We start from the raw sequence: 56,994 nt of genomic DNA, 5'->3' as shown, positions 1-56,994 counted from the left end.
GAGACCGCCGTGTTCGACACCCGCACCAACCTCATCACCATGCTCGGGGGCGTCGTCTTGACGCAGTGCAAGAACGTGCTGCGCGGCGACCGGCTGGCGGTCGACATGACCACGGGCGTGTCGCGTGTGGAATCCGATAGCGGCCGGGTGCAGGCGCTGCTGCCGCAGGGCGGCGGCAATGATTGCGGATCCGGAGGCGCGGGCAAGCCCGGCGCGGGACCTCTGCAATTGCCTGGCGCAACTAAACCCAAATAAGTCAGCGTAGACCCAAGCCCGTCAAAGTAAATTTGAAGAATGATTTCAGACGCTTGGGTCGATCATCGCCGATCCGAGGTTGAAGCTTGCGCGCCGAGACTGTATCTAGCGCGAAGGGCTTTCGAAGCGGGGTTCGCCGCTTTTCGGGCGTGTTTCACTGGGCATGAGACATCCCTTCATTCATGCTGCGTCGGCGAATCCTGAAGCCGGCGTGGCAGATCGCGCGAAGACCGCGCAGGATCGTCGCGAAAGGCTAGAAGGCGGGGATGGTCGATCTCTTCAGCATGTTCCGTCGGCGCCCCGCCAAACGCGGCCGGCCAGGATTTGCGCGCCAGGACATCACCGCGCTCGCTGACAGCGTCGGCGGCCTCGTGGCCAGCCCTGTCAGGGACGCGCCGCCGATCGCCCGTAACCAGCCGATGCACGCACCCGATCAGTTCCAAGGGGACTATCAAGCCGAGCAGCCCCGGGCCCAGGCGGTTCATCCCGTGAGGGCTGCCGGCAGGCCCAACGGTTCCGGCGGGCCTCAGCTCTTGAAGCGGCCGGGCTTCCTGGCTGTGCATAGCGTGGAAAAGAGTTTTGGCAGCCGCCAGGTCGTGCGCGGCGTCAGCATCTATGTGCGCCGTGGCGAAGCGGTCGGCCTGCTCGGCCCCAACGGCGCCGGCAAGACCACCGTGTTCTACATGATCACCGGCCTGATCAAGGCCGATCGCGGCGCGATCGAGCTCGACGGCCACGACGTCACCAAGCTGCCGATGTATCAGCGCGCGCGGCTCGGGATCGGCTATCTGCCGCAGGAGGCCTCGATCTTCCGCGGTCTCACCGTCGAGCAGAACATCCGCGCCGTGCTCGAAGTGGTCGAGCCGTCGCGCAAGAAGCGCGAGCAGCAGCTCGACTCGCTGCTCGACGAATTCAACATCACGCGCCTAAGGAAATCGCCGTCGATTGCGTTGTCCGGCGGTGAGCGGCGCCGCGTCGAGATCGCGCGCGCACTGGCGACGCGTCCGAACTACATGCTGCTCGACGAGCCCTTTGCCGGCATCGATCCGATCGCGGTCGGCGACATCCAGGACCTCGTCCGCCATCTCACCAACCGCGGCATCGGCGTGCTGATCACCGACCACAATGTGCGCGAGACGCTCGGCCTCACCGATCGCGCCTACATCGTCTATGCCGGTGAGATCCTGACCGAGGGGAGCCCGGATGAGATCGTCGCCGATCCGGACGTGCGCCGCCTTTACCTTGGCGAGGAATTCCGCCTCTAGCCCGTTTTTCCAATTCGTCAAGACGTGTACATCGGGCTTGGACTAGGATAAGCAAAAATCGGACCAACTTTTGGGATCGGTTCTTGCTTCATGGCGCTTTCGCAGAGATTAGAGTTCCGGCAATCGCAGTCGCTGGTCATGACGCCGCAGTTGATGCAGGCGATCAAGCTGCTGCAATTGTCCAATCTCGATCTCACGACGTTCGTCGAAGAGGAACTCGAGCGTAATCCCCTGCTGGAACGGGCCAATGACGAGCCGCCCGCGGGCGAGGGCCCGGCCGAGACCGGCCAGTTCAATGACAGCGACGGCGGCCACAACGACGAGCCGGGCGGCGGCCCGGGCGAAGCCTTCGAGCCCGGCCAGGAAGAGTGGATGAGCAAGGATCTCGGCACCCGCGCCGAGATCGAGCAGACCATGGACACCGGGCTGGACAACGTCTTCTCCGAGGAACCGGCCGAGGCGGCCGCGCGCAACGCCCAGGATGCGGCGCCGACCACCTACACCGAATGGGGCGGCGGCGCCTCCGGTGACGAGGACTACAATCTCGAAGCCTTTGTCGCCGCGGAGACCACGCTCGGCGACCATCTCGCCGAGCAGCTCTCGGTTGCCTTCACCGGGGCCGCGCAGCGCATGATCGGCCAGTATCTGATCGACCTCGTCGACGAAGCCGGCTACCTGCCGCCGGATCTCGGGCAGGCCGCCGAACGGCTGGGCGCATCGCAACAGGACGTCGAGAACGTTCTTGCCGTACTGCAGAAATTCGATCCGCCCGGCGTCTGCGCGCGCAATTTGAGCGAATGCCTGGCGATCCAGCTCCGCGAGCTCGACCGTTACGATCCCGCGATGCAGGCCCTGGTCGAGCATCTCGACCTCCTCGCCAAGCGCGACATCGGAGCCTTGCGCAAGGTTTGCGGCGTCGACGATGAGGACATCGCCGACATGATCGGCGAGATCCGCCGGCTCAATCCCAAGCCCGGCATGAAGTTCGGCACGGCCCGGCTCCAGACCATGGTGCCCGATGTCTATGTCCGCCCGGGACCCGATGGCGGCTGGCATGTCGAGCTCAACAGCGACACCTTGCCGCGCGTGCTGGTCAACCAGACCTACTATTCGCAGCTCTCGAAGAAGATCGGCAAGGACGGCGACAAATCGTATTTCACCGATGCGCTTCAGAACGCGACCTGGCTGGTGCGTGCGCTCGACCAGCGCGCCCGCACCATCCTGAAAGTCGCAACCGAAATCGTGCGCCAGCAGGACGGCTTCTTCATCCATGGTGTGGCGCATCTGCGACCGCTGAATCTGAAGGCCGTCGCCGACGCCATTCAGATGCATGAATCCACGGTGTCGCGCGTCACCGCCAACAAATACATGGCGACCAATCGCGGCACGTTTGAGCTGAAATATTTCTTCACGGCCTCGATTGCATCGGCCGATGGCGGCGAGGCTCATTCGGCCGAAGCCGTGCGCCACCACATCAAGCAGCTGATCGATGCGGAGGCGCCCTCCTCGATCCTGTCCGACGACACCATCGTGGAACGCTTGCGCGGCTCGGGCATTGATATCGCCCGCCGCACGGTCGCGAAGTACCGCGAAGCCATGCGCATTCCTTCCTCGGTGCAACGCCGTCGCGACAAGCAGAGCGCTCTTGGTAACGTCGTCTCCACCGCCATGGCCGATCGCTCCCGCAATCCCGAACCGGCCTGATTGCGCCGGCGCGAAATCGCGCTACTCTCGATCTGCTATCGGGCCCAAATCCAGGCCAGGCACGAACCAAGTGAGGTTCACATGACTCTCCGCATCTCGGGAAAGAGCGTCAACGTCGGCGAGGCCCTGCGCGGCCGCGTCAACGACCGGACTGAAGAGGTCCTGCGCAAATATTTCGACGGCAATTACTCTGGTCACATCACGCTGAGCAAGGACGGCTTCGGCTTCCGCACCGACTGTGCGCTGCATCTTGATTCGGGAATCACGCTCGAGGCCGATTCCAACGCACCGGACGCCTATGCCAGTGCCGACCAGGCGCTGGTGATGATCGAGAAGCGGCTCAAGCGCTACAAGAGCCGGCTCAAGGATCGCTCCGCCCGCAAGGCCCATGTCGCCTCCGCGGCGCTGGCCGCGATGGATGCCACCAGCTACGTGCTGGAGGCACCGGGCGAGGGTGAGGATGAGGACGAGATCACCGGCTACAGCCCCGTCATCATCGCCGAGGCCACCACCTCGCTGAAGCCGCTGTCCGTGAGCGAAGCGGTCATGGAACTCGACCTCAGCGGGGCGCCCTGCCTGGTGTTTCAGCACGGCTCCTCCGGCCGGGTGAACATCATTTACCGCCGGGCCGACGGCAATGTCGGCTGGATAGACCCCCCGGGGGTCAAGACGGACGGCAAGGTGGGTGGCAAGGCGTGAGGCCGTCGGGCGACGCTCTGGGGGCCCCGCGCCGGGGCCCCTTTCCGCCTTAACAATGACCGGGGCAAAGCTGCACGCGGGAGTTGGCACCGGGATTGCGTTGGAGTAGAAGCCCCCCACATCAGGGGCGAGCTAAGTCCGCCTCCTGCTTCATCTTCTTGACGTCGGCCCGCCCCGGTTCTTTGTCCAGGCTGGCCAATTCGGAACCTGACGTTTTCATTCACCTCGGAAAACTTCCATGCCGATTACCGATCTGGTCGCGCCCGAGGCGATTCTCCCGGCATTGAAGGTCAACAGCAAGAAGCAGGCGCTTCAGGAACTCGCGGCCAAGGCCGCCGAGTTGACCGGGCAGAACGAGCGTTCCGTGTTCGAGGTACTCCTGCAACGCGAGAAGCTCGGCACCACTGCGGTCGGCTACGGCGTCGCCATTCCCCACGGCAAGCTGCCCAAGCTGGAAAAGATCTTCGGCATGTTCGCCCGCCTCGATCGCCCGATCGATTTCGAATCGATGGACGGCCAGCCGGTCGATCTCGTCTTCCTGCTGCTCGCCCCCGAAGGCGCCGGTGCCGATCACCTCAAGGCGCTGGCCCGCATCGCCCGCCTGCTCCGCGACCAGGACATCGCCAAGAAGCTCCGCGCCTCGCGCGATGCCCAGGCGATCTATTCGGTGCTCGCGCTGCCGCCGGCGACCGCGGCGTAACTCCCCTCCTTCTTGCAGGATAAGGCCCGATCGATTCTGGCACCTGGATTGCGCGGCGCGCAGCAATCTCGTCATGCTCATCTTGATCTCGAAGGTAGAAGACGCGAATATCTTCCCGTTTGAGACGTAGGGCATAGGGGCGGCCCTCACATCGTTAAGGGCCGTTCGCCGTTATGGACTGAGTGCACGTGACTGGGAATGGAAGGGCGCCGCTGCACATCGGTGCCGGGGCGGAAGAGCGGCCCGCGGCCGTGCTTCAGGGTGGTCAGCTTGGCGCCGGACTGCATACCGCAGCGGACTCCGATGCATATGAAAGCGCGATCTGGAAAGCGCCAAGCGCCGGCGTGGAACGGCTGGCCAGAAACGTGATCCGCAGCTCGATCACCCTCAACGTGGTCGCATCAATGGGTGTTCTTCACCCCGCATTACTACCTTCAGAGTGGAGCTATGTGCAGCAGGCGGTCGCGCTGCTGATGTGGATCGTCTCGATCTATGCCAGTGTCTTCGTACGGCCGCGGGTCCGGATCCAGCCCAATCCAGATCTCATCGCGTTGGTCACATTTTATGCCCTCGCGGCCGTTTCCGTTCTCTGGACCACGCTTTCCATCGCAGCGATCATGAAGAGCGTTGCACTTGTGGTGACGACTTTCGGTGCGTATTGCCTCATCACGCGTATCGACATCGACGAGATCGTCGGATCCACGGCGCTTGGGCTGTTCGTTCTGGTCGCCGCCTCGGCGTTGTGCGCCGTCTTCGTGCCCGAGATCGGCGTCGACCAGAGCTGGATGCACAACGGCCAGTGGCAAGGAATCTACGAATCGAAGCAGACGCTCGGCTTTATCAGCGCATATCTGATGTTCTTTGCCTGTTATCAGAAGATCACGGGGCAGGGATGGATTGCATTCCTCGTGTCGCTTGTTCTGGCATCGACCTGCGTCATCGCCTCGGAGTCGCGTGGTGCCGGCGCTGTCGCATTCGCGGCGGGCGGGCTGCTCGTGACTTCCATGTGGTCGATCCGCTGCATGAAAATCTATGCGGTGTTGCCATTCATCATGTGCATCCTGGCCGCTCTGCTGATGCTGTATTTTTACGTGACGGGGTACGATTCCATCCATCTCGGCGAGGCGACCGTCGATTTGACCGAGCGGACCTTCATTTGGCAGTACGCCATCGGCCATTTCAACGATGCGCCGCTGCTGGGCTTCGGCATCAACGGATTCTGGACGCGGCCCGCGATCTACGACTATTTCAATCAGAATCATGGCTGGGTGCTCGACAATTATCATAGCGGTTACATCGCGGTCGCGATTGAAACTGGATTTCTGGGATATTTGCTGTTCGTCACGAGCGTTTATCTGTTCTCGGAAAAGGTCCTCTATTTGATCGCCACCCGGTCGATCGATCGGTATCACTGCGCGCTGATCATCGGCTTCGTCGTCCTGAGCTTTCAATCGAACTTCACGGAGACGATGTTTCTTCGCTCGACAATGTTCACGTCGGTGCTGCTCGTCGCATTCTTCTTCGCAGTGTGCAGGCCGGTGCCCCAGCAGGGGCCTGCAGCAATGACGGGGCAAACAGGATGAATGCCATCCGCGTCCGCTGGACGATAGCCTTTCGTCTTGTCTTGGCACTATCCGTGCTTCCGATCTGCTTCCGGACCGAGGCAGCCGGACAGGCCAACACGCCCCCTGCTCCAAAATTGGGGCGCGGCATCAACATCCTCGGCTACGACGGCGTCTGGGAGGGAGGCCGAAACGCGCCATTTCGTCTGGACAACCTCACTGCGATCAGACGCGCCGGGTTCTCGCACGTTCGGATAAATTTCTTCGGCTTTAGATTCATGAATCCGGAGAAGGTAATGGATGAAGTCGTCTTGAGGCGGCTCGATGGCGTCATCGAGGAAGTGCTCGCCCGAAATCTCATCCCCATCCTGGACGAGCACGATACCCATGTTTGTCAGCGCGACATCTCCGAGTGCACAGACAAGCTGAAATCGTTCTGGACCCAAATCGCCGCGCGCTACGCCGGGAAATATCCAGCACTTGTCTTCGAGGTCCTCAACGAGCCGGGCGGGCAGATGTCGTCCACCGGCTGGAACGGCCTTCTGAACGAGTGCCTCAGCATCATCCGCGCCACCAATCCCCGGCGGACGGTCATCGCTTCGGTTCTCAACGTCGACGAGATGCCGGTCGAGGACCTGGTCCTGCCGTCGGATGACCGGAATCTGATCGTCACGTTTCACTATTACGCGCCGATCCGTTTCACCCATCAGGGCGCACCGTGGTCGCCCACATTCTCGCGAATCGGCCCGCTCGACTGGGGTACCCCGGAGGATAAACAGAAGGCCCGCGCCGATTTCGAGAAGATTCGGTCCTGGTCCCAAAGAGAAAAGCGCCCGATCTATCTCGGCGAGTTCGGCGTGTACGAGGCCGCTCCAGCCGAAGCACGGACCAGATATCTGTCATTCGTGGCGCGGAGCGCAGAGCGGCTTGGCTGGGCTTGGGCCTATTGGCAGTTCGATCATGATTTCGCGGCCTTCGACAGCGCGCGTCAAGCCTGGAAGCCGGACATCCTGCGGGCACTGCTTCCGGCCGGGCGTTGAGGTGCATCCGGGACGCGAGCCATCGCCGCACACTGCCTCATTGCGAGCGAGCGAAGCAATCCAAAATCTTGCCACGGAAAGATTCTGGATCCCCCAAAGCAAACGGGCACGCCTTCCTGCGAAGGCATGCCCGCTTGAAACCCTATTCGTGCGACGCGCGCGTGCTCAGTGCACGCTCACCGCTTGCAGCTCGTTGCTCCAGGCGTTGGCGATTGCGGCTTCGCGGCTGTCGGTCAGCATGATCGGCGTGCCGTCGGCGGCGTGGAGCGCGAAGAGCTTGAGGCCCGGCGCGATCTTCGGCGCTTCGGGAAACAGGCCCGGCACATCCTCAGAGCGGATCTGCTTCACATAGGCGATATGGCCTTCGCCGAGGGTTGCCAGCGTTTCCGGCGAGACGTTCTTGGCTTCGTATTCGAACGCAACGTGACCTTCACTCATGGTCTCGACTCCTCTCTCGAAACTAAGCGGTCGAGTCCGCTACTCGTTCCATTATTCGTGCTCATTGATAGCGATTGTCTTAACGATCCTCTCCGGTTCCGGCCGGGCAAGATCGATCGCCAGCAATCCGTTCTTCAGATCCGCACCCAGCACCAGCATCCCCTCCGCCAGCACGAAAGTGCGCTGGAAGTGGCGCGCGGCGATGCCGCGATGGATGTATTGCCGGGTCTTGTCGTCCTGCTGCCGCCCGCGAATGACGAGCTGGTTTTCCTCAATGGTTACATCGAGTTGGTCGCGGGTGAATCCGGCGACCGCCAGCGTGATCCGCAGACGCTCGGGCTGGCCCTCCGACCGGTCGCACCTCTCGATATTGTAGGGAGGGTAACCGTCGGCGCCTTTGACAACCCGATCGAGCACGCGCTCGATCTCGTCGAAGCCCAGAAGGAAGGGACTGGAAAGCATGGGAACACGAGACATAGTTTACAAAGTCCTCTCGAAGCGACTTTGGTGCATCAGGGCCCGTACAGGCACCCCTTGATCAGCAATATGGGCATATCCGCGTGTGGGTTCAAGGACGTAGCCGGGGCTGTGGACTGGCAGCTCACCCGCAAAAGCTGACTTGTCGCCATGGCGCGAAACGCCTGCCACAAGCCGGCCCGACGAAATTGCGGTGTGATTTTTCTCAACAAAAACAAACCCCCTTCTACTGTGCATGGGGTTGTTTTCGCGTTTTTTAATCGACGGCCCAGCGGAACCCGATCAGGCCTCGATCCGCGTCCGCCCATCGCCGCTGAACAGATGCAGCTTTTGGCGCATTGCTGCGACGCGGATCTTCTCGCCGATCGGAGGCGCCTCTGAGCCGGGAATGCGGACGATGACCTCGCCGGGCGGCAGTTCGCCGGGGTTGGCGGCGATGCGCTGCTCGTCCTGAGCCCGCGTGCCGTAAACGAAGGTTTCAGCGCCGACGCGCTCGATCGCTTCCACGGTGAGCGGAAGGGCGACGCCGCCGGCCGGGCTCTGGTCGGTGATGACGAAATCCTCCGGGCGAATGCCGAGGATGCCGGCGTCGGTGCTGCCGAGCTGCGACTTGATCTCGTCGGCGCGAATCGACATCAGATTCATCGGTGGCGCGCCGATGAAGGAGGCGACGAAAGTCGTCGCCGGCTTCTCGTAGATCGCCAAGGGATTGCCGACCTGCTCGACCTGGCCGCCATTCATCACCACGAGAATGTCGGCGAGCGTCATCGCCTCGAGCTGGTCGTGGGTGACGTAGATCGACGTGGTGTTGAGCCGGCGCTGCAATTTGCGGATCTCGACCCGCATCGCGATGCGGAGTTTGGCGTCAAGATTGGAGAGCGGCTCGTCGAACAGAAACACCTTCGGCTGGCGCACGATGGCGCGGCCCATGGCGACGCGCTGGCGCTGGCCGCCGGAGAGCTGGCGCGGCTTGCGCTCCAGCATCGAGGTGAGCTCGAGCACGCGGGCGGCTTCGTCGACGCGGGTCTTGACCTCGGCCTCCTTCATGCCGCGGTTGCGCAGGCCGTAAGCCATGTTGTTGAAGACGCTCATATGCGGATAGAGCGCGTAGTTCTGGAACACCATCGCGATGTCGCGGTCGGCGGGCTCGATCTGGTTGACGATGCGGCCGCCGATGTCGATCTCGCCGCCGGTGACGGTTTCGAGGCCTGCGACCATGCGCAGCAATGTCGACTTGCCGCAGCCGGAGGGCCCGACCAGCACGCAGAACTGGCCGTCGCCGACATCGACGTTGACGCCCTTGATGGCCTCGAAGCCGCCGGGATAGGTTTTGCGGACGTTGCGCAGGGTGACGTTAGCCATGGGATTTACTTTTCCGTCTCCACGAGTCCGCGCACGAACAGTTTCTGCATCACGACGACGACGAACACCGGCGGCAGCATCGCGAGCACGGCCGTCGCCATCACGATCGGCCATTCGGTCAGCGCGTCGGTGGTGGTGATCATCTTGCGGATGCCGACCTGGATGGTCTGCATGTCGTCGCGGGTGGTGATCAGCAGCGGCCAGAGATATTGATTCCAGCCGAGGATGAAGAGGATCACGAACAGCGCCGCCATGTTGGTGCGCGACAGCGGCAGCAGCGTATCCCAGAAGAAGCGCAGGGGACCGGCGCCGTCGATGCGCGAGGCCTCCAGCAGCTCGTCCGGCACCGTCATGAAGAACTGGCGAAACAGCAGCGTCGCGGTGGCGGAGGCGATCAGCGGCAGTGACAGGCCCGCATAGCTGTCGAGCATGTGCAGATCGGCGACGATCTTGTAGGTCGGATAGATGCGCACCTCGACCGGCAGCATCAGCGTGATGAAGATGATCCAGAAGATCGGCATCCGGAAGGGAAAGCGGAAATAGACGATCGCGTAGGCCGAGATGATCGAGATCGCGATCTTGCCGACCGCGATCAGCAGCGCCATCACCAGCGAGTTCAGCATCATGTTGCCGACGGGCTCGCGGGTCGATCCGCTCGTGCCGACGAAAATGGTCTGGTAGTAGACCTCGAAGAAATGGCCGCCCGGCAGCAGCGACATTTGCCCGTTGGCGATCAGCGCGTTGTCCTGGGTCGAGGCGACGAACGCGATGTAGACGGGGAAGGCGACGACCGCGATCCCGATCCAGAGGATGATGTGGGCGATGTTGCGCCGGAAGCCCTCTTCCTCGACCATCAGTAGGTCACCTTGCGTTCGACGAACCGGAACTGGATTCCGGTGAGCACGATGACCATGACCATCAGGATCACCGACTGCGCCGCCGAGCTGCCGAGATTGCCGCCGAGCAGGCCGTCGGAATAGACCTTGTAGACCAGCGTGACCGTCGACGTTCCGGGGCCGCCGCGGGTCATCGTGTCGATGATGCCGAACGTGTCGAAGAAGGCGTAGACGATGTTGACCACCAGCAGGAAGAAGATGGTCGGCGACAGCAACGGGAAGGTCACGGTCCAGAACCGCCGCATCGGACGGGCGCCGTCGATCGCGGCGGCCTCGAACACGCTCTTTGGGATCGCTTGCAGGCCGGCGAGGAAGAACAGGAAATTATAGGAGATCTGCTTCCACGCGGCGGCGAGGATGATCAGCGCCGCGGCCTGGTCGCCGTCGAGCAGCGGATTCCAGTCGACGCCCATATTGCGCAGATAGCGCGAGAGCACGCCGAGCGAGGGATGCAGCATGAAGATCCAGAGCACGCCGACCACGGGCGGTGCCACCGCATAGGGCCAGATCAGGAGCGTGCGGTAGAGCATCGAGCCACGCAGCGGCTTGTCCGCCATCACGGCGAGCAGCAGCGCAAAGGACAGCGACGAGACGGCGATGGCGAACGAGAACAAGAAGGTCCGGACGATCGCCTCGAAATAGGCTGCGTCCTTGAACAGCTCGACGTAATTCTCGAACCAGACAAAGGTGGTCGACAGACCGAACGCATCCTGGAGCAGGAAGGACTGGATCACCGCCTGCAGGGCCGGCCAATAGAAGAAAATCAGGACGATCGCGAGCTGCGGCGCAACCAGCGCGTACGGTAACAGTCTTGACTGGAAGATGGCTTGCTTTTGCATGATGCCAGCAGAGCGGCAGGCCGGGTCGCGGCCTGCCGCTCATTGCCTCACTTGACGGCGGTCTTTTCGAACTGCCGCAGCATCGTGTTGCCGCGCTCGACGGCGGCATCGAGCGCCTGCTTGGCGCTCTTCTTGCCGGCCAGCGCTTGCTCAATCTCTTCCGACCAGACGTCACGCAGCTGCACCATGTTGCCGAGGCGCAGACCGCGCGAATTCTCGGTCGGCTCCTTGTTGGTCAGCTCGAGCAGCGGGGTCTCGAGATAGGGCTGATCCTTGTAGAAGCCTTCTTCCTTCGCCTTGGCGTAGGCCGCCTTGGTGATCGGCAGGTAGCCGGAGGCCTTGTGGATGTAGACCTGGCGATCGGTGTCGGAGAGGAAGGTCAGGAATTTCGCGACGCCCTTGTATTCCTCGGCCGACTTGCCGCCCATCACCCACAGCGAAGCGCCGCCGATGATCGAGTTCTGCGGTGCGCCCTTGACGTCGGGATAATACGGCATCGGCACGGCGGTGAAGTTGAACTTGGCCTGCGCCTTGACGTTGCCGAAGAAGGCCGACGAGGTCAGGTAGATCGGGCACTCGCCCGAAGTGAAGCGGCCTTCGCCGGTGTTGGTGCGGCCGGCGTAGTCATAGGTCTTGGTCTTCTGCAGCTCGACCAGGGTTTCGAGATGCTTGACCTGAAGCGGTCCGTTGAACTCGAGCACGGTGTCGAAGCCGTCGAGGCCGTTGGCCTTGCTGGCGAGCGGCACGTTGTGCCACGCCGAGAGCTGCTCGAGATTGACCCAGGTGATCCAGGAGCCCGAGAAGCCGCAGGTGTCATGACCGGCAGCCTTCAGCTTCTTGGCGGCCTCGAACGTTTCGGGCCAGGTCTTCGGGATCTCTACGTTCGCCTTCTTCAGCTCGTCGAGGTTCACCCACATCACGGTCGAGGACGAGTTGAAAGGGAAGGACAGCATCTCGCCCTTCGACGTCGAATAATAACCGGTGATGGCGGGCAGGTAGATCTTGGGGTCGAACTTCTCGCCGGCGTCGGCCATCAGCTTGTAGACGGGCTTCACGGCGCCGGTCGCGGCCATCATGGTCGCGGTGCCGACTTCGAACACCTGCATGATGTGCGGGGCGTTGCCGGCGCGGAACGCCGCGATGCCGGCGTTCATCGTATCGGGATAGTTGCCCTTGTAGGTCGGGATCACCTTGTAGTCGCTCTGCGACGCGTTGAAGTCGGTGGCGAGCTTGACGATGACGTCGTTGTTGGCGCCGGTCATCGCGTGCCACCACTGGATTTCGGTCACGGCCAAGGCCGGCGAGGCCGATAGTCCAACCGTGAGTGCAATAGCGGCAGCCGCTCCAAAATGTCGAAGAGCCATCAAGTAAACCTCCCTTGGGCCGTCAAAAATGATCGCTTGCGCTAGCAGCGCCATATGACGTTCACATGACTGTGTAAGCGGCCGAAACGAAAGCGGCAAGCGCTGGAAAAGGGAAGCCGTCAAATAGGCGAATGCCGCGCGCGCAGCGTCCTCCGTTCGCGGTGCACAGAGCGCCCGCACCGCACTGCGGCATTGCCGTGGGATGTGGAAGGCGAGGGCGCTAGCGCTTGCGCTCGGGGCCGCAGACAGTGCCCTGCTCGACCATCGCGTCGATCTCGGACCTGGAGTAGCCGAATTCGCCCAGGACCTCGGCGGCGTGCTCGCTGAATTTCGGCGGCAGGCGCCGCAGGCTCGGCTTGCTGCGGTCGAGCCGGATCGGCGACGCCACGCCCTTGTACCAATCCTTCTCGATAATATCGCCGCGCGCGATCGTGTGCGGGTTGGTCAATGCCTGGTCGATCTTCTGCACGGGGCCGGCGGGCAGGCCCGCGGCGAGCAGGCGATTGCACAGCGGCTCGGCCTCGTGCTGGCTGAACACGGCGGCAAGCTCGGCCCGCAGCGCCTCGCGATTGCCGATGCGATCCTTGTTGCGCGCAAAGCGCGGATCGGTGCCGAGCTCGGGCTTGCCGATCTCCTTGGCGAGCTTGCGGAAGGTGCCGTCATTGCCGACGCCGATGAAGATGTCGTCGGTCTTGGTCGGGAAGATCGCATAGGGCACGAGGTTGGGATGCTCGTTGCCGGTGAGCGACGGCGGCTTGCCATGCATGAAATAATTCGCGGTGTGCGGATGCATGATGGCGAGACCGGTCTCGTACAGCGTGGTCTCCAGGAACTGGCCCTGGCCCGAGCGCTGCCGCTCCGACAGCGCCATCAAGATGCCGATCGCCGCATAGAGGCCGGTGCCGATGTCGACCAGCGGCACGCCGATCCGCATCGGTCCGCTCTCGGGCGAGCCGGTCGCCGCGATCATGCCGGTCATGGCCTGGATGATGGCGTCATAGCCGGGATTGCCGCCGCGCGGGCCGTCGGCGCCGAAGCCGCAGATCCGGCAATGCACGAGGCGCGGAAATTTCTCGCGTAACACCTCGTTGCCGATGCCCCATTTCTCCAGCGTGCCCGGCTTGAAGTTCTCGATCAGGACGTCGGCGCTCTCCAGCATCTTGAGCAGCACGGTCCGGCCGCCCTCGGAGGCGAGGTCGAGGCCGATCGAGCGCTTGTTGCGGTTGATGCCGATGAAATAGGCCGCGTCTTCCTCGTGGAAGGGAGGGCCCCAGTCGCGTACCTCGTCGCCTGCGGGCGGCTCGACCTTGATCACGTCGGCGCCATGGTCGGCGAGGATCTGGGTGCAATAGGGGCCGCCGAGCACGCGCGTCAGATCGATGACGCGCAGGCCGCTCATTGCACCCATGGCAGCTCCAGAACTGGCGGCTTCAGTCATGCCTTCGCGTCCCCTGTGTCGGTATTGATCACAGGCCTAACGAGGTTCGTCCGAGCCGGCAATGGCTTCGCGCGTAGGGCGTCATGCAGGCCGCTCGCCGCAATCCCGCGGGATGGCAAATCAAGGGAGGCGGCCGGCCCGAGGGGTATCTCGGGCCAGCCGCTTCAGCTAACCGATCAGACGACCGTCAGACGGACGTCGACATTGCCGCGCGTCGCGTTGGAATACGGGCACACCTGGTGCGCCTTCTCGACCAGCGCCTCGGCTTCCGCGCGGGCGAGGCCCGGCAGCGAGACGGCAAGGTCGATGTCGAGACCGAAGCCGCCGGCCGCGCGCGGGCCGATGCCGACGGTCGAGGTCACGGAGGCGTCGGCCGGAACCTTGGGGCCGCCCTGCGAGGACACGAACTTCATCGCGCCGATGAAGCAGGCGGCATAGCCCGCAGCAAACAGCTGCTCGGGATTGTTGCCGGCGCCGCCTCCGCCGCCGAGCTCCTTCGGCGTGGTGAGCTTGACGTCGAGCGCGCCGTCGAGGGTCGCGGCATGGCCGTCGCGGCCGCCGGTGGCCTTTGCGCTGGTCTTGTAGAGGACGTTCACTGACATTTTTGTCTCCCTGTGTTTTCGGGGTGGGGGCGCCATCTTTATCGCAGGCAATTAGATTGCGCGCAATTGAAATTATAGCGTCTCACATTTAATTGTTCGCAATTGAATGTAGCGACGGCCGGCCCCAGAATGGAGCAAGTCCTGTGAGATTCTCGATGCCCCGGAAACATTCGGCAGCGGACGCGCCGCTGCGCCTCGACAACCAGATCTGCTTCGCGGTCTATTCCGCCGCGCATGCGTTCAACCGCGTCTACAAGCCGCTGCTGGACCGGCTCGGCCTGACCTATCCGCAATATCTGGTGATGCTGGTGCTGTGGGAGCGCGACGACGTGCCGGTCAAGAGCATCGGCGAAAAGCTGCACCTGGATTCGGGCACGCTGACACCGCTGCTCAAGCGGCTCGAGGCGGCCCACCTCGTCAAGCGCACGCGCTCGAGCGAGGACGAGCGTCAGGTGCTGATCGCGTTGACGCCGCAGGGCCAGGCCTTGAAGGACAAGGCGCGGGCCGTGCCGCAATCGATTCTGGCGGCATCGGACTGCTCGGTCTCGGAGCTTGTCGCGATGAAGGACGAGATTGTGGCGTTGCGCGATCGGTTGAATGCGGTGATCGGGGAGTAGGGTTAGAGGTGCGCTCTTAGGACAGCCGCTTCTTTGTGAAGGCTCGGCCGGAGTGAGACTTCAGGTAGGCTTCAAAAGCGAGCGCTTTGTGCTTGTCAGGGAAGGCGCAGTACCAGATCAGCTTCCAAGGCTTGAACTTGGCAGTGTGGGTGGATTTGCCAGCATTGTGCTCTGGAAACCGGCGCTTCAGATCTTCCGTAGCCCCAACGTATTCCTGCTCGGGAAATTCGATGCTGCGGAGGATGTAGACGTACCACATTGACGATTATCGCCCGGGCAGCCGCTGCGTGGGAGTCTCACCAGTCCGTCTTCGCCCTTCGGGCTTCGCCGGACACCACGCTTCGCCCTTCGAGCTCCGCGCGGCTGCGCCACGCGTAGCCCGAAGGGCGAAGCGTGGTGGAGCCAGGCGGGATCGAACCGCCGACCTCTTGCATGCCATGCAAGCGCTCTCCCAGCTGAGCTATGGCCCCTTAACCGTCCGACGCGCCTTGGGCGACGCGTCGGGAAAGACCCAGAACCACAGTTCTGGAATTATCTCAAGTCTCTTCGTCACCGCCGACATCACCAATGATGTCGGTGACGTCCTCATCGCCTTCTTCGTCGTCGGCGATAAAGGTCGAATCATCGTCGTCATCGTCCTCGATAGTTTCATCGACTTCGATGTCGTCCTCGGATTCGGGCACGACGGCCTTGACCTTGCCGGTGTTCTCCTCGGCATCGGCCTCCTCGAGCGAGACCTCCTCGACCTCCGCCGGCTCTGGCGTGGCGTCGGCGGCAGCGGCTGCGTGACGGGCTTCGGCACCGCGGGGTGCGCGAGCCGGCGCGATGGGCGCGATCGGCACGACTTCACCGGTATAGGGCGAGATCACCGGATTCTTGTTGAGGTCATAGAACTTTTTGCCCGTGGTCGGGCAAATACGTTTAGTTCCGAGTTCGGACTTGGCCACGGCAGAGGAATCCTGGAAATGTCTGAAAAGCGGTGCTTCACTTGGCTAGTTGGCGGCCCGCTGTCAATAGCGCATTGCGGGAGAACGACATGCCCGTGACGGCGGGGAGACCATGTGGTACCTGCCCCGCGAGTCCCACAGGGACGTTTCGGGCCTACCCAAGGACACAAACTTGACCGATTCCGACAAGCCGACGCCGCTCCAGTCGCGCGCCAGCGGTCCCCTGACCGGGAAAGTAAGGGTGCCCGGAGACAAGTCGATCTCCCACCGTGCCCTCATCCTCGGCGCGCTCGCGGTCGGAGAGACGCGGATTTCGGGCCTCCTAGAGGGCGAGGACGTCCTTAACACCGCCAAATCCATGCAGGCGCTCGGCGCCGGGGTCGAGCGTACCGGAGATTTCGCCTGGAAGGTGAACGGCGTGGGTGTCGCAGGCTTCGCGGAGCCCAAAGCGCCGCTGGATTTCGGCAACTCCGGCACCGGCTGCCGGCTCGTCATGGGCGCCGTCGCCGGCTGTCCGATCTCCGCGGTTTTCGACGGCGATGCCTCACTGCGCAGCCGGCCCATGCGCCGGATCCTGGATCCCCTGGAAAAGATGGGCGCGAAGGTCGTCTCCGGCGGCGCGGGCGGCCGTCTGCCGCTGACCGTCCAGGGTGCGCGCGATCCGCTGCCGATCACCTACAAGACGCCTGTGGCCTCGGCCCAGATCAAATCCGCCGTGCTGCTCGCGGGCCTGGCCGCGCCGGGCGCCACGACCGTCATCGAGACCGAGGCCAGTCGCGACCACACCGAACTGATGCTCAAGCATTTCGGCGCCGAGATCACCTCAGTGCAAGAAGGTCAGCACGGCCGCCGTATCACGCTCGTGGGGCAGCCGGAGCTGCATGGCGCCAATGTCGTCGTGCCCGCCGATCCCTCGTCGGCGGCGTTCCCTATCGTTGCTGCGCTGATCGTCGAAGGCTCCGAAATCGTCCTGTCCGACGTCATGACCAATCCGCTGCGCACCGGTCTTTTCACCACGCTGCGCGAAATGGGTGCCTCGATCGAGGAAAGCGAAGTTCGTGGCGACGCTGGCGAGCCGATGGCAAAGCTGCGGGTACGCGCCTCGAAATTGCGCGGTGTCGAGGTGCCGCCGGAGCGTGCACCGTCGATGATCGACGAATATCTGGTGCTGGCGGTGGCGGCCGCCTTTGCCGAGGGCACGACCATCATGCGCGGCCTCCAGGAGCTGCGCGTGAAGGAATCCGACCGTTTGGAGGCCACCGCCGCCATGCTCCGCGTCAACGGTGTCAAGGTCGAGGTCTGCGGCGACGATTTGATCGTCGAAGGCCGCGGCCACGTTCCCGGCGGCGGCGTGGTGGCCACCCACATGGATCATCGCATCGCGATGTCCGCGCTGGTGATGGGCTGCGCCTCCGATCAGCCGGTAACCGTCGATGACACCGCCTTCATCGCCACCAGTTTTCCGGATTTCATCCCGATGATGCGTTCGCTTGGGGCCGATTTTTCATGATCATTGCCATCGACGGGCCCGCGGCGTCGGGCAAGGGCACCCTCGGCAAGCGCCTTGCCCACCATTACGGCTACCGTCACCTTGATACCGGCGTAATCTATCGCGCGGTGGCCTATTCCCTGATGCAGTCCGGTCATGATCTCCGGGACGAGGCGGCGGCGGTCGCTGCGGCGCTGGAACTCGATCCCGAAAAGTTCGGCAATCCCGCCCTGAAGACCCAGAAGGCCGGCGAGGGCGCCTCGATCGTCTCGGCGATCCCCAAGGTGCGCGAGGCCCTCATCAACTTTCAGCGGCAATTCGCCGCCGATCCGCCCGGCGCCGTGCTCGATGGGCGCGATATTGGAACCGTGATCTGCCCCCATGCCGACGTGAAGATCTTCGTCGTCGCCGACCCCAAGGTCCGTGCCCGCCGCCGGACCATGGAGGCCAAGGCGCGGGGCGAGGAGGCGGACGAGGCGGCCGTGCTCGCCGATATCATCCAGCGCGACGAGCGCGACAAGAACCGGGCGATCGCCCCCCTGAAGCCGGCTCCGGATGCTTACTTGCTAGATAACTCCCAACTGGATATAGAAGGCGGCGTCCGGGCCGCCATCGACATTATCGAGGCCGTCCGAGCGGGCCGGTCGCGGGGTTAAGCCGCTGCCGTCATTGGAGGAAGCGCCCGCTCCCGCTCTTTGAGGTCGATACTCTCGGTCCCTGCTCGGGGCCGACGCGATCCAGGTTCCGGACAAAAGATTTCCACGTATCGAACGCGCGGGCCTCAGCCGGCCCGCTTCCGCTGTTCCGCCCTCCAGGTCGGAGCAGCGAGCGGTCGCTCGAAGGTTCTGCGGACCTTCCGACACTGCGCGTACGGTGCGCCCAAGAACCCAACGGCCGGCATGACATCCGCAACTGGAGAACAAATGGCTTCGACTTCTGCTGATACCTATAGCCCGTCGCGCGACGATTTCGCCGCGATGCTCGACGAGTCCTTCGCAGGCGGCAACCTGCAGGAAAGCTCAGTCATCAAGGGCAAGGTTGTTGCAATCGAAAAGGACATGGCCGTCATCGACGTCGGCCTGAAGACGGAGGGCCGCGTTGCCCTGCGCGAATTTTCCGGCCCCGGCCGTGACAGCGAGCTCAAGGTCGGCGACGAGGTGGAAGTGTTCCTCGATCGGATCGAGAACGCCCTCGGCGAAGCCGTGCTGTCGCGTGACAAGGCGCGCCGCGAAGAGAGCTGGGGCAAGCTCGAGAAGGCCTTCCAGAACAACGAGAAGGTCAACGGCGTCATCTTCAACCAGGTCAAGGGCGGCTTCACCGTCGACCTCGACGGTGCCGTGGCCTTCCTGCCGCGTTCGCAGGTCGACATCCGTCCGATCCGCGACGTTGCGCCGCTGATGAACAACTCGCAGCCGTTCCAGATCCTCAAGATGGACCGCCGCCGCGGCAACATCGTCGTGTCCCGCCGCACGGTTCTCGAAGAGACCCGCGCCGAGCAGCGTCAGGAGCTGGTGCAGAACCTCGAAGAGGGTCAGGTCATCGACGGCGTGGTCAAGAACATCACCGATTACGGTGCGTTCGTTGATCTCGGCGGCATCGACGGTCTGCTGCACGTCACCGACATCGCGTGGCGCCGCGTCAACCACCCGACCGAGGTGCTCTCGATCGGCCAGACCGTGAAGGTCAAGATCATCAAGATCAACCACGAGACGCACCGCATCTCGCTGGGCATGAAGCAGCTGTTGGACGATCCGTGGCAGGGCATCGAAGCCAAGTACCCGCTGGGTGCCCGCTTCACCGGTCGCGTCACCAACATCACCGACTACGGCGCGTTCGTCGAGCTCGAGCCGGGCATCGAAGGCCTGATCCACGTCTCCGAGATGTCGTGGACCAAGAAGAACATGCACCCCGGCAAGATCGTTTCGACCTCGCAGGAAGTCGAAGTGCAGGTGCTGGAAGTCGATTCCGTCAAGCGCCGCATCTCGCTCGGCCTCAAGCAGACCATGCGCAACCCGTGGGAGGTCTTCGTCGAAGGTCACCCGACCGGTTCGACGGTCGAGGGCGAGGTCAAGAACAAGACCGAATTCGGTTTGTTCCTGGGCCTCGAGGGCGACGTCGACGGCATGGTCCATCTCTCCGACCTCGACTGGAAGCAGCCGGGCGAGCAGGTGATCGACAACTACAAGAAGGGCGACATGGTGAAGGCCGTGGTGCTCGATGTGGACGTCGAGAAGGAGCGCATTTCTCTTGGAATCAAACAGCTTGAAGGCGACCCCTTCGCCGAGCCGGGCGATGTCAAGAAGGGCGCGGTCGTGACCTGCGAAGTGATCGAAGTGAAGGAGAGCGGCATCGAGGTGAAGATCACCGGTACCGACTTCACCACGTTCGTGAAGCGCTCGGAGCTCGCTCGTGACCGCAACGATCAGCGCGCCGAACGCTTCGCCGTCGGCGAGAAGGTCGATGCCCGCGTGATCCAGTTCGACAAGAAGGCCCGCAAGGTCCAGGTGTCGATCAAGGCGCTCGAAGTCGCCGAAGAGAAGGAAGCCATCGCGCAGTACGGCTCTTCCGATTCGGGAGCAACGCTCGGCGACATCCTCGGCACCGCGCTCAAGAACCGCGACACCAAGTAAGCGAAACGCAGGTTTCACTGCATCAAAGCCCCGGCGCGAGCCGGGGCTTTTTTGTAGTGAGGTCGTCGCCCGGATGGGGCGAAGTGAAATCCGGGAAAGCCTCTCCGTGAGGCGAGAACCCCGGATTACGCTTGCGCTCCATCCGGGCTACGCGGCAGCCGGCCTTGTTTTCTTCTAATTGCGCCGCAATTGATGTATCCAGATAAGCCAATGGCGACGCTGCGACGGCACAACGCGCCTGGCCTTTCATTTGGAGATATTGAGATGTCACTCGATTCGGACATCATCGTCGATCGCCGCAGGATCCGCCGCAAGCTGACGTTCTGGCGCGTATTGGCCGCGCTGATCGCGATCGCGGCGATCGCAGGCTTCGCGCTGGTCGCGACGCCTGGTGCGCGCGGCACGTTCGCGTCCGCCGGCTCGATCGCGCGGGTCCAGATCGAGGGCCTGATCCGCAGCGATTCCGATCGCACCCAGGCGCTCGAGCGGCTGGAGAATTCGCAGGCCGCCGCCGTCATCGTTCACATCAATTCGCCGGGCGGCACCACCGCCGGCTCCGAGCAGCTCTATGATTCGCTTGTACGGTTGAAGGCAAAGAAGCCGCTCGTTGTCGTCGTCGAAGGCCTCGCCGCCTCCGGCGGCTACATCACCGCGATCGCCAGCGATCACATCATCGCCCAGCAGAGCTCGCTGGTCGGCTCGATCGGCGTGCTGTTCCAGTTTCCGAACGTCTCGGAGCTGTTGAAGACCGTCGGCGTCAAGGTCGAGGAGGTAAAGTCCACGCCGCTGAAGGCCGCGCCCAACGGTTTCGAGCCAACCAGCCCTGAGGCACGGGCGGCGCTCGATGCGTTGGTGAAGGATTCCTATGCCTGGTTCAAGGGATTGGTGAAGGAACGGCGTGGCATGGATGACACGCAGCTCGAGAAAGTGGTTGATGGCCGTGTCTTCACCGGACGCCAGGCCATCGATCTCAAGCTGATCGATCAGATCGGCGACGAGAAGACCGCCGTGACCTGGCTGGTCGAGCAGAAGGGCGTCAAGAAGGGGCTCTCCGTGCGCGATTACAAGCTGCAGCCGCGCTTCAGCGATCTGCCGTTCCTCAAGACGGCGGCCGCAGTAACGCTGGAAGCACTGGGTTTAGGCTCGATTGCGCATCAAATCGGACAAACCGGCGTCGCACAGGCGGTCGATCGGCTCGGAATGGATGGAATGCTCGCCTTGTGGCAGCCGGCGGCGTCGAACTGACCGGAACCGGGCGAGCCACAGAGGTTTTTCCCGTTCGGCGCGTGTAGGTCCAGCCCGCTTTTTCGGCATTTGTCACGTGTTTTCACGACGCTCAACCCTCATTTAGCGTCTTGACAGATCACGGTATTTTCACGGAAATGGTCGTCCGCACGCTCCCGGGTCCTATCTCTCGATGATCAAATCCGAACTTGTTCAGCGTATCGCCGAGCACAACCCGCATCTGTACCAGCGGGATGTCGAGAACATTGTGAATGCGATTCTCGAAGAGATCGTAGCGGCTCTCGCGCGCGGTGATCGCGTCGAGTTGCGCGGCTTCGGTGCCTTCTCGGTCAAGCATCGCCCTGCGCGCGCAGGGCGCAATCCGCGCACCGGCGCCCATGTGCCTGTCGATCAGAAGAGCGTTCCGTTCTTCAAGACCGGCAAGGAAATGCGCGAACGGCTGAATCGCGACCATCCGGATCCAGGCGCGCCAGACTGAGGTCCACCTCAGGGTTTCCCGCGGTCGCCAGTGATGCGGCCGCAACCTTGATTCAAGGCGAGCGAGCCGAGATGCGAAAATTCCTGAGCGCGCTGGTCGTGATTCCGCTGGGCCTGGTCCTGATGGTCTTTGCCGTCGCCAACCGGCATTTCGTCACGGTCTCGTTCGATCCCTTCGTTTCCAACGACCCGTCATTCTCGGCAACGCTGCCGCTGTTCCTGCTCCTGATCGTGGTGGCTGCGCTCGGGGTCCTCGTGGGCGGGTGTGCCGTCTGGTTCGGCCAGCGGCACTGGCGGCGTGCGGCGCGCCGGCATGACGCGGATGCCCGGGCCGCGCGAGGCGAGCTGGCTGATCTGCGGGCCCAGTCTGCCGCAGCAAGGCCTGAGTCCCAGCGCCTCCCCGTTCCCTCCGGTGTGGGGCTTTACGGGCCCGTCGGGCGAGACAAGCAGCGCGCGACGTTGTAGAAGCGGCCGCAACCGAAAAGCCCGTTTTCCGGCCGCGGACCCGCGGCCCTCCATTTGCTTTGAGCCCATATCCGTCGAGAACATGTCCTTGCTCGTCAAAATCTGCGGCCTGTCCACGCCCGAGACGCTCGAAACGGCGCTCGAGGCGGGTGCCGACATGGTGGGCTTTGTGTTCTTCCCGCCGTCGCCGCGGCATTTGTCGCTGGAAGCCGGCCGGGAGCTCGGCCGGCAGGTGAAGCGGCGCGCGCTCAAGGTCGCGCTCACCGTCGATGCCGACGATGCCACGCTCGACAACATCATGGACGCGCTGTCGCCGGACATTTTCCAGCTTCATGGCACGGAGAGCGTGGCCCGGCTGCGCGACATCAGGCAACGGGTCGGTCGTCCGGTGATGAAGGTCGTGCCGGTCGCAACGTCAGCGGATCTCGCCGTGCTGCCCGGTTACGCCGAGATAGCCGAACGCATCCTGTTCGATGCGCGCGCACCGAAGGACGCAACGCGGCCAGGCGGCCTCGGCGCACCATTCGATTGGCATCTGCTCGGAAACCTGGAGCTCGCGTTGCCGTATATGGTCTCGGGCGGCCTCAGCGCCGACAACGTCGCCGAAGCCGTTCGCGTCACCCGGGCCGGTGGCGTCGACGTCTCCTCCGGTGTCGAGAGCGCCCCGGGCGTGAAGGACCCCGAGATGATCAAGGCCTTCATTCGCGCCGCGCGCGCAAGCCAAGATGCAAGTCAAGAGTTGAGCGTCCGATGAATGTTGCAAAACCCAATTCCTATCGCAGCGGCCCCGACGAGCGCGGCCATTTCGGCATTTTCGGCGGACGCTTCGTTGCCGAAACCCTGATGCCGCTGATCCTCGATCTGGAGAAAGCCTACACCGAGGCCAAGGTCGACCCGGCCTTCCAGATCGAGATGAACGGCTATCTCAAGAATTATGTCGGCCGGCCCTCGCCGCTCTATTTCGCCGAGCGTCTGACCGAGCATCTGGGCGGCGCCAAGATCTACCTCAAGCGCGAAGAGCTCAACCACACCGGCTCGCACAAGGTGAACAACGTGCTCGGCCAGATCATGCTGGCGCGACGCATGGGCAAGAAGCGCATCATCGCCGAGACCGGCGCCGGCCAGCACGGTGTCGCCACCGCGACGCTGTGTGCGCGCTTCGGCCTGGAATGCATCGTCTATATGGGCGCCGTCGACGTCGAGCGGCAGCAGCCCAACGTCATCCGCATGGAGATGTTGGGCGCAACGGTCATTCCAGTGCAGTCGGGCACGCGCACGCTGAAGGATGCCATGAACGAGGCGCTGCGCGACTGGGTCACCAACGTGCACAACACCTTCTACTGCATCGGCACGGTCGCGGGTCCGCATCCCTATCCGACGCTGGTCCGCGACTTCCAGTCGATCATCGGCAACGAGACCAAGGTGCAGATGCAGGAGATCGAAGGCCGCCTGCCGGATTCGCTGGTCGCCTGTATCGGCGGCGGCTCCAACGCGATGGGCCTGTTTCATCCGTTCCTCGACGATTCCACCGTCGAGATCTTCGGCGTCGAAGCTGCGGGCCACGGGCTGACGCAACTGCATGCGGCGTCGATCGCGGGCGGTCGTCCCGGCGTGCTGCACGGCAACCGCACCTATCTCCTGATGGACGCCGACGGCCAGATCCAGGACGCGCATTCGATCTCCGCCGGGCTCGACTATCCCGGCATCGGCCCCGAGCACTCCTGGCTGCACGAGATCGGCCGCGTGAACTATCTCTCCGCGACCGACGACGAGGCCCTCGCAGCGTTCCAGTTGCTGTCAAAGCTGGAAGGCATCATCCCCGCGCTCGAGCCGGCACATGCCATCGCCAAAGTGATGGAGCTCGCGCCGAAGCGGACCAAAGATCACCTGATGGTCGTCAACCTCTCCGGCCGCGGCGACAAGGACGTCCCGCAGGTCGGCGACATCCTGAGGGGCAAGAGCAAGTGACCACGCGTATCGACACCCGTTTCGCCGAGCTGAAGAAAGCCGGCCGCTCGGCCTTCGTGACTTATGTGATGGCCGGCGATCCCGATCTCACGACGTCGCTCAATATCGTCAAGGCGTTGCCCAAGGCAGGCGCCGACGTGATCGAACTCGGTATTCCCTTCACCGATCCGATGGCGGATGGTCCCTCGATTCAGGCTGCCGGTCTGCGCGCGCTCAAGAACGGCATGACGTTGAAGAAGACGCTGGAACTGGTGCGTGATTTCCGCAAGGACGACAACGTCACGCCGCTGGTGCTGATGGGCTATTACAATCCGATCTACATCTACGGCGTCGACAAGTTTTTGGTTGATGCCAAGACGGCCGGGGTCGACGGCCTGATCATCGTCGATCTGCCACCCGAGGAAGACGAGGAGCTCTGCATTCCCGCGCTGAAGGCGGGCCTGAACTTCATTCGCCTGGCGACCCCGACCACCGACGACAAGCGCCTGCCCGCGGTGCTCGCGAACACGTCAGGCTTTGTCTACTATGTCTCTATCGCCGGCATCACCGGCGCAGCGGCGGCGGACGCCAATGCCGTTGGCGACGCGGTCGCGCGCATCAAGCGGCATACCAAGCTCCCGATATGCGTCGGTTTCGGCATCCGCACGCCGGAGGCGGCGCGCGCCATTGCCGAAAAGGCCAATGGCTCGGTAGTCGGCACCGCGCTGGTCGATGCGCTCAAGAACAGCCTCGATGCGGAAGGGCGCGCGACGGCCAAAACCGTCAACGCCGTCGCCGAGCTGACGGCGGCACTGGCCCAGGGCGTCAAGGGCGCGCAACAGGCGGCGGAATAGGCCTTAATTCCGCTGCCAAGTCCGACGAGCAAGGCGGACGATACGGCGGCTTGCCGGGCCGGGTCCCGGCCGCCATATATCCCTTCAGGTGGTCCCCAGGCGGGATCGCACATCGGAGCAAACCATGAACTGGCTTACCAATGTGGTCCGGCCGAAGATCCGCAACATGCTGCGGCGGGAGACGCCGGAGAATCTGTGGATCAAGTGCCCGGATTCCGGACAGCTCGTGTTCTACAAGGACGTCGAGGCCAACCAGTTCGTCATCCCCGGCTCGAACTATCATATGCGCATGAATGCGGTGGCGCGTCTGAAGTCGATTTTCGACAATGAGACCTGGTACGACGTCGCGCTGCCTGACGTCACGCCCGATCCGCTCAAGTTCCGTGACGAGAAGAAGTACGTCGATCGCATCAAGGATGCCCGCGCGCGGACCAATCTGAACGACGCGATCAAGGTCGGCTACGGCAAGCTCGAAGGTGCCGCCGTCGTCGTCGCGGTGCAGGATTTCGACTTCATGGGCGGCTCGCTCGGCATGGCCGCGGGCGAAGCCATCGTGCGCGGGCTCGAGCTCGCGGTCGAGAAGAAGTCACCCTTCATCGTGTTCGCCGCCAGTGGTGGCGCGCGCATGCAGGAAGGCATCTTGTCGCTGATGCAGATGCCGCGCACCACGGTCGCGGTGCAGATGCTGCGTGAAGCAAAACAGCCCTACATCGTCGTGCTGACCAACCCGACCACCGGCGGCGTCACTGCGTCCTATGCGATGCTCGGCGACGTGCAGATTGCCGAGCCCGGTGCGCTGATCGGTTTTGCCGGCGCGCGCGTGATCGAGCAGACCATCCGCGAAAAACTCCCCGAGGGGTTTCAGCGCGCCGAATACCTCAAGGAGCACGGCATGATCGACATGGTCGTGCATCGCCACGAATTGCGCCCGACCCTGGCGCGGCTCTGCCGACTGTTGACCAGGGCGCCGGCGCTTGAGACCGCGTCAAAGCCGGTGCAGCCGGTCGTCAGTCCGGCGCAGATTGTATCGGCTCCCGAAACGGCGCCGGCCGCGCCGCACGCGTGAACGCTTCCTCCGACCGCGCAAAGCCGCCGCTCGACGAATTGATCGGGCGGCTGTCGGCCCTGCACCAGAAACGCATCGATCTCGGGCTGGAGCGGATGCACCGCCTGTTCGAGCGGCTCGGTCATCCCGAGCGCAAGCTGCCGCCGGTGATCCACATCGCCGGTACCAACGGCAAGGGCTCGACGCTCGCTTATCTGCGCGCGACGCTGGAGGCAGCTAACCTGCGCGTCCACGCTTACACTTCACCCTATCTCGTTCGCATCAACGAATGCTTCCGGCTCGGCCGCGTCGGGGGCGGCGTGCTGGTCGGCGACGACGAGTTGCGCGCGGCACTGGAAGAGGTCGAGCGTGTCAATGCCGGCGAGCCGGCCACCGTGTTCGAGCTCAAGACGGCGGCTGCATTTCATCTGTTCGCGCGGAACCCGGCCGATGTGGTTCTGCTGGAGGTCGGCCTTGGCGGTCGGCTTGATTCAACCAATGTGGTTGACGCGCCGGCGGCCTGCGTGATCACGCCTGTCAGCATGGACCACATGGATTTCCTCGGTGACACCTTGACGTCGATCGCGGGCGAAAAGGCTGGGATCATCAAGCGTGGCGTGCCCGTGGTTTGCGCCGAGCAGCCGGCTGAGGCGATGGCCGTGATCGAGGCGCAGGCCAGGCGCATGCGCGCGCCGTTGTTTGCCGCGGGCGAGAGCTGGCATGTCAATGTCGAGAACGGGCGGCTGGTTTATTCCGATGAGCGCGGCTTGATGGATCTCACAGCGCCGCGCCTGTTCGGCCGGCACCAGTTCGACAATGCCGGTCTCGCCATCGCGACGTTGCGGGCCACCAACGCCTTCAAGATCAACCAGGCGGCGTTCGAGGCGGGGATCGTCGGTGCGGAATGGCCGGCGCGGATGCAGCGCATCGCTTCGGGCGAGCTGCTCGCTCTCGGCCCGCAGGGCTCGGAGATCTGGCTCGACGGCGGCCACAATGCGGAAGGCGGCCGCGTCGCGGCGGCCGCGCTCGGCGATCTCGAAGAGCGGGTGTCGCGGCCGCTGGTCGTGATCGTGGGCATGATGGCCAACAAGGACGCGAAAGGCTTTCTCGCCAATTTCGCCGGTCTGACCCGTCACATCATCGCAGTGCCGATTCCCGACACCGACAACGCGATGCCGGTCGACCGCCTTACGGATGCCGCCCGCAGCCTCGGCATGCGCGTCGAGCCCGCGCCCGGCGTGGAGGCCGCACTGCGCGCCTTGGCGAAGCTCGCCTACGAAGTGCCGCCGCGCATTCTGATCACCGGCTCGCTCTATCTCGCCGGCCACGTGCTCGCCATCAACGGCACGCCTCCTGTATAGTCTTCGCTCCATCCGAGCTACGGGAAGACCCATGCGTTTTGCCGCGATTGCCGACGTCCACGGAAATTACCTGGCGCTGGAAGCTGTGCTCGCCGACATCCGCGCGCAAGGCGTCTCCGAGATCGTCAATCTCGGCGACATGCTGAGCGGCCCGCTCGATGCGCGCCGGACCATCGAAATCCTGATGCAGCTCGATGCCGTGCACGTGCTCGGCAATCATGACCGCTATCTGCTCGACCGTCCGCCCGAGAAGATGGGCTCGTGGGATCGCCCGGCCCATGCCGCGCTCAATGCCGCGCAACTCGACTGGCTGCGCGCGCAGCCGATGACGCGCGTCTTTCGCGATCAGGTGTTCCTCTGCCACGCGACGCCCGACAATGACGAAGTCTATTGGCTCGATACCGTGCATCCCGACGGCGCGGTGGCGCTGTCGCCGCTCGATCGCATCGAGAAATTTGCGCAAGGCATCACGCAATCGCTGATCCTGTGCGCCCACACCCATCTCGCCCGTGCCGTGCGACTTCGCGACGGAAGGCTGATCGTCAATCCCGGCAGCGTGGGCGGCCCGGGCTTCCGTGACAAGCATCCGTTCCCGCATGTCGTCGAGGCCGGCACGCCGCACGCGCGCTATGCGATCCTTGAGCTAACCGATGGTGCCTGGCAGGTCACGTTCCGCCATGTGGTCTATGATCACGAGGCGATGGCCACGCTCGCTCGCCGCAACGGCCAGCCGGAGTTGGCGAACGCGCTGGCGACGGGATGGCTTGCCTAGCGGCTACGGCTACGGCTGTTTTAGCAGCTTCATCGGATCCACCGCCTTCTGCTTCAGCTGCTCGAAGCTGCATTGCCGCGGGGCCTTGTCGAGGCGCCAGCGCAGGATCGAGGTGCCGTGGCGAAAGCGGTCGCCGCTGAAATGGTCATAGCAGACCTCGATCACCAGCTTCGGCTTGAGCGGACACCACTTCGCCGAGCGCTCGGTGGACCAGCGGCTGGGGCCGCCCGGCGCGTTGCCGGTGAAGCCGGGCTCGCCGATCAATGCCTCAAGCCGATCGGTCAGGTCAGGCTTTTCCGCCGCTTTGATCGCCGAGGTGAAGCCGACATGGTGCAGGAGACCATCGTCATCGTAAAGCCCGAGCAGCAGCGAACCGACCACGCTCCGGCCGGCGATCTTGTTGGTCGCATAGCGGAAACCGCCGACCACGCAATCGGCGCTGCGGAATTTCTTGATCTTCTGCATGCCGTCGCGATTTCCCGCCTGGTAGGGCAGGTCGACGCGCTTGGCGATGACGCCGTCCGAGCCGCCGCCGGATTGCGCCAGCCACTTTTTCGCAAGGGCGTAGCTCGTCGTCGCCGGTGAGAGGCGGAAGATGCTGCTTTTCAGATTCGCCTTGGCAAACGCTTCCAGCGCCGGTCGCCGCTCCCTCAGCGGTTGCCCGGCAAGCTGCTTCTCCCTGGCCGTCGCAAGCAGATCGAAGGCGAGATAGAGCGCCGGCGTCTCCTCCGAGAGTTTCTTCACGCGGCTCGCCGCAGGGTGAATGCGTTGCAGCAGCGCGTCGAAGGAAAACCCCTTGCCGTGCGGCACGACGATCTCGCCGTCGAGGGTGAAGCGATCCGCCTTCAGCTTCAGCGCCGCGGCGACGATCTCGGGGAAATAACGCGCAAGGTCTTCACCGGATTTCGAGCGCAGATCAATGCTGCCGCCGTTGCGCGAGAGCAGGCAACGAAAGCCATCCCATTTCGGCTCGTATTGCCACTCCTTGCCGCGCGGGATCGCGTCGACCGAGCGCGCCTCCATCGCCACGAGGGGGTCCGACTTTCGCGCGCGTTTTGCGGGAGGAGGAGGCAACAGGCGGGACTCATCATACGCTGGACATGTCCCATCAACGCGAAACGGCCGACTTTCGCCGGCCGTTTCCAAAAATAATCTTGCGCGCGGCGGATCAGACCGCGGAAGTGATCCACTGCTGCAGCTTCGCCTTCGGCGCCGCGCCGACCTGGCGGGAGGCCATCTCGCCGCCCTTGAAGATCATCAGGGTCGGGATCGACATCACGCCATATTTCGACGCGGTCTTCGGGCTCTCGTCGACGTTGAGCTTCACGATCTTGACCTTGTCGCCCATCGCGCCGGCGATCTCGTCGAGCGCGGGTGCGATCATGCGGCAGGGGCCGCACCATTCGGCCCAGAAATCGACGACCACGGGGCCGTTTGCCTTGAGCACTTCGGCTTCGAAATCGGTGTCAGAAACCTTACCAACGGCCATGGGAGTACCTCGTACCTGAGAGAACGGCGCGACGGGAATCGCGCCAAGATCATGGCGTCAACCTATGAATGGCTCCTTGCCGGGTCAAGGACGCTCACACCGAGATGAAGAGATGCCAGCGCCGCGTCCAGCGCGGGAGCCGAAATCTCCATATATTCAAGGGCCTCGGTCCAAAGCAGGACGGCGCGGACAGGCTTTTGGGGATAAAGCCGCGATAGCACCGCCCGATAGAGCGCAAGCTGCCGGACATAGGCGGCGGGCGCCGCATCGGCGCTCCTGGGAGCCGCCTGATTGGTCTTGAAATCGACGATCAGGACCTCATCCGGCCGAACGACCAACCGGTCGATCTGCCCCGACACCAGCGCCCGGGCGTGGCCCGGCCGTTCCAGCCGGCCGACGATCGCGACCTCCGCCCGGCTGCCGGCCGCAAACACGGGCGCAAACCGTGGCTCGGCGATCAAGCCGAGCACCTTGTCGGCCAGCGCGGTCCGGTCGGCCTCCGCCCAATCCGCCGCGTTGCGCGCCATGAAGCCGAGCGCGGCCTCGCGTCGGCGCTCAGTGGCGATGTCGGGGAGCGATTGCAATAGCCGGTGCACCAGCGTGCCGCGTTGCAGCGCGAGCGCGCGGGACTGCACTGATTCGCCCGACTGCACGGCGCGGCCGTCCCCGGACGGCTGGCCGGAGGGGCGCACCGGATCGTCGTCGATGGTGTCGCGCGGTGCCGGCGTCCGCAGCCAGTCCGGGAGCGCGGTCGCCTGGTCCAACGAGGCCGCGGGCGTGCCCAGCGCCACGACATCCTCCGGTCGGGAGAAGCGCGTCGCCTTTCCCAGCGGCGTCTCGATCGTCTCTTTCGTCAGGCCCGAGCCGGCGAGCCCGGTGTCGACCAGATCGTACCAGCTCAGCTTGCGAACCGTCTTCATGTTGCCGGGCATGCAGCCGCCGACGATGAGCCGGTCGGCGGCGCGCGTCATCGCGACGTAGAGCAGGCGGCGATATTCGTCCTCGGTCTCCTCGAGCATCGCCTTGCGCGCCTCGACGACGGGTTTGGGATCATCCGCCTTGCGTCCGGCCCAGACCACCACCTCGCCGCCATTGCCGCGCGGGACATGGATCAGCCGCAGCCGCTGCGAATCCGCTGGCGACGATGTAGTGTCGACCATGAACACGACCGAGGCCTCCAGGCCCTTGGCGCCGTGCACGGTCATCACCCGCACCTCATCGCGGGAGATCTCCATGTCGCGCTTCACCTCGGTATCGGCCGAGCGCAGCCAGGCCATGAAACCCTGCAGCGAGGCGGGCGCCTTGCGCTCGTAGTTCAGCGCCAGCTCCAGGAACTCATCGAGCGCGTCATTGGCCTCATGACCGAGCCGGCGCAGCATGCGCGCGCGTCCGCCGTCTCCCCCGAGCAACCAGGCGTAAAAGGCGAACGGCGTCTCCTCGCGCGCCCGCGTTTCGCAGGCTTCGAGGCCTCGCAACGCCGCAGCGAATGTCTCGCTTGTCGTGGCATGCTCGCCAAGCGCGCGGCGCAGCGATCCCTTGCGGTCATGGGCCAGCTGGAACAGATCGTCGTCATCGAGCCCGAACAGCGGGCTCTTCAGCGCGACCGCGAGCGCGAGATCGTCCTGCGGCAGCAGCAGCGCATCGGCAAGGTTCATCAGGTCGATGATTCCGATGTGCTCGGTGAGCTTGAGCCGATCGGCGCCCGCGACCGGAACGTTGGCATGCTTCAGCGCCTGGATCACGGCATCGAACGCATTGCCGCGCCGGCGCACCAGGATCAGCATGTCGCCATAGCGCAAGGGACGCCGCTCGCCTTCGTGCCCGGTCAGCGTGCCGCTCTCGACCAGCCGCTTGATCTCGGTTTGGATCCGGCGCGCGAGCTTCACCTCGGGGCTGGTGGCGGCGACGCCGTCGAACGGCGCGCGCCAGCCCTCGATTTCCTGCCTGTCGTCGGCTTCCGCAAGGTCCCACAGCTCGATCACGCTGGGGCCGGCATCGCCGAGTGCATTGTGCAGGGGATGACCGGTCTCGAGCGAATGGATGCTCTTGTAGATCGCGGGCTCGCGGAAGACGTGGTCGACCGAATGCAGGATCGCGGCGCCGGAGCGGAACGAATAGGTGAAGGCGACCGGATCGAATTTCAGTCCGGCCGCCGTGAACTTGCGGTGCAGTTCGCGCCGGCGTGCATCGAATTCCCGGGGCTGGGCGCCCTGGAACGAGAAGATCGACTGCTTCTCGTCGCCGACAGCGAAGACGGTGCGGTTCAGGCCCTCGCGCGCACCTTCGCCGGCGGTGAACTCCGAGATGATGTGCGCGACGATGTCCCACTGCCGCGGACTTGTGTCCTGGGCTTCGTCGATCAGCACGTGATCGACGCCGCGGTCGAGCTTGTAATGCACCCAGCCCGAGGAAACGCGATCGAGCATCGCCAGCGTCTTGTCGATGAGGTCGTCATAGTCAAGCAGCCCGCGCTCCTGCTTCTCGCGGCGGTAGTTTGCGGCAGCCGCGGTCGCGATATGCAGCAGGGCCGCGGTGCGGTCGCGCATGGTCACCGCACGGCGCGTCTCGACCAATCCGGCGACGCGCTGCGCCTCGTTCTCGAACAGGCGGGCGACGGACGGGTTGTGATCGCAAAACTTCTTGGTCAGCACCGCCTTGCGCGGCAGCTTTTCGTCGGTGAGGAAAACGCTGAGATAGGCATCGACCTGCGCGGCGCCGGAAAAGACCTTTGCCTCGCGAAGCCGGCAGGCCTGGTCGTTGTCGGACTTGCTGCCGTCCTCCAGCGCAAAGGCGATCTCGTTCCAGCGCGATCGCGGCAGGAACGGACCGTCGACAATCTCCGTCTCGACGTCCTCGATGCGATCGTTCGCGTCCACCCCCAGCGCCGCTGCCATCTGCACGGCAGCCAGCTCCGCGCTGCCGGCTTCATCGGTCCAGGCCATGAAGTGATCGCGGCTCAGGCAAGCCTCGCGCACCACCTCCTTGAAGGTGACATCGGCGGCGCTCGCCATCGCGGTCAGCAGCGCGCGGCCGGTCACGCTGTCTGGGTCGCGCGCGGCCTCCAGCAGCACCTTCAGATTGGCGCGTTCCATCATGTCGGTCTGGTCGCGCTCGTCGATCACGGCGAAGCGCGCGGGGACATTGGCCTCGAACGGAAACTGCTGGAGCAAACGCGTGCACAGCGCGTGGATGGTCTGCACCTTGAGCCCGCCCGGCGTCTCCAGCGCACAGGCGAACAGCTTTCGTGCGTCGCGCCGCAATTTTGCAGTGGGATGCGGGATGCCGACCGCGCGGATCGCCGCATCGAGTGCCGTGTCGTCGAGCGTCACCCAATGCCCGAGCGTGGTGAACACGCGCTCGGCCATGTTGGCGGCAGCCGCCTTGGTGAAGGTAATGCAGAGGATCTTTTCCGGCGGCACGCCCGCGAGCAGCAGGCGGATCACGCGCTGCACCAGCACATGCGTCTTGCCCGAGCCGGCATTGGCCGACACGAAGGCCGACGCGGACGGGTCCGATGCGCGCGCTTGCCTGGCGCGCACCTCATCCGGGATGGGGCGCGGTGCCTTCACCATTCCTCGATCCCCAATCCACCGGCCGCGGACCATTCCTTGATCCGGGCGAGATCGTCATAGGCGCCGTAGCGATTGGTCCACATCGGCAGGTTCAACGAGGTATAGGGCTGGTTCTCGTCCTCGAAGGCGCGGATCAGCGCCTCGAGCTTGGCCCTGGCCTCGGCAGCCGCGGTGTCCGGCGGCTGCGGCTCGTCGCCCTGCTTGAACTTGAGTTCGAGAATGCGTTCTTCGCCCGGCGGATTGTTGCCGCTCAGGCGAACATAGACGAGCTGGCTCACGGACGCGCCGGCATCGATGTCGGGAAAACCACCCTCGCGCAGGATCGCGGCTTCCAGCGTGAGCTGCGGCGACAGGCCCATGCGGACCTGCTTGCCGGTCGGTGGCTGGCCGGTCTTGTAGTCGAGGATGGCGTAGCCGCCGCCCCGGCGCCGTTCGATGCGGTCGGCGCGCGCGGAGAGACGGAAGCTGCGCCCATGGTCGAGCGGGATCGAGATCTCGCCGCGAGTTTCCGCGGCGATCGCCTCGATCGCGTCGCGCCGCGCCGTCTCCCATTCGCCGAACCAGCGTGCGATGCGCTGGAAGCGCGGCCACCACAGCGCCCGCGCCTCGGGTCGCTCCATCAGCGGCTCAAAGTATTTTTCGCCGATCGCGCGCAGCACGCGCGCCGGATCGTCGGGCAGATCGGTGGCGTAGCGTTCCGTGAACTCTCCGAGCGCATCGTGGATCGCCGAGCCGCGGTCGGCGGCCGACAGCGGCATGTCGACGGGATCGAGCGCGTCGAGCCGCAAAATGTGTTTTGCGTAGATCGTATAGGGATCGCGCAGCCAGTCCTCGATCCCAGTCACAGACATCCTGAGCGGCCGGGTCGCGCGTGGCGGTCGCGGCTCGGGCTGCTTGATCGGCCTCACCTCGTCGGGCTGGTCCAGCGCGGCTGCGAACTGCACGTATTTCTCGCCCGCGCGAATCGCGGCCTTCCAGTGCGCATCGCCCGCGACCGCCTCCAACCGGTGCAGGAAGCGCGAGGCAATCGCCGGGGCACCGCCAGCCTTGGCGGAGTGGGTGAGGATGACCTCGTCGCCGCCCAGCAGTTGCGCAAAATCATGCGCGGAGAGGCCGATACGGCGTTCCGGCAGATCGAGGCCCAGCTGGTGCCGCATCGGCCGGCTCAGCCACGGATCGATGCGCGGCGCCGGTGGCCAGACCCCCTCGATCAGCCCGCCGACGATGATGCGGTCGGCCTGCATCAGGCGTGATTCCAGCGGTCCGTAGATCTGGAGCCGCGCGCCTGGCCTGTCCCGCCGCCGCACCGCGCGATCGCTGAACGCGGTCTGGAACACGTCTGCGTAGTCGGGCAGCGTGACCATCAGTCCGCTGGTCGTGCCGCCGCGCAGGAGATCGTCGAAGGCGCTCGCGAGCGCGAGGCCCTCGCGGTCCTCGAAGGCCACGGAAATGCCCTGCTCGTCGCGCGACAGCTCGATCATGATCTCGCGATGCCGATGCGCGAGTTCGGCGAAGTCATACGGTTTTGATGACGCAAGACTCTCGATCGGCGCCAAGGCTTGTCGTAAGGCATCGATCAGCGCCTGGATGCGATCGAGGTCTTCCGCCTTGAGACGTGCGCGCGGCTCGGCCTTATGCAGCGCGGAGACTTCGCTGCGCCACAGCTTGGCCAGCTCCTCGCGAAAGCGATTGAATTCGCGCAAGAGGCCGGCGGTGCCTGCAGGCGGGCGCGTGCCGCGCAACAAGGCGAGCTCCAGGCCTTCGATCGCAGCCTTCCATGCGCCAGGGGCCCGGCCGAGCCGGCATAGCGGATGCTTCAACATTGCGAGCAGCGTCGGCGGCTCCAGTCCCTTGGTCGCAGCCTCAGCTGTCAGTCGGGCAAAGACGCCGGCGGAGGTTTCCATCAGGACGTCGCCGCCGGAATCGTCGAATGCGAGATCCCACCGGGTCAGCGCGGCCATCACCCGCCGCGCCAGGGCGCGATCGGGCGTGACAAGTGCGGCGGATTTGTCGAGGTGCCGCGCCTCGCGCATCGCAATGGCGATGGCGAGCGCTTCCATTTCAGGGTTGGGAGCTTCGACAACCGCGAGGTTCTTCATACCGCCGGTGATCTTTAAGGCCACATCCGGCTGCTTCAACCGATCGTGCCAGATCTCGGTCTTGGCCGATGGCCGCATCGATTCGGAGGCGAGCAGATCGCGACCGCCTTCCGCCGGAGGCTTGAGGATATCGACGTCGCTGCGCTTGATGCCAAAGCGATCCAGCAGCGCGTGCATGGCATATTGCGGATGGTTCGAGACCGGATGCTCCGCGAACTTGCCGAGCGCATCGCGGACGCCGCCGATGCTGCGCCAGGCATCGTCATCGAGATCAGTGTCGAGGCCGGGCAGCACCACGGCGCCATGCGGCAGCGAAGCGACTGCGTGGAGAAATCTTGCCGTGGCCGGCATCGAGCCGGTCGAACCGGCCGCGATCACGGGGCCATGGCGATGCACGGTCAGCCGCCTGGCTTCGGCATTGATCAGGAGGTCGCGGCGGGCAGCGGGTTCGATGCGTTTGATTTCGGCGAGATGACCGGGCCAGGCGATGCGCGCGATGCGCAGGAATTCGAGCGAATGCTGCCAGTAGCGGTCGAGCATATCGGGCACGAGGCCATCGAGCGCGCTCCAGTCGACGCCGCGCGTGACCATGTCGTCGATCAGCCGCGCGAGATCGGACGCCAGTGCCAGCGTCGACGCGGGGCCGCCGACGACCAGCGGAGACAGCACCGGACCCTTGGCCCAGGCCGCGACGAGTTGCGCCAGTGTCAGCCGCCGTTCGAGCTCGCCGAGCCGCGGCGGAATGTCGAGCGGCGTTGCGCCGGAAAACTGTTCGCCCTCATCGGCGAAAGCGAGCTCATCCTCGTCGATGTCGCCGAGCGCGACGATCCGCGGCAGCACGACAGCCTCCGCCTTCATCTCGTCGAGGAAGATCTCGCGGACGACGCGCATGGCGCGCCGTGTCGGCAGGTACAGCGTGGCATCCGCCAGCCGTGCCGGCTCCTTGCGTGCCTCAAAGCCCTCGACCAGCCGGCCGTCGAGCAAGCCTGAGACGACGGTGCGCAGGAACGGAACTGAGATGGGAACGCTGAAAACGCGCATGAGCTGCCTGATTCGGGAATCAGGCGCCAATATAGGGAGGCGGAGTCAAATGGTCATGGGCGGAGGTGGGATAGTCCCCGCTGTTTGCCGGACCAGAACAGGTGCCGTAGGGGACAATGGCGCAGCCCTACGCCACGCTCTCCAGAAACGCCTCTTCCGCCGCGTGCACGGCATCAGGCGTGCCGACATGCATCCAGACGCCGTCGAGGCGAAGGCCGAACAGCCGCTCCTGCTCGTTGGCACGATCGAACATCTTGGTCAGCGAGAACTCGCCCGCGGGGGCATCGGCGAAGATCGACGGCGACAAAATCGCAGCGCCGGCATAGACGAACGGAACGACCTCTTTTTCCTTGCGCTTGCGCAGGGCACCGTCGGCCAGCATGCCGTAATCGCCGCGGCCGCTATAGCCGATGCTGGTCGCCGTCGGCGCCATCAGCAGCAAAATGTCCATCCGCGCGGGATCAAAGTTTTCGGCGAGCCGCGTCAGGTTGGAGCGTACGCCGTCGATCCACAGCGTGTCGGAATTGACGTGAAAGAACGGTGCGTCCCCGAGCAGCGGCAGTGCCTTGACCACGCCGCCGCCGGTGCCGAGCACCTGGTCGCGCTCGTCCGAGATGGTCACGCGCGGATGCTGGCGGGATGCGGTGTGATCGATGATCTGGTCCGGCAGGTAATGCACGTTGACCACCGCCTCGCTCACGCCGGCCCGACCGAGCTTGTCGAGCACATGGTCGAGCAGCGGCTGGCCGGCCACCGGAACCATCGGTTTCGGCATCTTGTCCGTCAACGGACGCATGCGCAGGCCGAACCCTGCGGCGAGCACCATGGCTTTGGTCGGTTTGACGGGCATCCTTCGCTTTCTCAGACCTACTGATCTCGCGTTCGCAGCAATCCTAACATGAGGTTCGACCGACCGCACCGCGTCTTAACCGCCTTAACCACCTGCCGTGACGCTTGTACGACAGGTGTTGCCGTTACGCCCCGATGGACGTTGACCGCGCCTTTTTCTTCTTGTCACCGAGCTTGAGAAAGTTGACGCCGATCTGGTCACCATTCACCCAGGCGAGCTCGCAGCGTCGGTACGCAAGTCCGGTGGACGACAGCAGCAGAAAAAACTCCTTCAGATGCAGGCCTTCGACTGAGCCGTCGATGGTCAATTTGGCGCCGCTGTCGGAGACGTCCTCCATGGTGCAATCGCGCCGCCAGGTGCCGTCGATACCCATCATCTGGGCCGCGATCCCGCGCTCGAAAACAACCCGGCTGTTGCCGCGCTGGTCCGTCTTCACCGCCATCTGCCCTGCTCCAGCCCCGTAATCATCCGGCTGCTCCGCCGCCAGGTTACCGGCGTCTTGGCTAACAGCCGGTAAATCGAGCCCTGAATCAGCCTTTTCAGCCCCTACTAGCCTTTTCCGCCTTGGGCCTCAGCCTTGGGCCGGGCCTTGGGCCTGCCTTTGGGGCGGCGGGACGTTGGCGAGATACCAGTCGCGCAGATGGGCGAGCGTGGGATGCGCCAGGGAGCGCTGGAGATAGGTCCAGATCCGCGGCTGGTGACGCAGATAATGCGGCTTGCCGTCGCGGCGGTTGAGGCGGGCAAAGGTGCCGAGCAGACGCGTGTTCCGCTGCGCCGACATGATGGCGTAGAGCTCGGCGAAGCCGGCCGCATCGAAGCTCGCCTCGCTGGCGCGGCGCGCCTTGATGTAGCGCGACAGCAGCGTCAGCTCGATCGCCTCGGGCACGTCGATGCGGGCGTCCTGGAGCAGCGACACCACGTCGTAGGATTGCGGCCCCAGCACGGTGTCCTGGAAATCGATCACGCCGACGCGTTCGATGCCGGTGCGATTGCTGAGCCAGATCAGATTCGGCGAGTGATAATCGCGGATGATCCAGGTCTTCGGCGCGGCCTGCGCCTTCTGCAGCAACTCGCGCCACATGGCGAAAAATTCGGCGCGCTTCGCGTCGTCCAGCGGCGCGTTGCGATCAGGCAGGTACCATTCCGGCATCAAGCCGATTTCGATCAGCAGCGCCTCGATATCGAAGACGGGAATGGCGTAGGTCTGCCGCCCGAGCGGCAGCGTTTGCGGCAGCGTCTTGCCGTGCAGCACGGCCAGCAGATCGGCCGCGGCTTCGTAGCGTTCGGCGATCGGGCGCGGCGGATCGCCCTCGATCACGCCTTCGGTGCCGAAGTCTTCGCTGATCAGGAACCCGTGGTCGAGGTCGGAATGATGGATCGCGGGCGCCGAGATTCCCTGCGCGCGCAGGCCCTCGTCGATGGCGACGAAGGGTTTGATGTTTTCGGCGAGATGCACCGCGGCGCTGTAGGATTTTCCGTTGTACATCGCAGCACCATCGGGGCGCTGCGGCGAATTCATGAGGATGACGATCTCGTCGTCGCGCTGCAGCCGCGCATAGGAGCGCGTCGAGGCGTCGCCCGCCATGCGTTTGCGCGTTGCCTCCATGTAGCCGGATGCATCGAGGAATTCGCGCAGCGCCTGCAGCCGCGCGACGATGGCGGCAGCCTTGCCATGGCCGGTGATGTCGGCGGCGCGTGCATTCGAGCCCAGCGCCGGCCGGTGCGTCAGCGCGATGTCGATGCGGTCTTGAGGCATCGCCGACGGCGCGCGCTCCGGCCATTCGATCAGGACGAGGGTTGCTTCCGGCAGCGGCGACAGCCCGATCTCTTCGAGCTCGCTCTCGTCCTCGACGCGGTAGAGGTCGGCATGCATCACCGGGAACGGTGGCAGCTCGTAGCCCTGCACCAGCGTGAAGGTCGGGCTCGGCACTTCCAGTGCATCGTCGCCGGCGAGGTAGCGGATCATGGCCCGCGCCGCCGCGGTCTTGCCGGCCCCGAGATCGCCGGTGAGCGTGATGACATCGCCGGGGCCGACCAGCAGCGCGAGGTCGGCCACTAGTTGCGCAGTGGCTGTCTCGTTGCGGAGCGCGACGGCGAATGTGGTTGGCGCAGTCATTCGGCGGCGTCGCGATGCGCCGCCTGGTCGGTCGGGAAGTCACAGATCACGACCGTGCCCCTGCCCACGATCGAATCCACCCGGATATTGCCGCCATGCAACTCGACGAAGGAGCGCACCAGCGACAGGCCGAGCCCGGCGCCGCGATGACGCGAGCCTTGCGAGCGGCTCTCGAACCAGTTGAACACCTTGTCCTTCATGTCGGCAGGTATTCCAGGCCCGGAATCTGTCACAGTGAAGACCACACTGCGTTCGGTGCGGCGGGCGCTGATGCCGACGGTGGAATCCGGTGGAGAAAACCCGACGGCGTTGGCGAGGAGATTATAGAGCACCTGCACCACGCGCTTCTCGTCGCCGGTGAAGCTGCCGACATCGGGCGCGATCTCGACCTTGAGGCGGATGCGGTCGGTGGCGAGCCGGTCCTGAAGACCCTCGGCGGCGAGCTCGATGGTCTTGCTGACGTCGACCGGGCCGAGTTCCAGCTTCATGGCACCGGCGTCGATGGTGGCGAGATCCAGGATGTTGTTGGTCAGCGCCAGCAGCGCATTGGTCGATTTGGTGACGTAGTCGAGATATTCGGCCTGTTTCGGGGTCAGCGGCCCGGTCGAGGGATCGCTGAGGAAATGCGCAAAGCCGATGATGGTGGTGAGCGGCGAGCGCAGCTCGTAGGAGACGTGGTGGACGAAATCCACCTTCATCTGGTCGGCCGCCTCCAGCGCCTCGTTGCGCTCGCGCAGAGCGCGCTCGACGTTCTCGGTGTCGGTGATGTCCTGGAACGTCAGCATCGTGGCGCCGTCGTGCAGCGGCCGGATCATGCCGTCGAGCACGCTGCCGTCCTTGCGCTCAAGCTTCAGCGGAATGTCGGCGCGGCTCTCGATCGAGGTGACGGCCTCGCGGATCTGCCGCCAAACGATCGCGTCGTCGAACAGCTGATGGCACCAGCCCTCGACCGTCTGGATGTGCGGCTCGTCGCGCATGGCGTCAGCGGACAGCTTCCACATCCGGACGAACGCCGGGTTGAACAGCTGCGCCCTGCCATTGCTGCCGAACACCGCAACGCCCTCGGCGAGGCTATCCAGCGTCTCACGCTGGACCCGGATCATGCCGTCGAAGCGGCGGGCGAGCTCCAGGCTCTCGGTGACGTCGTCGAACAGATAGGTGACGCCGCCCTCGGGATTCGGCGTGGTGACGACGGAGAGCGCGCGCCCATCGGGCAGATACCAGGTGTCCTTGGCGGCCTCGACCGCCCGATAAGCCTCGTGCAGCTTGGCCTTCCAGGCGCGGAAGTCCGGCTGCTCCGGCAATTTGCGCGCGGCGCGAAGCTTGTCGAGCACGCTGGAATCATCGGGGTTGGCGTCGAGAAAGGTGCGGTCGAGGTCCCACAGCTGGCGGTAGGAATCATTGTAGAAGGCAAGCCGGCGCTGGCCATCGAACACGGCAACGCCCGAGGAGAGCTGGTCCAGCGTACGGCGATGCGCCTCCGCCATCCGCACCAGCGCCGAGCTCAAGGCATCCGCCTCGCTGGCATCGATGGCAACGCCGACATTGCCGCCACCGACATTGACGGCGCGCACATCATAGATGCGCCGCTCGCCGCCGATCACGATCGGCAGCCGCGAGGTGAAATTGGCCGCTTCCTTCAGTCCCCGCTCCATCGCGGTGCGGTCGGCGCTGTCGAGCAGCTCGAGCTTGCGCTCCTGGGCGTCGGTGATGCTCGCCGCCTCGGTCGCACGGACATAGGCGGGATTGGCATAAGCCAGCGCGCCGTTCTCGCCCTTGGCCCAGATCGGCCAGGGGGCGGCGGTCGCGAAGCCGCGCAACATCTCCGTCTCGTCGGAAAGTGCCTTGTAACGCAGATTGGTCTCGGCCAGATCGCGGCGGAGCCCCGAGAGTTCGCGAATCCTGACGATGGCTTGGCCACCGATGGCGCGGCCGATGGCCTCCAGCGTGTGGCCATGCGCGGTGGTGAGCGTCAGCTGGAACCCGTCGCCGCGGTCGCGCAGCGCATCGACGGCGTGATCCATCTGCAGCGCCGGTTCCGGCGGCAACCAGGTTCCAAACGCGAGCACGCGCTGCGGAGAGGAGTCGCGCGGCAGCACCATGGAGATGTCACCGGAGATCTGCGCGCGATTGTCGCCGGCCGGCCAAGAGATCAGGATCTGCGGCTCGGCGAACAGCAATGCGCCGAAGCGGTCGGCCTGGAGCTGGAGTTCCCCGATCCGGGCGCGCAGCCGCGCCTCGTTCTTCGCCGTGCGCACGCGCGTGCGCATCAGGAGGATCGCGGCGACCACCGAGAAGCCGAGCAAGGCCAGCGCGGTGGCCAGCACCGCGAGCTCCTGCCGGTTGAAATCCAGCAACGTTGAGAGTGTGTCGACGAGGTCGGCGGCCTCAGCCGGCGCAGCCGGCAGCAGCGCCGCGAGAGCGCTTCCCAACAAGCCGTTGCGCACCAGCGATGTGCACGACAGCAGCGTCCGACGCATCGACACGATCACGCCTGACATAGTTGCCCCAAGATCGCACGAATTTGCGCGCGGCGACCCCCGTCGCGCGCGAATCAAACGACAATACCCTCACCGTGACTCCACCGGTAAGAGTCCAGATCGTGAACGCAACGGCGGTCCCAAAAAAATGCCGAAGGCGGTGTTCCAATTCGCGTAATTCCTCGGGTGATTCGGTGTGTTAGCGGCCGGTCGAGCCGAATCCGCTGGTCCCGCGATCGGTCGCGGACAATGTCGACACGGGAACCAGCGCGGCCTGCACCATTGGCGCAATCACCATCTGCGCGATGCGCTCGCCGCGCTTGACCACGAAGGCGGTCTGGCCGTGGTTGATCAGGATCACCTTGATCTCGCCGCGATAGTCCGCGTCGATCGTGCCCGGTGAGTTCAGCACGGTGACGCCGTGCTTGGCCGCAAGCCCGGAGCGCGGCCGCACCTGCGCCTCGTAGCCGGGCGGCAACGCGATCGCGAGTCCCGTCGGCACCAGCGCGTATTGGCCGGACGCGAGCGTCAGCGGCTCGTTCTCGGGCACCGCCGCCATCAGGTCGAGACCGGCGGCATCATTGGTCTGATAGGCCGGCAGCGGCAGCCCCTCCGCATGGGGCAGGCGTTGCAGTTCGACGGTGACTTTGGTGCTCAAGATGCGGGCTCCCGGGATTTGCCGGTCACGCTCTTTGCGATATGCGCGACCAATCGAATGGCGACCTGTTCCTTGGTCATCGCCGGCCAGGAATCAACTGCAATGTCGCCATCCTTCTCATCGTTCTTCTCACCGCTCTTGCTGATGAGGTGCACGGTGTTGCGGTCTCCGCCCATCACCCCGGTTGCGGGGGAGACGTCGTTGGCGACAATCCAGTCGCAGCCCTTGCGGGCAAGCTTCGACTTGGCGTTGTCGATGAGGTGCTCGGTCTCGGCGGCAAAGCCGATCACCAGTGGCGGCCGCTGGTCGGTCAGCTTGGAGATCGTCGCGAGGATGTCGGGGTTTTCGACCAGCTGGAGCGGCGGCATGCCGGCCGAAGTCTTCTTCAGCTTCTGCTCGCCTTCATTGGCGACCCGCCAGTCGGCGACGGCGGCGGCGAAGATCGCGATGTCAGCGGGGAGCGCGGCCTGCACCTGCTCCAGCATCTGCCGTGCCGATTCCACATGCTTGACTGTCACGCCCTGGGGATCGCTGAGATCGACCGGGCCGCTGACCAGGATTACCTCGGCGCCCGCGGCCTGTGCCGCGGCGGCGATCGCAAAGCCCTGCTTACCGGAGGATCGGTTGGCGATGTAGCGCACCGGATCGATCGGCTCGTGGGTCGGACCAGCCGTGATCAGCACGCGCTTGCCGGCGAGGGGGCGCGGCAACGGCGGCCGCAGCAGTCGCTCGGTGGCAGCCGCAATTTCGATCGCCTCGGACATGCGACCGATGCCGGCTTCACCGGCTTCCGCCATCTCGCCGGAATTCGGCCCGATCAGCATCACGCCGTCGCGTTGAAGTTGCGCGACGTTGCGCCGCGTCGCCGCGTTGTTCCACATCAGCGGGTTCATCGCCGGCGCGAGCAGGACCTTGCGGTTGGTCGCAAGCAGGATGGCGCTGGCGAGATCGTCGGCATGGCCGTTGGCCATCTTGGCCATCAAATCCGCGGTCGCAGGCGCCACCACGATCAGGTCGCACTCGCGCGCCAGCCGGATATGACCGGCGTCGAACTCGCTCTCGGGATCGAACAGGTCGGTGTGGACGCGCTCATGCGAGAGCGCGCTCACGGCCAATGCCGTGACGAATTGTTGCGCCGCCTTGGTCAGCACGCAGCGGACCTCGATCCGCCGCTCCTTGAGCCTGCGGATCAGGTCGAGCGATTTGTAGGCCGCGATCCCGCCGCCGATGATCAGGGTGACGTTGGCCTCGGGGAGGGCGCCGCTGCGCTGGGGCGTGGGGGTGGCGGAAGCCGCGGGCGGCGCCGTGAACGGCGTCAGGGGCTCCTCGCGGCCCTCGATCAGCTCGCCGAGGATGACCCGGACCTCTTCCTCGACCGACCTGCGGTTCCTGGCCGAGCGCAGCCTAAGGTAAGTTTTGATGCCTTCATCGAGCTTGCGAATGGTCAGGCTCGCCATGACACCCCTCCAGCACAAATGATGGCGATGCTATCATTCGCATGATTGCACTGCAATCAAAGATTCCGGACGGCGATCAGGATGCCGATGAAGGTCGCGGCGATGATCCAGAGCGCCACGGTGCGCCAACGGTTCTTGCGGCCTTCGCTGCGGCCCATCGCCGCGATGCTCTCCGGCGACAGCCGGATGCCCTCCCGGGTCATGGTCTCCAGCTGTTCGAGCACCGTAACCGAGCGCGCGGCGATATCAGGCAGGCGCATCAGGATGCGCGCGAGATCGCCGGTGCCGGAGATCGCGCCCTGGACCCGGCCGATCGGACCGAGATTGCGCTCGATCCATTCCCGCACCACGGGGTCGGCGACCTTCCAGATGTCGAGCTTGGGATCGAAGCCGCGTGCCACGCCCTCGACCACCACCATTGTTTTCTGGAGCAGGATCAGCTCGGGCCGCGTGGTCATGTCGAACAGGCCGGTGACCTCGAGCAGCAGCGTCAGCAGCCGCGCCATCGAGATCTCTTCCGCCGTGCGGTTATGAATGGGCTCGCCGATGGCGCGGATCGCTTGCGCGAAGTTCTCGACCGAGTGATGCGCCGGGACGTAGCCTGCCTCGAAATGCACTTCCGCGACACGACGATAGTCGCGGGTGATGAAGCCGAGCAGGATTTCGGCAAGGAAGCGCCGCTCCTTCATGCCGAGCCGGCCCATGATGCCGAAATCAACCGCGACGAGGCGACCGGCGTCATCCAGGAACAGATTGCCCGGATGCATGTCGGCGTGGAAGAAGCCGTCGCGCAGCGCGTGGCGCAGGAAACTCTGAATCACCTTGCGGCCGAGATCGGGCAGGTCGACCTGCGACTCGGCCAGGCGCTTGTGATCGTTCAGCGCGATGCCGTCGATCCACTCCATCGTCAGCACGTTGTGCGTGGTGCGGTCCCAGTCCACGGTCGGTACGCGGAAATCAGGATCGTCGCGCGTGTTCTCCGCCATCTCCGACAGCGCCGCGGCCTCGAGGCGCAGGTCCATCTCCATCGCGACCGAGCGCGACATGGTGTTGATGACCTCGATGAGACGCAGGCGCCGCGCCTCGGACGAATAGGACTCGGCCTTGTATGCGACGAAGAAGAAGTCGGAGAGGTCGCGGCGGAAGCGTGCGGCCACGTTGGGGCGCAGCACTTTCACGGCGACCGCCTTGCGGATGCCATCGCGCAAGACTTCGCCGCGATGCACCTGTGCGATCGAGGCCGCTGCGACCGGCGCACTGAGGCTCGCGAATACGTCCGTCAGCGGACGCTCCAGCGACGTCGCGATCACGGCTTCCGCTTCGACTTGCGAAAACGGCGGCAGGCGATCCTGCAGGCTTTCCAGATCGCGCGCCATGGCAACGCCGACCACATCGGGGCGCGTCGCCAGAAATTGCCCGAGCTTGAGATAGGCCGGGCCCATCCGGGTCAGCGCGCGCGACAGCCGAGGCCCGTCCTTAGGGCCGCCCCGTTCGACGATGCGCGCAAGCTTCAGCGCGAGCTGTCCGGGCGGCGGCACCAGGCTGGGATCGACGGCGCCGAACACGCCCTCGCGCGCGAATACGAACGCGGCGCGCATCAGGCGCGCACTATGGGTTATGGCAGAGATCACAAACGCCAGCCCGAATGCAGTGCGACGATGCCGCCGGACAATATCTGCCAGTTCACGCGGGCGAAGCCGGCATTACGGATCATATCGGCGAAGGCGTTGGGTCTTGGGAACTTGCGGATCGACTCGACCAAATATTGGTAGGACTCGGCGTCACCCGTGATCATGCGGCCGAGCGGCGGGATGACCTTGAACGAGAACAGGTCATAAAGACGATCGAGTCCGGGCATCTCGACGGTGGAGAATTCCAGACAGAGGAAGCGGCTGCCTGGCTTGAGCACGCGATAGGCCTCGGCCAGCGCGAGATCGATCCGAGGCACGTTGCGAATGCCGAAAGCGATCGTATATGCGTCGAAGCTGCGGTCGGCGAAGGAGAGCGCTTCCGCATTGCCCTCGACGAAATCGACCTGGGTCTTGAGATGCCGCTTTGCGGCGCGCTCGCGGCCTACCTCCAGCATCCCGGAATTGATGTCGCAGACGGTGGCATGGAAGCCGGGGCCTGCGGCCTTGGCGGCGCGGAACGAGATGTCGCCGGTGCCGCCGGCAACGTCGAGCAGCGCGAACCGCCGGTCGCCTCGCGGCGGGTCGAGCGCGGTGATCATGATGTCCTTCCAGACCCGATGCAGGCCACCGGACATCAAATCGTTCATCAAATCATAGCGCGACGCCACGCTGTGAAACACATCGTTCACCAGCGTCTGCTTGTCGCCCAGGGGGACGTCCCTGAAGCCAAAATGCGTGGTTTCGCCCGGCCGATCCATTACTCTACTCCACGAGGCGGACCATAGCGCGCCCGCCGCAATGGCGCTATCACACCGCTCTCATAAGGTGAATGCCTGACCATGCCCGAATTGCCCGAAGTCGAGACCGTCCGCCGCGGCCTTCAGCCTGTCATGGAGGGTGCGAAAATCCTGGTCGCGGAGACCCGCAGGCCTGATTTGCGCTTTCCTTTCCAGCCGGACTTCGTGGCCCGACTGAAGGGGCAGGTCGTCACGGGGCTCGGCCGCCGTGCAAAATATCTCATGGCCGATCTCACCTCCGGCGACGTGCTGTTGATGCATCTGGGCATGTCGGGTTCGTTTCGCGTCATCAAGCCGGACAACGAGGCGGCGCCGGGCGAGTTTCACTATCCGCGAGCCAAGGACTCCGCGCACGATCACGTGCTGTTTCGGATGTCCTCCGGCGCCGACATCATCTTCAACGATCCGCGCCGCTTCGGTTACATGAAAGTGATCGCGCGCAGCGCGCTCGACGAGGAGCCGCTGCTGCGCGGGCTCGGGCCCGAGCCGCTTGGCAACGAATTTGACGCCGCGATGCTGGCGCGATCCTGCGCCGGCAAGACCACGAGCCTGAAAGCCGCGATGCTCGATCAGCGCGTGGTCGCCGGGCTCGGCAATATCTATGTCTGCGAAGCCCTGCATCGTTCGCATCTGTCGCCGCGCCGGATCGCCGCGACGTTGTCGACCAAGGCCGGACAACGCAAGGGCGTTGCCGGGGGCGAGCCGACCGACCATGCAAAGCGATTGGTCGGCGCGATCCACACCGTGCTGAACGACGCCATCAAGGCCGGCGGCTCCAGCTTGCGCGATCATCGCCAGACCTCGGGCGAGCTCGGCTATTTCCAGCACTCGTTCAAGGTCTACGATCGCGAGGGCGAGAAATGCACCTCGCCGCGATGTGGCGGCATCGTCAAGCGTTTTACGCAGAACGGCCGGTCGACCTTCTGGTGTCCGAAATGTCAGAAGTGAAAATCAGGCTCGTATCCGAGAGGTCGTAAGTTCAGCGGCGGTGACGAGCCCACCACGACCGTCATTGCGAGCGCAGCGAAGCAATCCAGAAGCTTTCCAACGAAGCAGTCTGGATTGCTTCGTCGCAAAGCTCCTCGCAATGACAGCGGAGATAGAGTTTCCCAAAAACGCGAAGCGAAGCAATCCGGCCGGGCTGGTGGCCGGATTGCTTCGTCGCTAAGGCCCTTCCGGATGGTGAAGGTCCGGCTGCCATCCGAGCGATACCCCCGCTCAGGACGCCAGTATCGTAGTTTCATCGGCGGCCAGCTCGGCGGCGACGTGCAACATTCCGTCCGCGGCCGCGATGACCTGGTCGATCAAGACATTGGTCGTGACGTCGAGCTCGAGCCGGGTCTCAATCCAATGCCAGAGGCCGCGGATCTCCTCGGTCGACTTGCCGTTCGGCGCGAATTCGCTCACCGCAAGGCCGCTGGCGAGCGAGTCCTGGTGATCGTTGCGCATCACGATCAGGGGACGCGCGAGCACCTCGGCGAGATCAAGCGCTGCTTCCTCGGCGAGCGTGTTGGCGGCGTTGTCGATGCGCTGGCCGCGGATCGGGGTTTGGTTCAGCACGAAGCTGTAAGGCCGCTTCCAGGCGCGCGCGACGCTCAGCGTCGAAACGGTCGCTTCGATGTCGGCGACGCTCGGGCGTGCCGGGATCAGGCAGAGGTCGGAATGGCGGATCGCGGCGGTGGTCGCGGCGCTGAGGCCGGCGGCGGTATCGACGATCGCAATCTGGAGACCGCCGTCGGCGAGCATCTTCAGGCGCGGCTCGATATCGGCGGCGTGATAGATCGGCTCGACGACGAGATCATCGGTGGTGCGGCGGCGCTGCCAGTTCGACAGTGTGCCCTGCGGGTCGGTTTCGATCAGGCGAACGGTGAAGCCGGCCTGCTTGGCTGCCAGCGCGAGGCCGATGGCGAGCGTGCTCTTGCCGCTGCCACCCTTTTGGGTGGCCAGTGCGATCGTGTGCATTGAAGATCAATCCTTTGGAGTGCTTGGGTCTCGGGAAACGCCACGCGAACGTGCATCGATCTCGATGCTGAGCTCTTCTCGCTCAGGACGTGCCGGCCCGATCCAAAGGGGATCGCGGAGGTCCGAATCAGCAGTCACGATGATGGCGGAATCGGGAATGCCAACGAATCCGTACCATTACTGGACCCGTACTCGTCCGTGTGCTGTGCTTGCAGCCGTGAATAATAAGGACAAGCGGCATGGGCGGAAACTGGCGCGACCGGACGGCGACGAATTTCGAATGCCAGAAGATGCCGGCGGTATCGAGCCGCGGCATGGTGGTCAGCAACCATCCACTGGCCTCCAGCGCCGGCGCGGAGATGCTGGCCGCCGGCGGCAACGCCATCGACGCCGCGATAGCGACCCTGTTCACGCTGACCGTGGTCGAGCCGATGATGGTGGGCATCATCGGCGGTGGCATGGCGCACATCCGGCTCGCCGACGGCAGCCACCGTTTCATCGACGGACAGAGCACCGTGCCCGCGGCGGTGCTTGACACCAGCTACACCCCCACGCCGGGTTCCGCGCATGATGTGTTCGACACCGTCGGCAATGAAAATCTCAACGGACCAAAGGCGGTCGCCACGCCGGGCTCGCTGAAAGCCTGGTGCGAGACGCTGCGCTGCTTCGGCACCATGAGCCTTGCCGACGTCATGCAGCCCGCGATCAAGCACGCCGCGCGCGGCTATGCGACGACACCCTATCTGCACGAATGCATCACCGAGAGCGCCGCCGAGATGCGCAAGGACAAGCCGATCGCGGCGATCTATCTGCCAGACGGCGAGCCGCTCAAGGTCGGCGAGCGCGTGGTACAGGCCGAGTATGCCGAGACGTTGCGGCATATCGCCGACCACGGCGAAAAGGCGCTCTATGAGGGGCCGCTTGGCGATATCCTGGTCGACTATATGGAAAAGGCCGGCGGCTTCATCCGGCGCAACGATCTCACCAGCTACAAGACCGTCGAACGGCAGCCGATCCGCGCCGATTACCGCGGCTGGACTATCTTTGGCCCGCCGCCGCCCGCGGCTTCCGGCGTGCATATCGCACAGATGCTGAACATCCTGGAAGGCTACGACATCCAAGGCCTCGGCTTCGGTACGCCCGAGACCATCCACTATCTTGCCGAGGTCCTGAAGATCGCATTCGCCGACCGCGCCGCGGCCAGCGGCGATCCTGATTATGTCGGCGTCCCCGTGGAGCGGCTGACCTCGAAGGCCTACGCCGAGGAGCGCCGCGCTGCGATCGATCCGGCACGGGCGCAGAGCTGGGGCGCCGGCGTGTCGCAGCTTGAAGGCGCTCACACCACGCACATGACGGCGGCGGATGCGTTCGGCAACGTGGTTGCGACCACGCAGACCATCAACAATCTGTTCGGCGCCAAGATCATGATCCCGGGCCTGGGCGCCATCGCCAACAACTACATGAACCTGTTCGATCCGCGTCCAGGCCACGCCCTGTCGCTGGCGCCGGGCAAGCGGGTGACGACCTCGATGTCGCCGATGATGGCACTCCGTGATGGAAAGTTGCGCTATGCGCTCGGCTTGCCCGGCGGAAAACGAATCTTCCCGAGCGCGATGCAGGCGCTGCTCAATCTGATCGACCACGGTATGAGCTTGCAGGAAGCAGTCGAGGCGCCGCGGGTCTGGACCGAAGGCAATGCGCTTGAGGTCGAGCAGAGGGTGCCGGAGAGCGTGCGCGCGAAGCTCGCGGAGCTCGGCCACAAGGTGCAGCCTGTCGCGGCAGTCGCCGGCGGCATGAATGGTATCGCCTTCCACGACGACGGCACCATGAGTGGCGCCGCTTGCTGGCGTGCGGACGGCACGCCGGTCGGGATCTCGGGTGGTCTTGCGAAGGCCGGGATCAGGTTCAGGCTGAGCTAGGTCTCATGCCCCGGACGCAGCGCAGCGCTTCTTCAGCGGCGCGCATTTCATGCCGCACCGCGCCCGGGACACGAGAGCTACTTGCGCACGCAGATCACGCGCACGACAGCGGCTTTCGCATCTGTGGACGTTCCGTTCGCCGCGACACCGTTCGCCTTCAGGAAATCGCGCACCGTCTCCGCGGAGACCATCACCGCCTGCGACGCCGGCACCGACGTCGCGGGGCCCGCAACCATCGCCGGCTTCAATAGTGCGATGCCGGCGAACTTGCCGTCGCCGTCGATGGCGGGGCTGCCGGAGAAGCCGACAGACGGTGGCGGTGAGAGTGGGGAATCGCCACCACCGACGGATGCCAGCGTAGCCTTGAGGCTCGACACACCCGCGGCTCCGCCCTGGCTCTGCGGATCCGCGATACCGATGACATCGACACTCGTCTTCGCTGCGCCGGCCGCGAGGTTGAGGGGCTCCAGGCCGCGGGCGCCGTAAATATGCAGCAGCGCGAGGTCGTGTTCCCGGTCCTCGGCGAGACGGTCGGCGCTGCCATAGCCGGCGATCGTGATCGCGAGGCAGCTATCAGTGACGAGGCGGTCCGTGAGGATCGCGCCATCGTCGCTGACGACAATGCCGGTGCCATATTCGACGGTCTTGCGTGGCGGCGGCCCCGCCTGTGGCCCCGACGGAAACGCGTTGAAGGCGCTCGACATCGCGATCACGACCGGCTCGACCGTGTTCTCGGTCGCCTGATCGTAGAGGATCGTCATGATGCGGACCTCGTCACCCCTGGAGGTGCCGCGCAAATAGAATTTCTTCAGGCCCTGCAGACCCGACAGCACGAAGAAGTCGGGCTTTACCACGGTGTAGTCGACCTTGCGACCCGGCTCTTTCTTCTCCGCTTCGGCAAGCTTGGCTGTGGTCGGGTTCGCCTCCTTGCGGCGGCTGAGCAGAACCTGCACCGTGCCAGTGGGCGAGGTCCATTTCGAGCCGTTGGCGTCGGTCGCCTGCTGCGGCACCAGCTTTGAGGGAATGCCGAGCCGCGCGCCGCTGGTCATTTCCGTCACGATCTTCCAGCCGACGCTGTCCTGTTTGCGGCGCGCGGTCTCGGCGAGCGCTGCGCGTTCCTGCGGATTGAGCACGCCGGTCGCCTTGCCGCCCTTGGCCTTCTGATACTCCTTGATGGCCTCGACCAGGCGCGCGCTGACGTCGCCGGTGATGGCGCCGTTATACTGGCCGACCCAGGCGAGGTCGGACTGCAGCGACAGCCGCTCCGCCTGCGCCATGGCATCGGCCGTCGCAGCCGGCGTCTGCAATGCAGGAGGCCGGATCGGAACGGTCTGGACCGGCTTCGGCTTGGTGCCGGGAAGCTGCGGTGTCGTCATCTGGGCGTTCGCGCCTGTCGCAGCCGCAAACATCAGTGTTGCCGCAAGCATCGATCTCATGACAAATCCAGCCCGCCCATTGAACGCAATGCCATTGAAGCACATCTCGTTGGTCGCGAACAATGTTGCGGTGGTTCAGACCGGCAGGAGAGGTCTAGCTCCTCATCCTGAGGAGCCGCGTAAGCGGCGTCTCGAAGGATGAAGGCCGTGCAGCCGCAGCGGGGCCTGCATGGTTCGAGACGGCGCTTCGCGCCTCCTCACCATGAGGAGAGGATCTGGAAGGATAACGATGCTGAGCCCGGACGAACTCGAACGTTATGCCCGCCATATCGTGCTGCGCGATGTCGGTGGCCCCGGCCAGGCTGCGCTGAAGCGGGCCTCCGTGCTGGTGATCGGCGCCGGCGGGCTCGGTGCGCCCGCTTTGATGTATCTGGCGGCCGCCGGCATCGGTACGCTCGGCGTGGTCGATGACGACGTGGTGTCGCTGTCGAACCTCCAGCGCCAGGTCATTCACACCACGCCCGATATCGGCCGGCACAAGGTCGAGAGCGCGGCCGAACGGATCTCGGCGCTCAACCCGCATGTCCGCTTCGTCGGTCACGCCACCTGGCTCAATGCCGACAATGCGCTGTCGCTGATCGGGGACTATGACCTCGTGCTCGACGGCTCCGACAATTTCTCGACCCGCTATCTGGCCTCGGACGCCTGCTTCTTCGCCAAGAGGCCGCTGATCACGGCGGCGCTCGGCACCTTCGATGGCTCGCTGACCACCATCCGCGCGCATGAGACAAACGAGCAGGGCGAATTCAATCCGACCTATCGCTGCCTATTCCCGGAAGCGCCGCCGCCCGGGACCGTGCCGGCGTGCGCGGAAGCCGGCGTCATGGGCGCGCTCGCGGGCGTGATGGGCTCGATGATGGCGCTGGAGGCGATCCGCGAGATCGTCGGCTTTGGCGACGGCCTCGTCGGCCGCCTCCTGATGATCGATGCGCGCGCGATGCGCTTCGAGACGCTGCGTTACGCGCGCGATCCCGCCAATCCGCTCAATGGCGATGGGCCTGTGATCACCGATCTCAGCGCCCATCGCACTTGATTGCAGACGTTATGCTGTGGCCGGCTTCTCGCTGTCGAGATGCGCCATCTGCTCAGCGGCGTAACGCGTGCCGGCAGCGACATCGGGCGGGAAGGCCGTTGCCAGCACGGCGAGATGAGCCGGCGTCAGCGTGACCTTGGCCGCGCCGAGTGCTTCGGTGAGGCGGTTGCGGGTGCGGGCGCCGACCAGCGGCACGATCTGCTTGCCTTGCGCCGCCACCCAGGCGATCGCGACCTGTGCCGGCGTCGCGCCAATCTCAGCGGAGATGGCGCGCAGCTGCTCCACCAATGCGAGATTGGCATCGAGATTCGATCCCTGGAAGCGCGGCGTCATCAGCCGGTAGTCCTTGCCTGTCTTGCCGGAGTCCTTCGACCAATGGCCGCTGATGAGGCCGCGCGCCAACACGCCGTAAGCCGTGATGCCGATGCCGAGCTCGCGGCAGGTCGTCAGGATGTCGCGTTCGATGCCACGCTCGATCAGCGAATATTCGATCTGGAGATCGGCGATCGGGTGCACGGCATGCGCGCGGCGGATGGTGGCGGAGCCGACCTCGGACAGGCCGATATGTTTGATGTAGCCGGCCTTCACGAGATCGGCGATGCCGCCGATGGTCTCCTCGATCGGAATGTTGGGATCGAGCCGCGCCGGACGGTAGACGTCGATGTAGTCGGTGCCGAGCCGCTGCAGCGAATAGGCTAGGAAGTTCCTCGTTGCGGCCGGCCTCGTGTCCATGCCGGTGAATTCGCCGGCAGGACCGCGCAGCGCACCGAACTTGACACTGATCTGCACCTTGTCGCGCGGCACCTCCTTGAGCGCTTCGCGCACCAGCATTTCATTGTGGCCCATGGCGTAGAAATCGCCGGTGTCGACCAGGGTAATGCCGGCATCCAGTGCGGCGTGGATCGTGGCGATGCTCTCGCCGCGATCGGCGGGGCCGTAGACCTCGGACATGCCCATGCACCCGAGACCGAGAGCGGAGACGGTGGGACCGGTCGAACCGAGTTTGCGCTGTTCCATGATGGCTCTCCTCGAAAAGGCGCTGACTGCGCCGCGTGACGAGGCCTGATATGCGCTTGATCGATTGCGCCGATAAGCTGGACAATCGAGAATGGCTTGTTCACATTAACGAACAATGGCTGAGCCCGACCTGCGTGATCTCGACGTCTTCATGGCGGTCGCCCGCACCCGCAATTTCCGGCGCGCGGCGATCGATATTCGCGTGTCGGTGTCGAGCCTTAGCCAGCGATTGCGGGACCTGGAGGAGCGCCTCGGCGTCCGCCTGATGAACCGCACCACCCGCAGCGTCGCCCTGACCGAGGCGGGCGAGCTGCTGCTGTCGCGCGTGGCTCCGGCGCTGCGCGATGTCGGCGAGGCCCTCGATCAGGTCCGGGGCCTGCGCGAGATGGCCTCGGGCCGGCTGCGCATTAACGCGCCGCCACCCGCGGTCGATCTCGTGCTGGCCCCCATGATCGGGCCGTTCCTTAAGGCCTATCCGCAGGTCGACCTCGAGATCGTTTCCGAGAGCGGGTTTGTCGATATCGTCAGCGCGGGCTTCGATGCCGGCGTACGTTATGGCGAGCATCTCGCGCAGGACATGGTCGCGATCTCGCTCAGCGGCCCGCAGAGCTATGTCGTAGTCGCTTCGCCCGATTACCTCGCGCGCCGCGGCAAGCCGGAGCATCCGAAGGATCTGCTCGACCATAATTGCATCCGCGCCCGCTACTCCAGCGGTGTCATGCACGATTGGGAGTTCGAGAAGGCCGGCCAGCTGGTGAAGGTCGATCCGCCGGCAAAGCTGATCTCGACCAACATGGGCCTTTCCATGCGCGCCGCGCTCGACGGCGCCGGCATCTGGGCGACGCTTGATGGTTATGTCGGCGAAGCCCTGAAGTCCGGCGCGCTCGTCAGTCTGATTCAGGATTGGTGCGAGCCGTTTCCCGGGCCGTTCCTGTACTATCCAAGCCGGCGACAAACGCCGCCGGCGCTGCGGGCCTTTATCGATTTCGTTGCCGACTGGCGCAAGCGCGAAACACGCAGCAAATAGACCTCACAGCATGCTCGGCAGCACGCGATCCGGCGGCTTGTGCGCATCGAGGAAGGTTCGGATGTTGATGATCACCTTCTCGCCCATCTCGACGCGGCCCTCGATCGTGGCCGAGCCCATATGCGGCAGCAACGTCACCTTGCCGGCCTTGGCGAGCCGCACCAGCTTCGGGTTCACCGCGGGCTCGTGCTCATAGACATCGAGGCCGGCGCCGCCGATCTCGCCGCCTTCGATCAGCTTGATCAGCGTGTCCTCGTCGGTGACCCCGCCGCGCGCGGTGTTGACGATGTAGGCGTCCTTGCGAATAAGCTTCAGCCGGCGCGCCGACAGCAGATGGTAGGTCGCCGGCGTGTGCGGACAGTTCACCGAGATGATGTCCATCCGTGCCAGCATCTGGTCGAGGCTTTCCCAATAGGTCGCGCCCAGCTCTTCGGCGATCTTCGGCGCCACCGGCCGACGATTGTGGTAGTGGATCTGCAAGCCGAAGGCGCGGGCGCGGCGTGCGACCGCCTGGCCGATGCGGCCCATGCCGATGATGCCAAGGCGCTTTCCGCCGATGCGATGGCCGAGCATCCAGGTCGGCGACCAGCCCGGCCAGGGTTTTCCTTCCGTCAGGATCGAGGCGCCTTCGATCATCCGCCTGGGCACGGCGAGGATCAGCGCCATGGTCATGTCGGCGGTGTCTTCGGTCAGAACTTTCGGCGTGTTGGTGACGGTGATGCCGCGGGCATGCGCGGCCTCGACATCGATGTTGTCGACGCCGTTGCCGAAATTCGCGATCAGTTTCAACCTGCAGTCGGGCTGGTTGACGATGTCGGCGGAGATGTGGTCGGTCACGGTTGGGACCAGCACGTCGGCGGTACGGGCGGCTTCCGCGATCTGCTCGGGCGACATCGGCGTGTCGTCGAGATTGATCCGCGCGTCGAACAGCTCGCGCATCCGGGTCTCGATCGAATCCGGAAGCTTGCGCGTCACCACGACGAGGGGCTTTTTCTTCACCGACATGTCCTGCCCTCATGAGGCGTTGCGAGCCGCCTCTGTCGCCAAAGGCCGGCCGTTGAGGCCTCATTAACCCGGTTGTTCGACACTGCGCTTGCCGTGTCGTCCCCGGCGTTTCCTTCAAGCTCTCCCGACATTTCCGGCCGGAAAATCGGGACAAACCGGTTGTTCAGATGTCCGTCCTCTCTAGCAGAAGGCCGGGCCAAGACAAGAACCACGGGTAAAGGGCTCGGGAACACCCGCGTGGGGCGGGGTCAGGGGCGACAGCGGCCTGGTTTGGGAATTTAGGGCGAGGGACCGGCTCGGCCGGACCTTCGACAGGAGACGGGTTGATGGCGTTGGGGCGTTTTTGTTCGGTGATGGCGCTCGTTTGCACCTGGTTGAGCGCTTCGGTCAGTCCCGGGCATTCGGCAAAGGACAACACCCCTCAGACGGCCTCAGGCCTCCCGGTGCCGCGCTACGTCAGCCTGAAATCGGATCACGTCAACGTCCGCGCCGGCCCGACCAAGGACAACGACGTCGCCTGGGTCTACACCCGTTCCGGCCTGCCGGTCGAAATCACCGCCGAGTTCGAGAACTGGCGCCGGGTCCGCGATTCCGAGGGCGCCGAGGGTTGGGTCTATCACTCGCTGCTGTCGGGCCGCCGTACTGCTGTCGTCACCATGAAGCACAAGGACGAGCTCGCGCCGATCTACGACCGCGCCGATCCCGAGAGCGCGGTTGCGGCCAGGCTCCAGGCCGGTGTCGTCACCCAGGTGAAGAAGTGCACTGCAAACTGGTGCCGCGTCAGCGGTAACGGCTTTGACGGCTGGATCCAGCAGGAGCGCCTCTGGGGCGTCTACTCGGACGAGCAGGTGAATTGATCTGGGAGGGAGCGGAACTGTTGCTCCACCGTCATGCCCGGGCATCCACGCATTTTTC

51 protein-coding genes and 1 tRNA gene (1 of these 52 running past the window's edge) are annotated in these 56,994 nt (G+C 64.6%); 25 read left to right on the top strand and 27 right to left on the bottom strand.

Translation table 11 applies throughout. The features are described from left to right. The 7 genes from IVB42_RS08535 to IVB42_RS08505 all read left to right on the top strand — a co-directional run. Positions 1–255: the end of an LptA/OstA family protein gene (locus tag IVB42_RS08535; protein ID WP_026233014.1), read on the top strand. It extends 456 nt beyond the left edge of the window; only the last 255 of its 711 coding nucleotides appear in the window; its start codon lies beyond the left edge, outside the window; it ends in the stop codon at positions 253–255. 266 nt (positions 256–521) lie between these two features. Continuing rightward, on the top strand, positions 522–1,520 hold the full coding sequence (gene lptB, locus IVB42_RS08530; protein ID WP_018455742.1) for an LPS export ABC transporter ATP-binding protein: 999 nt from the start codon (positions 522–524) through the stop codon (positions 1,518–1,520). Positions 1,521–1,610: 90 nt separating this feature from the next. Then, positions 1,611–3,224, top strand: coding sequence for an RNA polymerase factor sigma-54 (gene rpoN, locus IVB42_RS08525; protein ID WP_247295847.1), 1,614 nt, complete (start codon positions 1,611–1,613; stop codon positions 3,222–3,224). Between the two features lie 81 nt (positions 3,225–3,305). Then, entirely contained in the window at positions 3,306–3,923 is a 618-nt protein-coding gene (gene raiA, locus IVB42_RS08520) for a ribosome-associated translation inhibitor RaiA (protein WP_026233016.1), read from the top strand. Between the two features lie 238 nt (positions 3,924–4,161). Next, entirely contained in the window at positions 4,162–4,623 is a 462-nt protein-coding gene (gene ptsN / locus IVB42_RS08515) for a PTS IIA-like nitrogen regulatory protein PtsN (RefSeq protein ID WP_018455745.1), read from the top strand. Between the two features lie 281 nt (positions 4,624–4,904). Further along, positions 4,905–6,206: an O-antigen ligase family protein gene (locus IVB42_RS08510; protein WP_039799588.1), complete on the top strand. Its 1,302-nt coding sequence runs from the start codon at positions 4,905–4,907 to the stop codon at positions 6,204–6,206. After that, positions 6,203–7,225: a glycoside hydrolase family 5 protein gene (locus IVB42_RS08505; RefSeq protein WP_247295991.1), complete on the top strand. Its 1,023-nt coding sequence runs from the start codon at positions 6,203–6,205 to the stop codon at positions 7,223–7,225. The genes IVB42_RS08510 and IVB42_RS08505 overlap by 4 nt, the downstream gene beginning before the upstream one ends. A 165-nt stretch (positions 7,226–7,390) precedes the next feature. Here IVB42_RS08505 and IVB42_RS08500 read toward each other — a convergent pair whose 3' ends face one another. The 8 genes from IVB42_RS08500 to IVB42_RS08465 all read right to left on the bottom strand — a co-directional run bounded on the left by IVB42_RS08500 (position 7,391) and on the right by IVB42_RS08465 (position 14,641). After that, positions 7,391–7,663, bottom strand: coding sequence for a DUF1150 domain-containing protein (locus IVB42_RS08500; RefSeq protein WP_007598581.1), 273 nt, complete (start codon positions 7,661–7,663; stop codon positions 7,391–7,393). A gap of 51 nt (positions 7,664–7,714) precedes the next feature. After that, the gene (locus tag IVB42_RS08495) at positions 7,715–8,140 is read right to left on the bottom strand and encodes an Hsp20 family protein (protein WP_026233018.1); all 426 of its coding nucleotides are present in this window, start codon (positions 8,138–8,140) and stop codon (positions 7,715–7,717) included. Between the two features lie 282 nt (positions 8,141–8,422). Next, positions 8,423–9,502, bottom strand: coding sequence for a sn-glycerol-3-phosphate import ATP-binding protein UgpC (locus tag IVB42_RS08490; RefSeq protein ID WP_018455749.1), 1,080 nt, complete (start codon positions 9,500–9,502; stop codon positions 8,423–8,425). A 5-nt stretch (positions 9,503–9,507) separates the two neighbouring features. Then, on the bottom strand, positions 9,508–10,356 hold the full coding sequence (gene ugpE / locus IVB42_RS08485; RefSeq protein WP_018455750.1) for a sn-glycerol-3-phosphate ABC transporter permease UgpE: 849 nt from the start codon (positions 10,354–10,356) through the stop codon (positions 9,508–9,510). Next, positions 10,356–11,237, bottom strand: a complete 882-nt coding sequence (gene ugpA / locus IVB42_RS08480; RefSeq protein WP_018455751.1) for a sn-glycerol-3-phosphate ABC transporter permease UgpA — start codon at positions 11,235–11,237, stop codon at positions 10,356–10,358. Before ugpA ends, ugpE begins: the two co-directional genes overlap by 1 nt. Before the next feature lie 47 nt (positions 11,238–11,284). Then, positions 11,285–12,601 carry a sn-glycerol-3-phosphate ABC transporter substrate-binding protein UgpB gene (gene ugpB / locus IVB42_RS08475; RefSeq protein WP_247338287.1) on the bottom strand — a complete coding sequence of 439 codons (1,317 nt, stop codon included), beginning with the start codon at positions 12,599–12,601 and terminating at the stop codon, positions 11,285–11,287. A 220-nt stretch (positions 12,602–12,821) separates the two neighbouring features. Then, complete coding sequence (locus tag IVB42_RS08470; protein ID WP_026233020.1) at positions 12,822–14,039, bottom strand: CaiB/BaiF CoA-transferase family protein; 1,218 nt, start codon at positions 14,037–14,039, stop codon at positions 12,822–12,824. Positions 14,040–14,215: 176 nt separating this feature from the next. Then, complete coding sequence (locus IVB42_RS08465; RefSeq protein ID WP_007598424.1) at positions 14,216–14,641, bottom strand: organic hydroperoxide resistance protein; 426 nt, start codon at positions 14,639–14,641, stop codon at positions 14,216–14,218. Positions 14,642–14,796: 155 nt separating this feature from the next. Here IVB42_RS08465 and IVB42_RS08460 point away from each other — a divergent pair, with 155 nt between their 5' ends. Then, on the top strand, positions 14,797–15,258 hold the full coding sequence (locus IVB42_RS08460; RefSeq protein WP_018455754.1) for a MarR family transcriptional regulator: 462 nt from the start codon (positions 14,797–14,799) through the stop codon (positions 15,256–15,258). Between the two features lie 16 nt (positions 15,259–15,274). Here IVB42_RS08460 and IVB42_RS08455 read toward each other — a convergent pair whose 3' ends face one another. The 3 genes from IVB42_RS08455 to IVB42_RS08445 form a co-directional block, all read right to left on the bottom strand. Then, entirely contained in the window at positions 15,275–15,517 is a 243-nt protein-coding gene (locus IVB42_RS08455; protein ID WP_018455755.1) for a GIY-YIG nuclease family protein, read from the bottom strand. Positions 15,518–15,652: 135 nt separating this feature from the next. Then, a tRNA-Ala gene (locus IVB42_RS08450) sits at positions 15,653–15,728 on the bottom strand. Positions 15,729–15,794: 66 nt separating this feature from the next. Further along, positions 15,795–16,205: a TIGR02300 family protein gene (locus IVB42_RS08445; RefSeq protein ID WP_007598417.1), complete on the bottom strand. Its 411-nt coding sequence runs from the start codon at positions 16,203–16,205 to the stop codon at positions 15,795–15,797. Positions 16,206–16,377: 172 nt separating this feature from the next. Between IVB42_RS08445 and aroA the strand changes: the two genes are divergently transcribed. The 12 genes from aroA (at position 16,378) to IVB42_RS08385 (ending at position 28,490) form a co-directional block, all read left to right on the top strand. Next, positions 16,378–17,715, top strand: a complete 1,338-nt coding sequence (gene aroA, locus IVB42_RS08440) for a 3-phosphoshikimate 1-carboxyvinyltransferase (RefSeq protein WP_018455757.1) — start codon at positions 16,378–16,380, stop codon at positions 17,713–17,715. Beyond that, positions 17,712–18,350 (top strand): (d)CMP kinase, encoded by a 639-nt coding sequence (cmk, locus tag IVB42_RS08435; RefSeq protein WP_018455758.1) that lies wholly within the window; start codon positions 17,712–17,714, stop codon positions 18,348–18,350. The genes aroA and cmk overlap by 4 nt, the downstream gene beginning before the upstream one ends. 267 nt (positions 18,351–18,617) lie before the next feature. Next, positions 18,618–20,324: a 30S ribosomal protein S1 gene (gene rpsA / locus IVB42_RS08430; protein ID WP_027566167.1), complete on the top strand. Its 1,707-nt coding sequence runs from the start codon at positions 18,618–18,620 to the stop codon at positions 20,322–20,324. Between the two features lie 264 nt (positions 20,325–20,588). Next, positions 20,589–21,569 carry a signal peptide peptidase SppA gene (sppA, locus tag IVB42_RS08425; RefSeq protein WP_018455760.1) on the top strand — a complete coding sequence of 327 codons (981 nt, stop codon included), beginning with the start codon at positions 20,589–20,591 and terminating at the stop codon, positions 21,567–21,569. Positions 21,570–21,741: 172 nt separating this feature from the next. Continuing rightward, positions 21,742–22,047 (top strand): integration host factor subunit beta, encoded by a 306-nt coding sequence (locus tag IVB42_RS08420; protein WP_007598410.1) that lies wholly within the window; start codon positions 21,742–21,744, stop codon positions 22,045–22,047. A 71-nt stretch (positions 22,048–22,118) separates the two neighbouring features. Beyond that, a complete protein-coding gene (locus tag IVB42_RS08415) occupies positions 22,119–22,511 on the top strand; it encodes a lipopolysaccharide assembly protein LapA domain-containing protein (protein WP_204513028.1) in 393 nt (130 codons plus the stop codon). Between the two features lie 82 nt (positions 22,512–22,593). Continuing rightward, complete coding sequence (locus tag IVB42_RS08410; protein WP_018455762.1) at positions 22,594–23,265, top strand: phosphoribosylanthranilate isomerase; 672 nt, start codon at positions 22,594–22,596, stop codon at positions 23,263–23,265. Next, the gene (gene trpB / locus IVB42_RS08405; RefSeq protein ID WP_018455763.1) at positions 23,262–24,479 is read left to right on the top strand and encodes a tryptophan synthase subunit beta; all 1,218 of its coding nucleotides are present in this window, start codon (positions 23,262–23,264) and stop codon (positions 24,477–24,479) included. Before IVB42_RS08410 ends, trpB begins: the two co-directional genes overlap by 4 nt. Further along, positions 24,476–25,312: a tryptophan synthase subunit alpha gene (trpA, locus tag IVB42_RS08400; RefSeq protein WP_018455764.1), complete on the top strand. Its 837-nt coding sequence runs from the start codon at positions 24,476–24,478 to the stop codon at positions 25,310–25,312. The genes trpB and trpA overlap by 4 nt, the downstream gene beginning before the upstream one ends. 124 nt (positions 25,313–25,436) lie before the next feature. Continuing rightward, complete coding sequence (accD, locus tag IVB42_RS08395) at positions 25,437–26,378, top strand: acetyl-CoA carboxylase, carboxyltransferase subunit beta (protein WP_018455765.1); 942 nt, start codon at positions 25,437–25,439, stop codon at positions 26,376–26,378. Beyond that, complete coding sequence (locus IVB42_RS08390; RefSeq protein WP_204513029.1) at positions 26,375–27,718, top strand: folylpolyglutamate synthase/dihydrofolate synthase family protein; 1,344 nt, start codon at positions 26,375–26,377, stop codon at positions 27,716–27,718. The genes accD and IVB42_RS08390 overlap by 4 nt, the downstream gene beginning before the upstream one ends. Before the next feature lie 31 nt (positions 27,719–27,749). Then, on the top strand, positions 27,750–28,490 hold the full coding sequence (locus IVB42_RS08385) for a metallophosphoesterase family protein (protein WP_083926409.1): 741 nt from the start codon (positions 27,750–27,752) through the stop codon (positions 28,488–28,490). Positions 28,491–28,499: 9 nt separating this feature from the next. On the opposite strand, the gene IVB42_RS08380 is transcribed toward IVB42_RS08385, so the two are convergent. The 12 genes from IVB42_RS08380 to ubiE form a co-directional block, all read right to left on the bottom strand. Further along, positions 28,500–29,513 (bottom strand): ATP-dependent DNA ligase, encoded by a 1,014-nt coding sequence (locus IVB42_RS08380; RefSeq protein ID WP_018455767.1) that lies wholly within the window; start codon positions 29,511–29,513, stop codon positions 28,500–28,502. 145 nt (positions 29,514–29,658) lie between these two features. Continuing rightward, positions 29,659–29,979: a thioredoxin gene (gene trxA, locus IVB42_RS08375; RefSeq protein WP_007598398.1), complete on the bottom strand. Its 321-nt coding sequence runs from the start codon at positions 29,977–29,979 to the stop codon at positions 29,659–29,661. 62 nt (positions 29,980–30,041) lie between these two features. Continuing rightward, the gene (gene addA / locus IVB42_RS08370; RefSeq protein ID WP_018455768.1) at positions 30,042–33,551 is read right to left on the bottom strand and encodes a double-strand break repair helicase AddA; all 3,510 of its coding nucleotides are present in this window, start codon (positions 33,549–33,551) and stop codon (positions 30,042–30,044) included. After that, positions 33,545–36,691 (bottom strand): double-strand break repair protein AddB, encoded by a 3,147-nt coding sequence (gene addB / locus IVB42_RS08365; protein ID WP_247398872.1) that lies wholly within the window; start codon positions 36,689–36,691, stop codon positions 33,545–33,547. Before addB ends, addA begins: the two co-directional genes overlap by 7 nt. Positions 36,692–36,818: 127 nt before the next feature. Beyond that, a complete protein-coding gene (locus IVB42_RS08360) occupies positions 36,819–37,541 on the bottom strand; it encodes a nucleotidyltransferase family protein (protein WP_018455770.1) in 723 nt (240 codons plus the stop codon). Between the two features lie 124 nt (positions 37,542–37,665). Beyond that, a complete protein-coding gene (locus IVB42_RS08355) occupies positions 37,666–37,983 on the bottom strand; it encodes a PilZ domain-containing protein (RefSeq protein ID WP_018455771.1) in 318 nt (105 codons plus the stop codon). A 129-nt stretch (positions 37,984–38,112) separates the two neighbouring features. Beyond that, the gene (locus tag IVB42_RS08350) at positions 38,113–39,657 is read right to left on the bottom strand and encodes a bifunctional tRNA (adenosine(37)-N6)-threonylcarbamoyltransferase complex ATPase subunit type 1 TsaE/phosphotransferase (RefSeq protein ID WP_018455772.1); all 1,545 of its coding nucleotides are present in this window, start codon (positions 39,655–39,657) and stop codon (positions 38,113–38,115) included. After that, on the bottom strand, positions 39,654–42,158 hold the full coding sequence (locus IVB42_RS08345) for a PAS domain-containing sensor histidine kinase (protein WP_018455773.1): 2,505 nt from the start codon (positions 42,156–42,158) through the stop codon (positions 39,654–39,656). The genes IVB42_RS08350 and IVB42_RS08345 overlap by 4 nt, the downstream gene beginning before the upstream one ends. A 178-nt stretch (positions 42,159–42,336) precedes the next feature. Continuing rightward, positions 42,337–42,795: a dUTP diphosphatase gene (dut, locus tag IVB42_RS08340; RefSeq protein WP_018455774.1), complete on the bottom strand. Its 459-nt coding sequence runs from the start codon at positions 42,793–42,795 to the stop codon at positions 42,337–42,339. After that, a complete protein-coding gene (gene coaBC, locus IVB42_RS08335; RefSeq protein WP_018455775.1) occupies positions 42,792–44,252 on the bottom strand; it encodes a bifunctional phosphopantothenoylcysteine decarboxylase/phosphopantothenate--cysteine ligase CoaBC in 1,461 nt (486 codons plus the stop codon). The genes dut and coaBC overlap by 4 nt, the downstream gene beginning before the upstream one ends. A 56-nt stretch (positions 44,253–44,308) precedes the next feature. Further along, positions 44,309–45,883 carry a 2-polyprenylphenol 6-hydroxylase gene (gene ubiB, locus IVB42_RS08330; RefSeq protein ID WP_026233022.1) on the bottom strand — a complete coding sequence of 525 codons (1,575 nt, stop codon included), beginning with the start codon at positions 45,881–45,883 and terminating at the stop codon, positions 44,309–44,311. Continuing rightward, the gene (ubiE, locus tag IVB42_RS08325; protein ID WP_247295877.1) at positions 45,880–46,641 is read right to left on the bottom strand and encodes a bifunctional demethylmenaquinone methyltransferase/2-methoxy-6-polyprenyl-1,4-benzoquinol methylase UbiE; all 762 of its coding nucleotides are present in this window, start codon (positions 46,639–46,641) and stop codon (positions 45,880–45,882) included. The genes ubiB and ubiE overlap by 4 nt, the downstream gene beginning before the upstream one ends. An 81-nt stretch (positions 46,642–46,722) precedes the next feature. Between ubiE and mutM the strand changes: the two genes are divergently transcribed. Beyond that, the gene (mutM, locus tag IVB42_RS08320; protein WP_247398873.1) at positions 46,723–47,628 is read left to right on the top strand and encodes a bifunctional DNA-formamidopyrimidine glycosylase/DNA-(apurinic or apyrimidinic site) lyase; all 906 of its coding nucleotides are present in this window, start codon (positions 46,723–46,725) and stop codon (positions 47,626–47,628) included. Positions 47,629–47,898: 270 nt separating this feature from the next. Here mutM and IVB42_RS08315 read toward each other — a convergent pair whose 3' ends face one another. Continuing rightward, positions 47,899–48,642 (bottom strand): ParA family protein, encoded by a 744-nt coding sequence (locus IVB42_RS08315; RefSeq protein ID WP_085362015.1) that lies wholly within the window; start codon positions 48,640–48,642, stop codon positions 47,899–47,901. 239 nt (positions 48,643–48,881) lie between these two features. Between IVB42_RS08315 and ggt the strand changes: the two genes are divergently transcribed. Then, positions 48,882–50,561: a gamma-glutamyltransferase gene (gene ggt / locus IVB42_RS08310; RefSeq protein ID WP_247370542.1), complete on the top strand. Its 1,680-nt coding sequence runs from the start codon at positions 48,882–48,884 to the stop codon at positions 50,559–50,561. Between the two features lie 77 nt (positions 50,562–50,638). Here the strand turns inward: ggt and IVB42_RS08305 are convergent, their stop codons facing one another. Further along, complete coding sequence (locus IVB42_RS08305) at positions 50,639–51,997, bottom strand: serine protease (protein WP_026233023.1); 1,359 nt, start codon at positions 51,995–51,997, stop codon at positions 50,639–50,641. A gap of 229 nt (positions 51,998–52,226) precedes the next feature. Between IVB42_RS08305 and moeB the strand changes: the two genes are divergently transcribed. After that, positions 52,227–53,030, top strand: coding sequence for a molybdopterin-synthase adenylyltransferase MoeB (gene moeB / locus IVB42_RS08300; protein WP_018455782.1), 804 nt, complete (start codon positions 52,227–52,229; stop codon positions 53,028–53,030). Between the two features lie 9 nt (positions 53,031–53,039). Here the strand turns inward: moeB and IVB42_RS08295 are convergent, their stop codons facing one another. After that, entirely contained in the window at positions 53,040–54,047 is a 1,008-nt protein-coding gene (locus IVB42_RS08295; protein ID WP_018455783.1) for an aldo/keto reductase, read from the bottom strand. A 115-nt stretch (positions 54,048–54,162) separates the two neighbouring features. Here IVB42_RS08295 and IVB42_RS08290 point away from each other — a divergent pair, with 115 nt between their 5' ends. Beyond that, positions 54,163–55,074 (top strand): LysR family transcriptional regulator, encoded by a 912-nt coding sequence (locus IVB42_RS08290; RefSeq protein ID WP_247295885.1) that lies wholly within the window; start codon positions 54,163–54,165, stop codon positions 55,072–55,074. 3 nt (positions 55,075–55,077) lie between these two features. Here IVB42_RS08290 and IVB42_RS08285 read toward each other — a convergent pair whose 3' ends face one another. Next, positions 55,078–56,079, bottom strand: coding sequence for a D-glycerate dehydrogenase (locus tag IVB42_RS08285; protein ID WP_018455785.1), 1,002 nt, complete (start codon positions 56,077–56,079; stop codon positions 55,078–55,080). Positions 56,080–56,405: 326 nt separating this feature from the next. Between IVB42_RS08285 and IVB42_RS08280 the strand changes: the two genes are divergently transcribed. Further along, a complete protein-coding gene (locus IVB42_RS08280) occupies positions 56,406–56,936 on the top strand; it encodes an SH3 domain-containing protein (RefSeq protein WP_026233024.1) in 531 nt (176 codons plus the stop codon). Positions 56,937–56,994: the final 58 nt, after the last annotated feature.

Source organism: Bradyrhizobium sp. 45, assembly GCF_023073155.1.
GTDB lineage: Bacteria > Pseudomonadota > Alphaproteobacteria > Rhizobiales > Xanthobacteraceae > Bradyrhizobium > Bradyrhizobium canariense_D.
Note: the sequence above shows the minus strand (reverse complement) of the source record. Positions and strands in the feature narration are given on the sequence as shown.

Bases quoted from the DNA above. Each gene is read 5' to 3' on its own strand.
- lptB (WP_018455742.1), top strand. From the start codon at position 522: ATGGTCGATCTCTTCAGCATGTTCCGTCGGCGCCCCGCCAAACGCGGC.
- rpoN (WP_247295847.1), top strand. From the start codon at position 1,611: ATGGCGCTTTCGCAGAGATTAGAGTTCCGGCAATCGCAGTCGCTGGTC.
- raiA (WP_026233016.1), top strand. From the start codon at position 3,306: ATGACTCTCCGCATCTCGGGAAAGAGCGTCAACGTCGGCGAGGCCCTG.
- ptsN (WP_018455745.1), top strand. From the start codon at position 4,162: ATGCCGATTACCGATCTGGTCGCGCCCGAGGCGATTCTCCCGGCATTG.
- IVB42_RS08505 (WP_247295991.1), top strand. From the start codon at position 6,203: ATGAATGCCATCCGCGTCCGCTGGACGATAGCCTTTCGTCTTGTCTTG.
- IVB42_RS08500 (WP_007598581.1), bottom strand. From the start codon at position 7,663: ATGAGTGAAGGTCACGTTGCGTTCGAATACGAAGCCAAGAACGTCTCG.
- IVB42_RS08495 (WP_026233018.1), bottom strand. From the start codon at position 8,140: ATGTCTCGTGTTCCCATGCTTTCCAGTCCCTTCCTTCTGGGCTTCGAC.
- IVB42_RS08490 (WP_018455749.1), bottom strand. From the start codon at position 9,502: ATGGCTAACGTCACCCTGCGCAACGTCCGCAAAACCTATCCCGGCGGC.
- ugpE (WP_018455750.1), bottom strand. From the start codon at position 10,356: ATGGTCGAGGAAGAGGGCTTCCGGCGCAACATCGCCCACATCATCCTC.
- ugpA (WP_018455751.1), bottom strand. From the start codon at position 11,237: ATGCAAAAGCAAGCCATCTTCCAGTCAAGACTGTTACCGTACGCGCTG.
- ugpB (WP_247338287.1), bottom strand. From the start codon at position 12,601: ATGGCTCTTCGACATTTTGGAGCGGCTGCCGCTATTGCACTCACGGTT.
- IVB42_RS08470 (WP_026233020.1), bottom strand. From the start codon at position 14,039: ATGACTGAAGCCGCCAGTTCTGGAGCTGCCATGGGTGCAATGAGCGGC.
- IVB42_RS08465 (WP_007598424.1), bottom strand. From the start codon at position 14,641: ATGTCAGTGAACGTCCTCTACAAGACCAGCGCAAAGGCCACCGGCGGC.
- IVB42_RS08460 (WP_018455754.1), top strand. From the start codon at position 14,797: ATGCCCCGGAAACATTCGGCAGCGGACGCGCCGCTGCGCCTCGACAAC.
- IVB42_RS08455 (WP_018455755.1), bottom strand. From the start codon at position 15,517: ATGTGGTACGTCTACATCCTCCGCAGCATCGAATTTCCCGAGCAGGAA.
- cmk (WP_018455758.1), top strand. From the start codon at position 17,712: ATGATCATTGCCATCGACGGGCCCGCGGCGTCGGGCAAGGGCACCCTC.
- rpsA (WP_027566167.1), top strand. From the start codon at position 18,618: ATGGCTTCGACTTCTGCTGATACCTATAGCCCGTCGCGCGACGATTTC.
- sppA (WP_018455760.1), top strand. From the start codon at position 20,589: ATGTCACTCGATTCGGACATCATCGTCGATCGCCGCAGGATCCGCCGC.
- IVB42_RS08420 (WP_007598410.1), top strand. From the start codon at position 21,742: ATGATCAAATCCGAACTTGTTCAGCGTATCGCCGAGCACAACCCGCAT.
- IVB42_RS08415 (WP_204513028.1), top strand. From the start codon at position 22,119: ATGCGAAAATTCCTGAGCGCGCTGGTCGTGATTCCGCTGGGCCTGGTC.
- IVB42_RS08410 (WP_018455762.1), top strand. From the start codon at position 22,594: ATGTCCTTGCTCGTCAAAATCTGCGGCCTGTCCACGCCCGAGACGCTC.
- trpB (WP_018455763.1), top strand. From the start codon at position 23,262: ATGAATGTTGCAAAACCCAATTCCTATCGCAGCGGCCCCGACGAGCGC.
- accD (WP_018455765.1), top strand. From the start codon at position 25,437: ATGAACTGGCTTACCAATGTGGTCCGGCCGAAGATCCGCAACATGCTG.
- IVB42_RS08385 (WP_083926409.1), top strand. From the start codon at position 27,750: ATGCGTTTTGCCGCGATTGCCGACGTCCACGGAAATTACCTGGCGCTG.
- IVB42_RS08380 (WP_018455767.1), bottom strand. From the start codon at position 29,513: ATGGAGGCGCGCTCGGTCGACGCGATCCCGCGCGGCAAGGAGTGGCAA.
- trxA (WP_007598398.1), bottom strand. From the start codon at position 29,979: ATGGCCGTTGGTAAGGTTTCTGACACCGATTTCGAAGCCGAAGTGCTC.
- addA (WP_018455768.1), bottom strand. From the start codon at position 33,551: ATGGTGAAGGCACCGCGCCCCATCCCGGATGAGGTGCGCGCCAGGCAA.
- addB (WP_247398872.1), bottom strand. From the start codon at position 36,691: ATGCGCGTTTTCAGCGTTCCCATCTCAGTTCCGTTCCTGCGCACCGTC.
- IVB42_RS08360 (WP_018455770.1), bottom strand. From the start codon at position 37,541: ATGCCCGTCAAACCGACCAAAGCCATGGTGCTCGCCGCAGGGTTCGGC.
- IVB42_RS08355 (WP_018455771.1), bottom strand. From the start codon at position 37,983: ATGGCGGTGAAGACGGACCAGCGCGGCAACAGCCGGGTTGTTTTCGAG.
- IVB42_RS08350 (WP_018455772.1), bottom strand. From the start codon at position 39,657: ATGACTGCGCCAACCACATTCGCCGTCGCGCTCCGCAACGAGACAGCC.
- IVB42_RS08345 (WP_018455773.1), bottom strand. From the start codon at position 42,158: ATGTCAGGCGTGATCGTGTCGATGCGTCGGACGCTGCTGTCGTGCACA.
- coaBC (WP_018455775.1), bottom strand. From the start codon at position 44,252: ATGGCGAGCCTGACCATTCGCAAGCTCGATGAAGGCATCAAAACTTAC.
- ubiE (WP_247295877.1), bottom strand. From the start codon at position 46,641: ATGGATCGGCCGGGCGAAACCACGCATTTTGGCTTCAGGGACGTCCCC.
- mutM (WP_247398873.1), top strand. From the start codon at position 46,723: ATGCCCGAATTGCCCGAAGTCGAGACCGTCCGCCGCGGCCTTCAGCCT.
- IVB42_RS08315 (WP_085362015.1), bottom strand. From the start codon at position 48,642: ATGCACACGATCGCACTGGCCACCCAAAAGGGTGGCAGCGGCAAGAGC.
- ggt (WP_247370542.1), top strand. From the start codon at position 48,882: ATGGGCGGAAACTGGCGCGACCGGACGGCGACGAATTTCGAATGCCAG.
- IVB42_RS08305 (WP_026233023.1), bottom strand. From the start codon at position 51,997: ATGAGATCGATGCTTGCGGCAACACTGATGTTTGCGGCTGCGACAGGC.
- moeB (WP_018455782.1), top strand. From the start codon at position 52,227: ATGCTGAGCCCGGACGAACTCGAACGTTATGCCCGCCATATCGTGCTG.
- IVB42_RS08295 (WP_018455783.1), bottom strand. From the start codon at position 54,047: ATGGAACAGCGCAAACTCGGTTCGACCGGTCCCACCGTCTCCGCTCTC.
- IVB42_RS08290 (WP_247295885.1), top strand. From the start codon at position 54,163: ATGGCTGAGCCCGACCTGCGTGATCTCGACGTCTTCATGGCGGTCGCC.
- IVB42_RS08285 (WP_018455785.1), bottom strand. From the start codon at position 56,079: ATGTCGGTGAAGAAAAAGCCCCTCGTCGTGGTGACGCGCAAGCTTCCG.
- IVB42_RS08280 (WP_026233024.1), top strand. From the start codon at position 56,406: ATGGCGTTGGGGCGTTTTTGTTCGGTGATGGCGCTCGTTTGCACCTGG.